Source organism: Citrobacter sp. CRE-46, from assembly GCF_059615875.1.
Genome location: NZ_CM184341.1, coordinates 744,965 through 802,321, shown reverse-complemented (window position 1 = coordinate 802,321; position 57,357 = coordinate 744,965). Strand labels below are relative to the sequence as shown.

Genomic DNA, 57,357 nt, shown 5'->3' with positions numbered 1-57,357 from the left:
GCCAGTTCATCACGCAGTTCCTGACTCAGGGCTGGATCCTTAAGGATGGTTTCCAGCTCGCGGCGAAAAGCAGCGTTATCGAGTAAGTTAGATTTCAGGTCACGAAGTAAGTTACGCATAGCCAACAGAACGCGTAATTGTGGGATATTTCTGGCTACCTGCTCAGGCTCAAAATCGCGGATATTTTTAAAGGTAAGATTAATATCGTCATTTCTATCATCGCCAGCTAACGTATTTTTAACACTCAGATTCACTACTGGTGAGAACTTAGCTAACACATCATTGAAATTATTTTTATTAATATCAACCTTTTCGCGTTCCGATAGTGGTCGTTGTTCTCTACCATTACTGAAATCACCCACGGTTAAAAGTTTTAACGGCAATTCAACTTTTTTCTGAACGCCTCCGGTATGTAAATCTAACTTGATATTAACGCGTGCCGTTGGCACTTCATTCTGAAAACTGTCACCCATACGTCCCTCTCAGACCGGCGATTCCTGCCGATATTTTGCGTTTCCTAACAGAGCATTTTCCAATCGCTCAACGAGTCTCATCCAACGTCATTTTTGTGGGCAGCCAACAACGACTGTTAATGACAATTAATGATTATAATTAGTATAGCGACGTAATCCGATATATTATCCAAGTGAAAACATGATCAATATCACCAATCAACCAAATAACACATTATAATTATTTATTAAAAAAAGAGATCAAGAAGCTCTTTATCTAATACAAGCCACAGGAATTAATTAATGCTAAATGCATTCACTGAATAAATGTATTCTTATTAAGAAACATTACCAAAATAAATAATTATCATTATAAATATATGCCACGGTGTTTATTAAAATATAATCAGAATCAATTTAACCATAAATAAAAAAAAGCCGAAGATATACTCCGGCTTTTCGCACTCATTTCTGGACATGAAGAAAGATTACGCTTCCTTCACCACAATCAGCGGCTCTATATCGCTCTCTTTTTTAATTACCAGCGACTCGTCGCCGCGCAGACAGGTTCCGCCATAGTTACCGCCTACGGTGAAGGTACAAACCTGAATATATTTACCGGCAACCTTCGGCAGACACCAAAGCTGCTGATAAATGTTCTTCTGTTCAGCAAACTTACCGCTGGTTTTATCCAGGAGCTCTTCCTGGTGGCTCACCAGATCGATGTTGCTGCCACAACGTCCTGCAATAGGTTTCACTGCATAACCGGTTCGCGCCAGCTCTTCATTAACAGTGAAATCAGTATCAAGCAGATAACGGTGGTGCGGGAACAATTGCCACAGGATCGGCAGAATCGCTTTGTTGCCAGGGATCACCGTCCACAGAGGCTCGAAGACCAGCACTTCCGGGCGTAGTAGCACGTCTATCAAACGCACTTCCTGATTGGTATGCCCGGTACGGATGGGCACTGCGGCATACTCCGTTTCGCTGACCTCTCGCACCTGCTCTATCGCGGTTTCCCACGCCCAGGTTTTCCAGACGCAGTTCACCAGGCGACCATCACCGTCAATCAACTGACCGGCGTCATCCCAACGTAGCTCATCGAGGCCACGCAGAATTTTGCTGTCAAACCCGGCCTGACGCAGCGCCTGCTGCATAAACTGCGCGTGATAGTTTTCCTCAATATCCTTATCCTGCATGATGTGGACAAAAGGACGCGCGCGGCTGTGTTTCCAGGCGCCAGCCAGTTCGTTGATCAATCCTTCAGCCGGATTATGTCCCTGTCCTGTGTAGCCCCGCTCGGCCCATCTTTCGAGGATCAAACCGGCTTCGGTATGACAGGATGCGGAATCGGCGTTGTACTCATACACCTTCAGTCCGCGTTCATCCATACAGAAATCCATACGCCCGGTGATCATGTGATGACGACGACGCTGCCAGGAAAGACGCAGACGCGGCCAGAGGATTTTCGGGATGTCGAACAGCGCGAGCAGGTTGTCGTCTTTTAGCACTTTGTCGGTGGCGTGTAGATACATCAGGTGCAGTTCGTTGGTGGCTTTAATCAGCTCCTGCTCCGCACTCTCGGTAATGGTGAAGTACTGATGCGGATCCTGATTAATGACGTGGCCGTTCGCCAGCACGTAGGCTTTTTGCAGCGGATCCTGCTCATCCAGCCATTTACCGTCAAACTGGCCACTATTTTCCAGTCGCGCGCCGCTAATTTTCAGTGAGTCATTGGCGATCTCCGGCTGCGGCAGGCTGTCACGGGTATCATCGGTCTGGATCATCCAACCAAGGATTGTGGTGTCGTCAAAGGTATCACGCAGGGTGTAACCACCGTTTTCAACCACCATTTCCAGTTCGCGGGTCCACTGCTGTCCGGGAGGCAGCGGCGTGTGGAGCACGTTCTGTTCAGCAATGCGGATTTTGTTTTCCAGCAATTGGGTGACTACCGCCACATGGCCGGTGTCTTTAAATTCGCCGCCTTTCTGCCAGATAAGCAGAGCACCTGCAACTGGCGCACGGGGTGAACCATTCGGAAATGCCTGTAACGGCAGGATATTGTCATTCACCACTTCACGCAGGAAGCGTAAGGAGAAGATCTCCCATGCCATGCCCACATCGGTGAAAACCATGCCATAGTTCAGGAAGAGAAAACGGCGGGCAAACTCTACGCACTGCCATTTGTGGCCCATATATTCGTCGTCGATATAGCTGCGAAATGCCGCGTCATCGTCGTAGTCCCGTGGGTCGAGGGAGCTGTAATCTGAAGAGTAGATTGCCACGCCGCCTGGGGCGTAGCCCAATAATGTCCCGAATGGGGCATCCTGACTGGTCGTTCCTTTGCTCATGCACCTTACCTCAAAACTATACAGCCTGAGCAGGTTGGCGTGAATTTATCGCTCTGATTGCCTGCTCTGCGACACTAACCGGACAGAGGTCGACATCATCATACACCTCAACGCAGCGGCTGGCGCTCAGAGGCGAAAAATTCACAGCAGGAACTACGCTTTTTTCAGAGTGACCGGTACGCTTTTGTACGCCGGAGTCAAACTCTGTGTGTCTACCGCATCCAGCGAAAGCAGGACATTCGCTTCAGGCAGATACGCGCCAACAGAGCCTGCCGCCATGTTGTAAATCACCACCGTTAAACCGTGCATAACACGTTCCGCACAGGGCTGGCCGTTGTCGCCCAGCGCCTGAACGTTGACCACATCGCCCTGACTCAAACCGCGAGCCGCCGCTTCTTCGGCGCTTAAAAACACCACATCACGCCGACCGGTAATGCCACGATAGCGATCGTTCATGCCATAGATAGTGGTGTTGTACTGATCGTGACTACGCAGCGTCGCCAGAACTAACGCATCGGCAGGTTGATTTTCCCGCTCCACCGCTTGCTGATGGCTGACGATAAAGTTGGCTTTGCCATTCGGCGTTCGCCATTCACGTCGCGAGGCGGGCGTATCCATGCGAAATCCGCCCGGCTCGGCAATACGTGCGTTGTAATCACGGAACGCCGGGATCACGGCGGCAATGGCGTCACGGATCAACGCATAGTCTCCGATTAACGCTTCCCAGTTGATTGGTGAAAGAGGCAGCGTGGCGCGAGCGATACCAGCGACAATAGCAGGTTCCGATTTTAGCCAGCGGGAAGCCGGTTTCAGCGCGCCGCAGGAGGCGTGAACCATCGACATCGAGTCTTCGACGGTCACCGACTGGATCCCCGTCGCCTGAATGTCACGTTCCGTTCGCCCTAACGCGGGCAGCAGGTAGTTATGTTTTGCCAACAGCAAATGCGATCTGTTCAGCTTGGTCGCAACATGGACCTGCAGATCCAGATTTTTCATCGCCGCAAAAGTACGCTGCGGCTGCGGCATCGCCACCGCCAGATTACCCCCCATGCAAATGAGCGCTTTTGCCTCTCCCCGTTCGATGGCCCGGATACTCTCCACGCTGGAGCGGCCATGCTTGCGCGGCACGCTGATAGCAAAATGCGCCTCAAGGCGTTGCAGGAACTCTTCGGACGCCGCTTCATTGATACCCACGGAACGATCGCCCTGCACGTTAGAATGACCGCGCAACGGGCAGATCCCCGCGCCCGGTTTCCCCATATTGCCTTTCAGCAGCAGCAGGTTTACCAGTTGCTGAACGTTCCCGGTGCCGTTTTTATGTTGGGTAATCCCCAACCCGTAACAAATAATGGTGGCGCGGGATTTGTTATAGCTGTGTGCCAGATCCTCCATCTGACTGCGCGTCAGTCCGGAGTCCTGTTCCAGTTCTGCCCAGCTACACTGGCGTAAATCGTCATACAGCGCCGAATAACCCTCGGTATGCTGATGAATAAAAGCATGATCGAGGCAGGGCTGTCGATCCAGTAAGATCCGCGCTTCATCCATTTCGATCAGCGCTTTCATTATGCCTTTGAGCAGCGAGGCGTCACCGCCTATTTTAACCTGATAGTAATCGCTGCTTAGCTCCGTGGCCTGGCCGCCAAACATCTCTCTTGGGCTTTGCGGGAAGCTAAAGCGCTCAAGCCCCCTTTCGTTCAACGGATTGATGGAGATAATTTTGGCTCCGCGTTTGGCAACCTCGCGTAAAGTGGTCAGCATGCGCGGATGGTTAGTGCCGGGGTTATGTCCGATACAAATGACCAGATCGCAGTGGTCAAAGTCGTCCAGTTCAACGGTCCCTTTCCCAAGGCCAATGGCCTGCGTTAATCCAGTGCTGGTAGGACCGTGGCACATGTTTGAGCAATCAGGGAAATTGTTGCTGCCATACTCGCGGGCAAACAGCTGATACAGAAATGCCGCCTCATTTGAGGTTCTGCCGGAGGTGTAAAACTCAACCTGTTCCGCTGAGTCATAGCTGCGCAGACGCTCACCGATCTCGTGGAAGGCGATATCCCAATCCACCGCCTGCCAGGTGTCTGACGCTGCATCGTATTTCATTGGATGCGTCAAACGACCAATGTTTTCCAGTTCATAATCGCTGTAGTGCCAGAGCGTGGAAACCGGATGACGGCTGAAAAATTCCGGGGACGCTTTCTTGCTGGTTGTCTCCCAGGAGACCGCCTTCACGCCATTTTCGCACAGCTCCATTGGCGCACGATGTCCAGGGTCCGGCCACGCACAACCCGGACAATCGAACCCTTTCACCTGGTTCATTTTGAACATTGCGATAATGTCGCGGGCGATAGCCTTTTGCGAAAATACCGAAGCAGTGACGGCTTTTACCGCGCCCCACCCACCCGCCGGGCCCTGATAATCGCTTACTCCTGGAACACCATTTTTCATTATTACTGCTTATTCACCGCCAATTTTTGATGGTGAATACGGTAGCAATTTCCGTCCAACATTGATTTCCTCTTCATGGAGTACGGCCCGGCTACAATGAACGGGTTAGATTTATCTTCCCCTTTCAGCACAAAGCGACATAAAGTCCCAATCTGTTAAATTGAGTTTTCCCTAACTGCTACACTGCATCAACACAACCACTCAGAAGGCAGGTCAACATGTCAGACAATACCTATCAGCCCGCGAAAGTCTGGACGTGGGAAAAATCGAACGGCGGCGCATTCGCCAATATCAACCGCCCGGTTTCCGGCGCCACCCATGAGAAAACGCTGCCGGTCGGCAAACATCCGCTGCAGCTCTATTCGCTGGGTACACCAAACGGGCAGAAAGTGACGATTATGCTGGAGGAACTGCTGGCGCAGGGCGTCAAGGGCGCGGAATACGATGCATGGATCATCCGTATTGGCGATGGCGATCAGTTTTCCAGCGGCTTTGTTGAGGTGAATCCGAACTCGAAGATCCCTGCGCTGCGCGATCACTCGCAAAATCCGCCGGTTCGCGTTTTCGAGTCTGGCGCAATCCTGCTCTATCTGGCGGAAAAATATGGTTACTTCCTGCCGCAGGATTTGGCTAAACGTACTGAAACGCTGAACTGGTTGTTCTGGCTACAGGGTGCGGCCCCCTTCCTCGGCGGTGGTTTTGGTCACTTCTATAACTATGCGCCGGTAAAAATTGAGTACGCTATTAATCGCTTCACAATGGAAGCCAAGCGCCTGCTCGACGTGCTGGATAAGCAATTAGCGCAGCATCAGTTTGTGGCCGGAGATGAATACACTATTGCCGATATGGCGGTCTGGCCGTGGTTTGGCAATGTGGTTCTGGGCAACGTGTACGACGCGGCAGAGTTCCTTGACGCAGGAAGCTACAAGCACGTGCAGCGCTGGGCAAAAGAGATTGCAGCGCGTCCGGCGGTTAAGCGTGGCCGTATTGTAAACCGTACCAACGGGCCGCTGAACGAACAGCTTCATGAACGCCATGACGCCAGCGACTTCGATACCAATACCGAAGATAAGCGCCAGGCTTAAAATGCCTGATGGCGACGCCGGGGCGTCTTATCAGGCCTACAAAGATGTCATGCCGTAGGCCGGATAAGGCGTTTGCGCCGCCATCCGGCATAAAATCACGCGCTGGTGACGTCGTACTCCATACGGCGAAGTGCGTCTAACGTGGCTTTAGCTTCATCTTCATCAATGATGCTCATGGCGAACCCTACGTGCACCAGCACCCATTGCCCGACCAGCTCAGCTGTATCACCTTCACAAATCAGGGCAATATTGACATCACGTTTGATGCCGCACACTTCAACCTGCGCAAGCTGGTGAATATCTTCACCAACGGCCAGAACCTGACCAGGGACTCCAATACACATATCTGACTCCGCCCCATAGCAACCTATGGGTTATTCGACTTCAATACTTTTCACTTTCAGTGAATCGCCAGCATCAACCCGCAGACGATCGCCCTGACATAGTGGACACTGCGCATCATGCTGGGTGATTTCCACAACCTGACTGCAATCCCAGCACCACGCCTGGGCTGGTTTGTAATCAATATGCAGCTCACAACCCTGTGCCAGCGTCCCCTGACAGACGATGTCGAAACTGAAACGGACGGCACTCTCCTCAACGCAGGAGAGTGCGCCAATTTCCAGCCAAACGCCGGTTACGCGTTTGACACCGTGCTGCTCTGCCTGCTGTTGAACAATCTCAACCGCGCTCTGACAAAGGGACAGCTCATGCATTTTCGCAGTTCCGACGACCCAGCAGCAGCGCGCGGCGATTTAGCTGCGGCGCATTCGGATCGCTCACCGGCAGCGATAACAGCATGCGCGCGCAATCATCAGCCAGACGGACACCTTCTTGTGCCGACATGCTGTGCGAAAGCGGCGACATCAGCGAACAAGAGAGGTATTGCGATACGCCCTCCAGTTCACCCACGGTAAAGGTCATTTCGCCATACGGCAGACGCAACCCGATTTTTTCGCTGACTTTACGCACCGGCCAGATCTGGTCCGGTCCGGGGAAAATCAGTGCGCTGAGCATCCAGGGTGTGATAACACACCCCGTCCACTGACCTTCAAATAGCGTAAAATCAGAGACATACACCGGCATATTCGGATGCAGGAAGGAAAGATCGTGCATTGAACGCCGGGCAATCTCTTCAAACGCCGCCTGAATTTGCGTCTTCGGGGCCGTCTGAAAACCGACAAACTCCTCAGACATGAGCCGCCTCCCGAGGGATCGCTTCAACACCTGATTCGCGAAGCGCGGCAAGAACCTGCTCAAGCGCAGGTTCAATCATGGCTTCAACCGTCGGCGTTAGCCCGATATGCGGTTCCAGCGATTCCGGAATAACACCGACTAACGTCAGCTTTTTCGGAAACTCGCCGGTGAAACGCAGGGCCGACAATACGTCGGCCAGGCCAAGCTGGTGCGGTGAGATTTTGTTCGTAAACAGCGCCGGAATCTCTTCATCCCGCAGGACCATCATCGTTCCCGGCGTGTTTTTCTTCGACACGATGGCGTCAGCAATGATCAGATGATCCCTGTTCGCCATATCGCCGAGAAGCTCCATCCCAGCCGTACCACCGTCCAGAACATCAACAAAGTCTGGCAGGATGTATCGTTGCTCTAACGCCTCAACGATACGCACCCCGATGGCTTCGTCGGTCAGCAAAATATTGCCGACCCCTAAGACTAATATCCGCATTACAGAACCTTAACTGAGACCACTTCGTTCCCGTCAACGTCCACCACATGCACCGCACATGACATACAAGGATCGAAGGAGTGAATGGTACGAACCACTTCCAGCGGTTTGTTTGGATCGGCGATTGGCGTGCCTACCAACGAGCGCTCATACGGTCCGACTTCATCGTTGAAGTTGCGTGGACCTGAGTTCCAGGTTGACGGAACAACCGCCTGGTAGTTGCTGATAATACCGTCTTTAATCACCATCCAGTGAGACAGCATACCGCGCGGCGCTTCGAGGAAACCAACGCCTTTAAATTCGCCCGTTGCCGGAATATCCGGTTTCACGAAGGTGGTGTGGTCGCCTTTACCAATGTTCACAATCAGCGCGTTGTACTGATCCTGCAGAACGTTCTGCAGTTCACAGCAGTGAACGGTACGGCCAATGATACGGCCCAGCGTTGAGTGCAGTTGCGACACTTCGATGGTTTTACCGGTCAGCTTGGTGTAAATCGCGATGATTTCATTCAGTTTGGCATGAGTAGACTCGCGTTTGGCCGCCAGTTTACACAGCATGTTGGCCAGCGGACCCACTTCAACCGTTTTACCGTAGAAGGTCGGCGCTTTAACCCAGGAGTATTTGCCGTCATCAGACCAGCCGGTGTAATCCGGAACAGTTGTACCTTCCCACGGAGCCTGCGGCGCTTCGTCTTTGTACCACGCGTGTTTCGCACTCTCCTGAATCCCTTTGATCAGGTACTCATCGGAGTGAGAGGTGATCGGACGATAGGTCGACAGATCTTCATTGGTGATGTAACCACCCGGGAACAGGAAGCTGCCGTTTTTACCGTCAGTCGGGAATTCCGGCGCGCTCAGGTAGTTAACCGCACCCTGACCACGTTCCAGCCACTCCGGGTAGAACGCAGCAATAACCGCGGTATCAACTTTGTAAACCTGCTCAACAAAGTCGCTCAGCTTATCGATGAAGGACTTGATGTACATCAGGCGCTCAAGGTTCAGCACGCCGAGGCCATCGAGGTTAATTGGGTTGGCAACCCCGCCTACCGCCAGGTTCTGGATATGCGGCGTTTTACCGCCCAACAGCGCGACAACGCGGTTGGCATCACGCTGGCATTCCAGCGCCTGCAGATAGTGAGCAACTGCAATCAGGTTCACTTCCGGCGGCAGCTGCATTGCCGGATGACCCCAGCAACCGTTGGCAAAAATGCCCAACTGACCGCTGGCGACAAGATCTTTGATCTTATTCTGAACCTTGGTGAACTCTTCCGTACTGTTCAGGTGCCAGGAGGACACACCGTTCAGCATCGCGGACGCTTTCGCAGGATCGGCTTTCAGCGCCGAGGTGATGTCCACCCAGTCCAGCGCCGAGAGCTGATAAAAGTGAACAATGTGGTCATGCGTGGTGTGCGCAGCCAGAATGATGTTACGGATGTACTGTGCGTTCACCGGAACATCAATATTCAGCGCGCTTTCTGCTGCACGAACGGAAGAGATAGCGTGAGTGGTAGTACAAACGCCACAGATACGCTGAACAATCATCCAGGCATCGCGCGGATCGCGGTTTTTCACGATCTCTTCCATGCCGCGCCACATGGTACCGGAAGCCCATGCTTTAGATACCACGCCATTTTCAATTTCGCAGTCGATGCGTAAATGACCCTCAATACGGGTTACCGGATCAATAGTAATTCTCTGGCTCATGCTTTGCTCGCCTCATGACGATTTTGATCGTTTTGTTTTAAAGGAGGAAGTATCGGCAGTAGACGAATGAGTACGATGTATGCACAAATCTCAATAGCCACAAAACCAATAGAAATCAACAGTTCTTCCCAGGTTGGGAAGTAGTGGTAGCCACCACCAGGATTGAACGCAACCAGCGAATAGGACAGACGCCATGTTGCACAACCCAGCAATGCGCTCAGCGCGGACAGATACAGCATGCGTGAGTCATTACGCAGCTTAGTGACGCGCAGCACCACCAGCGGGAAGACCATCAGTACGACTTCAATCCAGAACATTACGGAGTAAAGATCGCCTGCAAACGCATAGGACAGTTTGTCGCGATAGATCAACTCGCCAAAGCGCAGAACCACGAAAATCGCCAGCAATATGCTGATGGTATTCGTCAGCTTGATGAACAAGCTTTTCTCGTCCGGACCGTTACCTTTCAGACCGGCTTGGACCAGTGAGCCTTCAAAGATGACGATCGAGAAACCCATAATAAAGGCGGTTAATACGGAGAAAAGCGGCAACATTTCATACGCTTGCCATAGCGGATGCACCTTATAACCCGCAGAAATCATCAATGAACCCATTGAAGACTGGTGCATGGTTGGCAGCAGCGCGCCGAGAGCGATAATAAAGAACATCACTTTATTCAAACGCTTGAGGGAGACTTTCCACCCCAAACGTTCAAACAGAGCCGGAGCAAATTCCAGCGCCATGACGCCGATATAGATGGTCATACAGACCGCCGTTTCGAACAATACCGAGTTCACGTTGAAGTGACCTGGAATGTAGAAATACGGCAGGTTCCAGTAACGACCGACGTCAATGGTGATCGACAGACCACCCAGCGAGTAGCCAAACAGGCTTGCCAGCAGCGCCGGACGCACCAACGGATGGTATTGCCCTCTGTTGAAAACATACACCGCCCACGCCAGCGCCCAACCGCCACACGCGAAGCCAGTACCAATCAACAGGTCAAACGCGATCCATACACCCCATGGGAAACCGCCGTTCAGATCGGAGACTGAACCCAATCCGAAGACCAGACGTTTCACGATCAGGAGCATACACAGGACGATTAACGGCCCAAAAATAATGACCGGTTTGCTGATTATTTTTCCGCCCAGCGGTTTAGGATCATGACTCATGATCGTCTCCTCCGTCGTGATGGTCGTTTTTCGTGTTACGACGAACCAGCACGGTTAAGCCCGCCAGCGCAGCCAGGGGTAATATCATGCCCTTATACAGGGAATGTTGAACATGTTCAGAACGCGCACCGGTTGAAAGATCATCCAGTTTTGGCAGATCCAAATCCTCGTAAGGAACACCCGTCAGCACCATCACCTGCGTACCACCACCTTCCTTCTCACCGTACAGATGTGGGTAGTACTTCGGTACCGTATGCAGATAGGTATCGCCCGCTTTCACCGTCTGACGCGGATAGTGGTATTCGCTGCCAGGCTTCAGCGCGAGACGTTTTTTCGCCTCAGCCATCAGCTCTTCACGCGTACCAAAAATCACCGCCCCGGCAGGACACACTTCAACACAACCCGGTAAACCGCCTTTATCCAGACGCTCAACGCCTTTCTGGTTACACAGTTCACATTTGTGAAGCGCGCCAAACGGGTTGTTGTAGTCGTACTTAGGCACGTTGTACGGACAGGCGACCATGCAATAGCGGCAACCTGTGCAGACATCTTTGTCATAGTGGACGATGCCGGTTTTCGGATCTTTCTTCAGTGCGGAGACCGGGCAAACGGAGACGCAGTTCGGATCGACACAGTGCATGCACTGTTTCTTAATGTATGCGTAGCCATTTTCTTCCTGGTCTTTGTTAACGCCTGTTCCGCTACGCCACACCTGGATGATGTTATTGGTATACGGCGACAGCTTGTCGTTGTTTGACCAGGTCTGCTCGCCTTCCGGGTTACGCGCCGGAAAGTTGATGTCCTGACACTTGGTGACACAGGCCTGGCAGCCCACGCATAGCGTCGAGTCATAGAGCATCCCAAGAGAACCCGGGATCGGCGGACGGTTTTCTGCAGCCGCATGGCTGATGGACGGCGCAGCGCCCAACAGCAATGCCCCGCTGGAGGCTGCTTTAATAAAGTTACGTCTGTTCACGGTTATTCTCCCCGTGAGTCAGCGTTATCTTTCTTCTGCTGACGACCCAGTTCACGAACCGCCATCACGCTGACGCCGGCGACCAGCCCTACCACGCCACCAAGCAGCCCAATCGCGCCGGCAGAGACATTGCCACCTTCTTTCATGTTGACATCAGGTTTCTCGGAGCGCGGGGTTTGGTTTTCCACATGAGCAAGCTGGTGAATACCTTTATGGAAACCAACGCCTTCTTCGTTACAGCCGTAACAAGGGTGACCGATAGCCACCGGCCACACGCCGCCAACATCACAGAATTGCAGCGTTGAGCAGTTGCCGTAGGTTTCGGGTCCTTTACAGCCCAGATGGTAGAGACACCAGCCTTCACGGTGGCCTTCATCGCCAAACTCTTTCGCAAAGCGGCCAGCATCGAAGTGCGGGCGACGCTCGCAATGTTCGTGAATCAAACGGCCATAGGCGAATGTTGGACGGTTTTTGGTATCCAGCTTCGGCGGCTTACCGTAAGTGATGATATGCGCGACCGTTGCCAGGAAGTTATGCGGGTTCGGCGGACAGCCGGGAATGTTGATGATGGTTTTGCCTGGCAGAACTTCCTGCAAGCCGACTGCACCCGTTGGGTTAACGCCAGCGGCAGCAACACCACCCCACGCGGCGCAAGAGCCAATGGCAATGATAGCGGCTGCGCCTTCAGCGGCCCGGCGGATATGATCCACGATCGGCTCACCGGCAACCATGCAGTAAATACCATTATCTTTCAGTGGGATAGAACCATCTACAACCAAAACATACTGCCCTTTGTACTTCTCCAGAGCGTTATGTTTATTCTCTTCAACCTGATGGCCGAAGGCGGCAGAGAGTACCTCGTGGTATTCCAGAGAGATTGTCTCCAGGACGAGGTTTTCCACTGTAGGGTGTGTCGCGCGAAGAAGCGATTCAGTACAACCCGTACACTCCTGAGCACCAATCCAGATAACCGGTGGGCGCTGAGGGCGGGAAACTGATTCGGCCATTTCTGCGGCGGCTTTGCTACTGAGCCCCATGGTGGCGGCCAGTGCTGCACAAAGCTTCATGAAATCGCGGCGATTGATGCCGCTCGAATTGATGAGAGAGTTATCTCCAGTCATTTTATAGTTATTCCGTTGCGAAGACCTGGCTTTTTATTTTGCACCATTCGCATGTTGCATATTGCGATCGGCGCGCCATTTACCACACTTTTTATATGGTTATGTGCGATATAATACTTCGACGGAGCAACAAAACGAAGGCGTAGGTCAATAGTGTAATTAATTAAAGCAAGATAATACCCCTTTCGGATCAAGCTTCGAGCCGATAGCCGGCCATGAAAAAGCGAATTGTTGTACTGGACTGGTTCTCTTTAAAGAAATCCATCACCATCTCCTTATCCAGTCCATAGCGACGCGTCAGGATGCCCGCTTCCCACGCGCTGAGCTGTCGATCGCCTGTTTTTTCAAACATTCGATGTGAAAACCCCAGTACAAAACCGCGTTTATAATCCGCGCAAAAATGCGCCACCGAGCGTGCGCTATCCGCATTTTCCGCGTTTAATCCGGCCATCAGGCCTTTACCAAAATGGTTGTCCATGCATAACCCCCAATCGCTATATAATAAATTATATAGCGATTTTTTAAGCAAAGACCAGAGGTATCAGGGACTTTTTTGTGCCAGCTTAAAACGACACCCAGTCATCCGTTTTAGCTGTTGCAGAGGTTTTGCGTTCTGCTGAAGGGGAAGCGGTCGCAGTGGCAGTGTATTGCACGTCGTTAGCTGATAGACGGAACCGTTGCACCGAACGTTGCAGATCTTCCGTTTGCCGTTCCAGCGCGACTGCCGCGGCGGAAACCTGTTCGACCAGCGCGGCGTTCTGTTGCGTAACGCTGTCCATCTGCGTGATCGCCACGCTTACCTGTGAGATGCCTTTGTTCTGTTCTTCCGAAGCAGAGGCGATTTGTTTCATGATGGTGGTGACTTCTGTCGCGCCGCGCAGAATCGCCTCCATCGTTAATCCGGTCTCTTTAACCAGACGAGCACCCTGATCGACACGACGCGACGATTCGCCGATCAGCGTCTCAATCTCTTTTGCCGCTCCGGCGCTACGGCTGGCAAGGTTACGCACCTCACCGGCAACCACGGCAAAACCGCGCCCCTGCTCGCCCGCTCTGGCCGCTTCAACCGCCGCGTTAAGCGCCAGAATATTGGTCTGGAAAGCAATGCTGTTAATCACAGAGGTAATTTCCGCGATCTGTTTAGAACTGGCGGCAATGCCGTCCATGGTCTCAACTACTTCTGAAACCAACGAGCTGCCTTTACCTGCCGTTTCTGTCGCCGTATCGGCCAGTTGGCTGGCCTCACGCGCATTTTCGGCGTTCAGTTTTACCGTTGCGGTCAACTGCTCCATGCTAGCTGCGGTCTCTTCCAGCGCCGCAGCCTGCTCTTCAGTACGTGAGGAGAGGTCGTTATTACCGGTGGAAATTTCCGTCGCTCCTCGCCAGATATTGTCACTACCAGAACGAATGGTACTCACGGCTTCGCGCAGGCTGTCCTGCATCGCGCACAGTAATGGCACCAGTTGGCCCACGCAGTTACGACCAAAATCTTCAATAGAATGGCTGAGATCGCCCTGCGCAATTTGTTGAAATTGTTGGCGAATACGTCCCAGAGGTTTCACCATCATGGCGACGAGGTAGCGGTCGGTAAAGAACAGGAGCGCAATGCCGAGGATTACGGCGGTGATAATTAGCGTCCGGATGATAGACGTTTTGCCATCGACCATAACGCGGGTGGTATCGAGCCTTTCACCCGCAGTGGTGTTAAAACGCTCAGCACTGGCGCCAAATTCACGGCTCAAGGCTGGCGTAACGGTGCTGGCATGCTCCGCAAAGGCCGTGAGCGTGCCCTGCTGAGCCAGTTGCATTTGTGGGATAACGCCGTTATCCAGCAGCGCCTGCCACTTGGTCAGCACCGCCGCGGCGACTTCAGGATCCATGGGGCCGGGAGACAATGTTTTCATCTCCTGGAGTTTTTTACTCATATTGTCCAGGGACTGTTGCGCTGGCGCAAAATCCGGCGTTCCGCCGCTCATTTTGACATCCATTGCGCGACTTAACCGCGTCACAAAACGAAAATACTGATCGTTACCCTGGCTGAGAACAGTCATCTGATGGACGAGATGACGGTCAATATCATTCCCTTCTGATATTTTTGATAAAGAATGAAGACTGAATAAACCCACGCCCGACCACAGCAGGCAAAAAAGTCCCAGTATTGCCAACATGACAATACGAATAGTGAAGTTTTTCAGCAAACCCATAATAATTTCCTTGCCGTTGATGAGGAATTCGCCATCAGGCGATACTTATCCTTGTTATCGGCAGGCGGTAGAGAAGATATAATGCGTTCTTTATTTTTTTACTTTCTTAAGTCCAGGCCATATCTCTCCAGATGATATCAACATGAATGCTAATGAAATTAGCTAGCATTATTATTCAGATAACTCACCTAAATTAGTTAATAATGCTTTGTTTTTTATCGTAAATATTTATTAAACCCTGCAAGAGTGCGCTCCCAGGATAAATCAGAGTCAGTATTATCATAATGAGAGGTCAGATCATTATGAAAGCCGTGATTAACGCAGGGAGATATATAGCCTTCACACGCGGGTCTCCTTCAATAACTCGCGTAACGAATTCTGCCCAGTTTTTCATCCCAGTGTGACCTGTGAACGGAATATTCACCGAGAACCCGCTAGAATAGAAACGCTGTTTCGAAATTCACCTGCACTAAGGAGATCTCATGGCCTGGTTTGCCAATCCTGAACGTTACGAGCAGATGCTCTATCGCTACTGTGGACGCAGCGGTTTACGCTTACCCGCGCTGTCGCTGGGTTTGTGGCACAGTTTTGGGCACGTTCAGGCGCTGGAATCACAGCGCGCCCTGCTGCGTAAAGCCTTTGATTTAGGCATCACCCATTTTGATTTGGCCAATAACTATGGGCCGCCTCCAGGCAGCGCAGAAGAGAATTTTGGCCGTTTACTGCGCGAGGATTTTGCACAATACCGAGATGAGTTGATCATCTCCACCAAGGCAGGCTACGACATGTGGCCAGGGCCGTACGGTTCTGGCGGTTCGCGTAAATACCTGCTTGCCAGCCTCGACCAGAGCCTGCAACGCATGGGTCTCGACTATGTCGATATCTTCTACTCGCACCGCGTGGACGAAAATACGCCAATGGAAGAGACCGCCTCAGCGCTGGCCCATGCGGTGCAAAGCGGTAAAGCGCTGTATGTCGGCATCTCATCCTATTCCCCGGAACGAACGCAAAAGATGGCCGAACTGCTGCGGGAATGGAAAATTCCACTTCTTATCCACCAACCCTCTTACAACCTGCTTAATCGCTGGGTAGACAGCAGTGGCTTGCTGGATACGCTGGAAGCTAACGGCATGGGCTGCATTGCCTTTACGCCGCTGGCCCAGGGACTGCTGACAGGGAAATACCTCAACGGCATCCCGGAAGGTTCACGTATGCAGCGTGAAGGGAAAAAAGTCCGTGGGCTAACAGAAAATATGCTGACGGAAGAAAACCTTAGCAGCCTGCGTTTGCTCAATGAGATGGCGCAACAGCGCGGACAGTCGATGGCGCAAATGGCTTTAAGCTGGCTGCTAAAAGACAACCGGGTCACTTCGGTATTAATTGGCGCCAGCCGACCGGAGCAACTGGAAGAAAACGTTCAGGCATTGGCTAATCTGACGTTCAGCGCCGAAGAACTGGCGCAGATCGATAAACACGTCGCTGATGGCGAGCTGAACCTGTGGCAAGCCTCATCTGACAAATAGCCGTTCGTCACTCCGTGCCGGGTAGCCATGTAGATCTACCCGGCCATGGTAACGCGCCATGACCTTATACTTCTTCTGCTTTGAGCTGTGGACGCTGGTATTCCGGCCACACCAGCGCGACGAGCGCAGGGTAAGCCTCCAGGCTGAACTCCCTGAAGCACTGACGTAAGTTGAGCACATCCAGATCGGCATGCGGGACCTTCTCCCCGCTGAGACAGCGTTTTTTTATATTGTCGTAATATTTATACACCGCAGAGTTAAGGTCGCTACAGCGCCGCTGCGCATCAAATAAGCCAGGCGTCTCATTCAGCTCCGCCATCGTCATCCGTTTGATCGTCGAGTGGATAAAATCGATATATTCGTGATTAACCCGCCAATACCATACCGGGGTAATCGAATTCATCAATACAGAAAAATGATCTTCACCCTCTTCTTTACTCAAGATTTCCGGCTGGTGTCCAGCGTTACCATTTTCTGCATAGCGGTTTTTATTTGCGCTGCGCATCAACAAAAGCACCCCGCAGGTAAGCAATAGCAGGGTAATAACAGAATAAAATATACTGTTCATATACTGGCTCCATTTTTTTTGATTTTAAAATTACGCCATGCTATTGTCAACGCAGCCTGACATATTAAAAACAATACAGTATTGGCATCAAAGGATATTTCAACATGCTTCCCGAGCATCTTGTTCCCGCGCATTATCATTTATCTCAAACATCGACTAATACCTTCCCCACAGAAAACAGTGAAAATTTGACTCAGGGAAAGAGAACATTAAGCGATTATGAAGCAGATATTTTGATCAGCGCTACAGCGACCGGCCAGGCGCGCAATATGTTGTTTGAAGAGTGCGACCGTCATTTAAAAGAGCGTTTGTTTTGCGCGGCAAAGATTGAGTCATTCACGCGCTTGCTCAATTCATTGCAAGCAGAAGGCGACATTAATGCACAAGAATTAAGTAAAATTTTGACCGAAAAAACAGCCATCATTAATGAGCAAGGCAATAAAATTTGGCTTAATTTAATTACCCGCGAATCCAGCGAACCTATTTTTTATTCTCTGGAAGAGAAATAAAATGAAAGATGTTGAGGATAATAATGTTTATTTGGCTTTAGATGACCATAAAAGTGATGAGTTTGTCTTAAAGCAGAATTTAGCCATCCTGATTGCCAATAAAAACGCAACACTGGAAAGCGTTGCCCAGGAAATGGTTTCTATACCCGCCGCGCTGGTGCGGATGAAATGGCAAAATCGCCGTGAAATTTATGCGCTACAGGCGAAAGAAGAGATCTATGGCGCCGCGATTGAGGCCATCATAGCCCAACAACCCGAACTGCGGGATAAAATCATGGCCCGGCTGGAGAGCACCTACCAGCATATACTCGCGCGAGAAACGGCCACCTTACGCCTGACGCGCAAGCTGTCCGAAGGCAGCTACGAACCGACCAGAATAACCACGGTCGCGTTGGATGAAAAGAGATAAGAACAGGTTTGTGGGGCGTGGAATCAGGATAAGCAGGCCGGGTAGGTGAAACCACTACCCGGCGAGAAAGTTACTTCGCTTTCACGGTCTCTTCACCGACCAGACCAATCTTCAGGAAACCCGCCTGATGCAGCGAGTCCATTACCTTCATCATGGTTTCATAATCGACGGTCTTATCCGCGCGGAAGAAAATTGTGGTGTCTTTCTTCCCTTCTGTCAGCATATTGAGCTCGCTAATCATGGTTTCATCCGTCACCTGATTGTTGCCGATAAACATACTCTTATCGGCTTTGACTGACAGATAAACCGGTTTTTCGGGACGCGGCTGCGGCGTACTGGTGGAGGCAGGGAGATTCACCTTCACATCAACTGTTGCCAGCGGCGCGGCCACCATAAAGATGATCAATAAAACCAACATAACGTCGATAAACGGCGTCACGTTGATTTCATGCATTTCACCGTTATCGTCCAGGTTTTCATTAAAGCTCATTGCCATGGAACATTACCCTACACGTAATTTCTGCGCAGCGCGTACCGGATGCGCGGAGGCGCTGGCGTTCAGGTCCAGATCGCGGCTTTGCAGCAACAGCACCTGCGCCGCGACATCGCCCAGCATCGCTTTATAGCTGCCAATCTGACGTGCGAAAATATTGTAGATGACGACCGCAGGAATCGCCGCAACCAGACCAATAGCGGTCGCTAACAGCGCTTCTGCAATGCCCGGCGCAACAACGGCCAGGTTGGTGGTTTGGGTTTGTGCGATCCCGATGAAGCTGTTCATGATGCCCCATACCGTACCGAATAAACCCACGAAAGGCGAGATAGCCCCGATGGTGGCCAGGTATCCGTTACCGCGCCCCATATGACGACCTACTGCCGCCACACGACGCTCCAGACGGAAACCGGTGCGCTCTTTAATACCTTCGTTGTCGTCACTGCCTTCCGACAGTTCCAGCTCGTTCTGCGCTTCATAAATCAACTGTGCGCCAAGGCTTTTAGCATCGAATCCTGCGGCAATCTCGTTTGCCTGGTCTAAAGAGCGGGCATCCGCCAGCAGTTGCTGTTCACGCTTAAGACGGCGTTTCTGAGTAAAGAACTCAAGGCTCTTACTAAAGAAGATAGCCCAGGTGACCACTGACGCTAAAATCAGCCCAATCATCACGCACTTAACCACGATATCGGCGTGCTGATACATACCCCAGACGGAAAGGTCCGTCTGCATCAAATTATTACCCACTCTGTATCTCCAGGACGCAAATCACAAAATCTAAGCGTAATCATATCAAAACAACGTCGAATTGATAGTCGTTCTCATTACTATTTACATATTGCCGCACCTTTGGTTTCTTTTCCTTGCGCTTACGCAGTAAAAAAGTCACCAGAAGCATTTTGAGATTATTTTCTACTGTATGACCTTTCTGCAGGATGCGTCATCTTTGATTCATGGTAGTTTAGACATCCAGACGTATAAAAACAGGTAATACACCATGGCAGATAAACAACTTGAAACCAAACTCGTGCACGCAGGACGGAGTAAAAAGTACACGCTGGGCTCGGTAAATAGCGTGATCCAGCGCGCTTCTTCGCTGGTGTTTGACAGCGTTGAGGCAAAAAAGCAGGCCACGCGCAACCGTGCTAACGGTGCGCTTTTCTACGGACGTCGTGGAACCCTGACGCATTTTTCGCTGCAGGAAGCCATGTGCGAACTGGAAGGCGGCGCGGGCTGCGCGTTGTTCCCTTGCGGCGCGGCAGCCGTTGCCAACACCATCCTTGCCTTTGTGGAACAAGGCGATCATGTGTTGATGACCAATACCGCCTATGAACCCAGCCAGGACTTCTGCACCAAAATTCTCGGCAAACTAGGCGTCTCAACGGGCTGGTTTGATCCGCTGGTGGGTGCCGATATTGTGAAGCACATTCAGCCGAACACCAAAGTTGTCTTTCTGGAATCACCCGGCTCCGTCACCATGGAGGTACATGATGTGCCGGCAATTGTAGCCGCCGTCAGAAGCGTTGCGCCTGATGCAGTCATCATAATTGATAACACCTGGGCTGCCGGCGTGCTGTTCAAGGCGCTGGATTTCGGTATCGATATCTCGATTCAGGCGGGTACGAAATACCTGATTGGTCATTCCGACGGCATGGTCGGCACAGCGGTATCCAATGCCCGTTGCTGGGATCAACTGCGCGAAAATGCCTATCTGATGGGACAAATGCTCGACGCCGATACCGCCTATATGACCAGCCGTGGATTACGCACGCTGAGCGTACGCTTACGCCAGCATCATGAAAGCAGCTTAAAGGTCGCCGAGTGGCTGTCCAACCACCCACAGGTCGCCCGCGTTAATCACCCGGCGCTGCCCGGCAGTAAAGGCCATGAATTCTGGAAACGTGATTTTACCGGCAGTAGCGGGCTATTCTCCTTTGTATTGAATAAGAAGCTAAATAATGAAGAGTTAGCCGCGTATCTGGATCACTTCAGCCTGTTCAGCATGGCCTACTCCTGGGGCGGTTTTGAGTCGCTGATTCTCGCCAACCAGCCGGAGCACATTGCGGCAATCCGTCCGCAAGGCGAGGTGGACTTCAGCGGAACGCTTATCCGTTTGCATATCGGTTTAGAGAATGTTGACGATCTGATTGCCGATTTAGCCGCAGGATTTGCCCGAATCGAGTAACATTGCCATAGATGGACATATATGCAGACACTTCTGGTGGAAAAGTCTGCAATTGTTGCGTCCGGGATCAAGGCATCCCGGACAATTCAGGAGTACAATCCACACATAAACGCTGTTCCACAGGAAAGTCCATGGTAGTTATTCAAGATATTGTCTCCGCGCTCTGGCAACACGACTTTGCCGCGCTGGCGGATCCACACGTTGTGAGCGTGGTGTACTTCGTCATGTTCGCCACACTGTTTTTAGAAAATGGCCTGCTGCCCGCCTCCTTTTTACCCGGAGACAGCCTGTTATTGCTGGCTGGGGCGCTGATCGCCCAGGACGTGATGAGTTTTTTACCTACCATAGCTATTCTGACCGCCGCCGCCAGCCTGGGCTGCTGGCTCAGTTACATTCAGGGACGCTGGCTGGGCAACACACGAACGGTAAAAGGCTGGCTGGCGCAATTACCTGAAAAATATCATCAGCGCGCCACCTGCATGTTTGACCAACACGGCCTGATGGCGCTGCTGGCCGGGCGCTTCCTGGCGTTCGTACGCACCTTGCTGCCGACCATGGCGGGAATTTCAGGGTTGCCCAACCGTCGATTCCAGTTTTTTAACTGGCTGAGCGGCCTGTTGTGGGTCACCGTCGTCACCAGCTTTGGCTACGCGCTGAGCATGATCCCGTTCGTTAAACGCCATGAAGATCAGGTGATGACCTTTTTAATGATCCTACCGATTGCCCTGTTAACCGCAGGTCTGTTGGGAACCCTGTTCGTGGTGATTAAAAAAAAATACTGTAGCGCCTGAGTCGCATCCGTAGGCCGGATAATCTCCGGCATTTTGCCTTATGGCGCGCAGCTTTAAGGCCTACGGTGTAACTTTCAGACGGACAAGAAATCAACTCCCCTGCATCATCCGAATTCTGGCCGCATCTTCCCCCGGCGTCACGCCAAAGAAACGTTTGAACTCCCGACTAAACTGCGATGCGCTCTCATAGCCGACACGCATGGCTGCCGCACTGGCCTTCATCCCGTCATGAATCATCATCATCCGCGCTTTATGCAGACGATAGCTTTTAAGATATTGCAGCGGCGACGTGCTGGTCACCGCTTTAAAATTATGATGAAACGCCGACACGCTCATGTTCGCCTCTGCCGCCAGCTGCTCTACATTGAGATTTTCGGTGTATTTGGTTTCAATCCGCTTCAGCACCCGGCTTATCAAGCTGAAATGCGTCTGACGACTGACCAGCGCAAGTAACGCGCCGCCGCGCGGCCCGGTCAGCACATGGTAGAGGATCTCACGAATGATCTGTTTGCCGAGAATACGCGCATCCAGCGGGCGTTCCATCACATCCAACAGGCGCTCAGCAGCGCAGAGAATTTCGTCTGAAAGCGTCGCGGAGTTAATCCCACTGGCCGCCATAGCAGGCTGAAACAGCTCGTCTTCTCCAATGTCCATCAACAGCTCCTGCAATTGCAGGATATCGACATTCAGGTAAATTCCTGCCAACGGAACCTCCGGTGTCGCATACGTTTCACATTCAAAGGGTAAAGGTACGGTTAGCAGCAAGTATTCATTGGCGTCATAACGAAATACACGTTCATTGATATAACCAATTTTATGTCCAGAGAAGAGAAATATGATGCCTGGCTGATACATGACCGGTGTGCGCGCCGCTGGCACCGTTCCGTGCAGCAGGCGGACATCTGGCAGCAATGCACTGAGTTTATTTTCATTGTTTTTCAGCTGCTTAATTTTTTCTGTCAGCAGAAGGCAGATCTCTTCACGGTTCATAAAGCACCATTTCATCATCGGTTTGCGACTCTGACATAATGCGCAGATTTATCCGTTTTCTCCAGTAATCTGTAGAAATGGGCAAGACATCGGCAGAAATGAGCATTGAGAGCAGCGCAGCTGGCGACCACAATGTTCATCATCCGGCAGACACTCTCCTGCCCTCTTTTTTACCCACACAAGGGAACGAGCAATGAACAATTTTAATCTCCATACCCCAACCCGAATTCTGTTCGGTAAAGGCGCTATTGCAGAGCTGCGCGACCAAATCCCTCAGGATGCCCGCGTACTGATTACCTACGGCGGCGGCAGTGTGAAAAAAACCGGTGTCCTGGCACAGGTTCAGGATGCACTGAAAGGCCTGGACGTGCTGGAGTTTGGCGGTATTGAGCCAAACCCGTCTTATGAAACGCTAATGAATGCGGTAAAGCTCGTGCGTGATGAAAAAGTAACGTTCCTGCTGGCAGTGGGCGGCGGTTCGGTACTGGACGGCACCAAATTCATCGCAGCAGCGGCACAGTACGCTGACGGCATCGACCCATGGCGTATTCTGGAAACTCACGGCAACGACGTAAAAAGCGCCATCCCGATGGGCTCCGTATTAACCCTGCCCGCCACCGGTTCTGAATCTAACTCCGGCGCGGTCATCTCGCGGAAAACCACCGGCGACAAACTGGCCTTTATGACCCCGTTTGTACAACCGGTATTTGCCGTTCTGGATCCGGTTTACACCTATACCCTGCCGCCACGTCAGGTTGCGAACGGCGTTGTAGATGCCTTCGTGCATACCGTTGAGCAGTATGTAACTTATCCGGTCGACGGGAAAATTCAGGATCGCTTTGCCGAAGGCATTCTGCTTACGCTGATCGAAGAAGGTCCAAAAGCCTTGCAGGAGCCGGAAAACTACAACGTGCGTGCGAACGTGATGTGGGCGGCAACCCAGGCGCTGAATGGCCTGATTGGCGCAGGCGTACCACAGGACTGGGCAACCCATATGCTGGGCCACGAACTGACCGCGATGCATGGTCTGGATCATGCGCAAACGCTGGCCATCGTTCTGCCTGCGCTGTGGAATGAAAAACGCGATACCAAGCGTGCCAAACTGCTGCAATACGCAGAACGTATCTGGAATATCACCGAAGGTTCCGAAGACCAGCGTATCGATGCCGCCATTGCCGCTACCCGTGCTTTCTTCGAACAAATGGGCGTACCAACACGCTTGTCTGACTACGGTCTGGACGGTAGCTCCATCCCGGCGCTGCTGGAAAAACTGCAAGCGCACGGCGGTACGAAACTGGGTGAACATCAGGACATTACGCTCGACGTCAGCCGTCGGATTTACGAAGCTGCCCGCTAAGGTTTTTTAACCTCCGCCTTTCGTTTTTGGGTATTTATACCAGACTTAAGTCACACCTAACTCACCGGAGCTTGCTCCGGTGACTGTAATCCAGGGGGGAATTATGACCGGTCCAACCATTATCAAGCTACAGGATGGTAACGTCATGCCGCAACTGGGCCTGGGGGTCTGGAAGGCAAGCAACGAAGAAGTCATTACCGCTATCCATAAAGCACTGGAAGTGGGTTATCGTTCGATTGATACCGCCGCCGCATATAAAAACGAAGAAGGTGTCGGCAAAGCGATACGTAATGCCGGCGTGCCGCGGGAAGAGTTATTCATCACCACCAAGCTGTGGAATGATGATCAGAAACGCGCCCGGGAAGCCTTACTCGAAAGCATGGAGAAACTCCAGCTCGATTACCTCGATCTTTACCTGATGCACTGGCCTGTTCCGGCGATCGATCACTACGTTGAAGCGTGGGAAAACATGATCGATCTGCAAAAAGAAGGGCTGATTAAGAGCATCGGCGTGTGCAACTTTCAGATCAATCATCTCCAGCGCCTGATCGATGAAACTGGCGTTCATCCCGTGATCAACCAGATAGAACTGCACCCACTTATGCAGCAGCGCCAGCTTCATGCCTGGAACGCCACGCATAAGATCCAGACCGAATCCTGGAGTCCATTGGCGCAGGGGGGGAAAGACGTCTTCGACCAAAAGATCATCCGTGACCTCGCAGAGAAATATGGTAAATCACCAGCGCAGATTGTCATCCGCTGGCATCTGGATAACGGTCTGGTGGTTATTCCGAAATCGGTGACGCCTGCCCGTATCGCTGAAAACTTTAACGTCTGGGACTTCCGTCTGGATAAAGAAGAATTAGGCGAAATCGCGAAACTCGATCAGGGCAGACGGCTGGGACCAGACCCGGACCAGTTCGGCGGTTAATCTCTTCTCTCCGGCCCGACACTCCCGTCGGGCCTTGCTGGCAATGAAATATCAGGAAACAATTAACATACATATATTGATGTATTTCTTGCAGTCGCTGGAGCAGCATTACGCAACATAACCTGTTAATTATTCAATAAATATATTCATTCTATGAATATATTTACCACACCTATAGGTGCGTAATCGTGGCTGATAAAAAAAGTAATGGCGTCAAATGGCTCCCATTAATTCTTATAGTACTCATTTCTGCCGGTCTCTGGCAGCTTACTCCCCCCACTGGGTTAAGTGCGCCAGCCTGGCATTCGGCAATTATCTTCGTCGCCACCATCGCCTCTATTGTGGCGAAAGTCTTACCCATCGGCGCGGTCGGCATTATTGGTATTACGGTGTTCGCACTCGCCTATGCTGCCGGGGATAAAACCGCCAGCGGCGCCATCACCACGGCACTCAGCGAACTGAACAGCTCACTTATCTGGCTTATCGTCGTGGCCTTTATGATTGCCCGTGGGTTTATCAAAACCGGCCTCGGACGACGCATTGCGTTGCAGATGATCCGCCTGCTCGGCAAGCGCACGCTGGGACTCGCCTACGGTCTGGCTTTTGCCGATCTGATCCTCTCTCCCGCTATGCCGAGTAATACGGCGCGCTGCGGCGGCGTCATCTATCCGATTGCCGACTCTCTGGCGCGTAGTTTCCATTCGAACCCGGAAGATGAGTCCCGCAGTAAAATCGGCACCTTTCTTATCACCTGTATTGGCAACGTCAACGACGTGACGGCAGCACTGTTTATGACCGGCTATACCGGCAACCTGCTGGCAGTAAAACTGGCGGCCAACGCCGGGGTTACGCTGACCTGGGGCGGCTGGTTTATGGCGGCGCTGCTACCCTGTCTGGTCTCTTTGCTGCTCGTTCCGCTACTGGTCTACTGGCTGGTGCGCCCGGAAATCAAACACACGCCGGATGCCCCTAATCTCGCCCGCAAAGAGCTGGCGGAAATGGGCCGCATGTCACGCGGTGAATGGCTGATGCTGGCAACCGTCGGCGTACTGCTGGTGCTGTGGATTTTTGGCGATACGCTGGGCGTTGACGCCACCACCGCCTCGTTTGTAGGGCTGTCGATTTTATTGCTGAGCGGCGTATTGAGCTGGGAGGACGTCAAAAGTGAGAAAGGGGCATGGGATACGCTGATTTGGTTTGCCGCGCTACTGATGATGGCGAATCAGTTGAAAAAACTGGGCTTCACCACCTGGTTTGGCAATCTGATTGGCGATAGCCTGAGCAGTACTATGTACGGGACCAGTTGGGTGATCGTCCTGCTACTGCTGAACGCCGCCTATTTCTATACCCACTACTTTTTTGCCAGCGGAAATGCGCAGATTGCCGCGCTGTATGCCGTTTTCCTCGGCGTCGGGCTGCATCTGAATATTCCCGCGGCCCCCACGGCGCTAATGCTGGCCTTCACCAGCAGTTTGTACTGCTCGCTCACCCAGTACACTCATGCTCGCGGTCCAATTCTGTTTGGCGCAGGGTACGTTCCAACGGGTGTCTGGTGGCGCACAGGATTTATCATCAGCCTGTTTAACCAGGCGGTCTTTATTACCGTGGGTCTGATGTGGTGGAAGGTGTTGGGTCTGTACTAAACTGACTGCGTTCTGAGGAATACCTTACCTGCGGAGAAAAGGAATGACCTGTATTTTCTGTCAAATTGTTGAAGGCAAAGCGCCCTGCCATAAGGTATGGGAAGACGAGCACCACCTGGCTTTTCTGTCGATTTTCCCGAACACCGACGGTTTTACCGTGGTGATCCCGAAAAAGCATTACCCGAGCTATGCCTTCGATATGCCGCCGCAGGCGTTAGCGGACCTGATGCTGGCGACCCAAAAAGTGGCTAAGAAACTGGATAAGGCTTTCCCGGATGTTAGTCGTACGGGAATGTTCTTCGAAGGTTTCGGCGTAGACCATGTGCACAGTAAATTAAGTCCCATGCACGGTACTGGCGATTTAACCCACTGGAAACCGATTGAATCGCGGCAGAACAAATTTTTCGAGCAGTATGAAGGATATCTGTCGTCACACGATCATGAACGGGCTGATGACGAAAAACTGGCCGCATTAGCGGCCAGAATTCGTGAGGCATAAATACTGATCTCTTCTGCCCGATAGCGGTGCAAGCACCTTATCCGGGCAAGACAGATTAACGTCCCGCCACTTTCCCGCGTTTTTTGTTCGCGGCAGGCGTCTGACGCTGGTGCGCCACTGGCGTGTGTTTGGTCAGCGCCGGACGAGTATGACGGTTCTGGCGACGCGCTTCGCGCATCTCTTCCAGCGTAGGCGCCGGAACCAGACATTCGCGACGCCCGCCGATCAGATGCTTTTTACCCATATCTTCCAGCGCCTGGCGGATCAATGGCCAGTTGGCTGGATCGTGGTAGCGCAACAGGGCTTTATGCAGACGACGCTGCTTATCACCTTTCGGCACCACCACGTCTTCACTCTTATAACCAATTTTACCCAACGGGTTTTTCCCGGTGTAATACATGGTTGTGGAGTTCGCCAACGGCGATGGATAGAAGTTCTGCACCTGATCCAGACGGAAACGACGTTGTTTCAGCCACAGCGCCAGATTCACCATATCCTCATCACGCGTACCCGGGTGTGCGGAGATAAAATACGGGATCAGGTACTGCTCTTTACCGGCCTGTTTAGAGTAGGTATCGAACAATTCCTTGAAGCGATCGTAGCTGCCCATCCCCGGCTTCATCATCTTCGACAGCGGGCCTTCTTCAGTATGCTCTGGCGCAATCTTCAGATAGCCGCCCACGTGATGGGTAGCCAGTTCTTTGATGTAGCGTGGGTCTTCCACCGCGATGTCATAGCGCACACCGGATGCGATAAGGATCTTTTTAATGCCTTTGAGATCACGCGCCCGGCGATAGAGGTTAATTGTCGGCTCATGATTGGTATCCATGTGCGGACAAATATCCGGATAGACGCATGACAGACGACGGCAGGTTTGCTCCGCACGCGGTGACTTACAGCGCAGCATATACATGTTCGCCGTTGGGCCGCCGAGATCGGAAATCACGCCGGTAAAGCCCGGGACAGTGTCGCGAATGGCTTCGATTTCATTGATGATCGAATCTTCAGAGCGACTCTGGATGATACGGCCTTCGTGCTCTGTTATCGAACAGAACGAGCAGCCGCCAAAGCAGCCACGCATAATGTTGATCGAGAAACGGATCATCTCATAGGCCGGAATACGGCTGTCGCCATACGCCGGATGCGGTACACGCTTGTACGGTAACGCAAAGACGCTGTCCATCTCTTCGGTAGACAGCGGAATAGCTGGCGGGTTGATCCAGATGTAGCGATCGCCATGCTTTTGCATCAGCGCACGCGCGCAGCCTGGGTTAGTTTCGTGGTGCAGGATACGCGACGCATGCGCATACAGCACTTTATCGCCCTTCACTTTTTCGAAGGACGGTAGCAGCACGTAGGTTTTTTCCCACGGTTTCGGACGCGGCGGCTGCACGGTAACCGCTTTCGCTTCCTGCTTTTTCGGTGCGACAGGTTTGTTATCAGCACACGGCAGATCTTCACCGTAAGGATGCGGGATCGGGTCAATCTTGCCTGGCGTGTCGAGACGCGTAGAATCCACCCCACTCCAGCCCGGCAACGCTTCTTTAACCATAATAGCGGTGTTACGCACATCGCGGATCTGATCGATAGTTTCCCCCATCGCCAGACGATGCGCCACTTCCACCAGCGGACGTTCGCCGTTGCCGAACATCAGCATATCAGCTTTCGAATCCACCAAAACGGAGCGGCGAACGGTATCAGACCAGTAATCGTAGTGCGCGGTGCGGCGCAGGCTGGCCTCAATGCCGCCAAGAATAACCGGCACATCTTTCCATGCTTCTTTACAGCGCTGGGTATAGACCAGCGTGGCGCGGTCCGGACGTTTACCCGCCACGTTGTCCGGCGTGTAGGCATCATCATGGCGCAGTCGGCGATCGGCGGTATAACGGTTGATCATCGAGTCCATGTTGCCAGCGGTCACACCAAAGAACAGGTTCGGTTTACCCAAACGCATAAAATCGTCTTTGTTGTTCCACTCCGGCTGGGCGATAATTCCGACGCGAAAGCCCTGAGCTTCCAGCATACGGCCACAAATCGCCATACCAAAGCTTGGGTGGTCGACGTAGGCATCGCCGGTCACCAGAATGATGTCGCAGCTATCCCAGCCAAGTTGGTCCATTTCGTCACGTGACATCGGCAAAAACGGTGCCGGGCCAAAACAGGCAGCCCAGTACTGCGGCCAGGAGAAAAGGTCTCTGTCCGGTTGGATCAGGGATATTGCGCTCATAGTGCTTCCAAAAATGGTAAAAAAATAATCAAAGGCCGGGGATTATACGCTGTATGTCGGCAAGAAATGAAGTGGAGTCTGAACCAGACCAGTAGAAAGTTGTATAAATTGTTAAATTTTACGACAGCCATTTTTATCAATCATAATTAGCACCATGCCGGCCAGCTGAGATCACTCTTTTCGGCGGGGGATTTTTCATTGCGACTCAACGATTCACTCCATATTTCCCAGTTACGGGTTGTTGTTCACCTGTGCGGATTTCTGGTTCTTCTCTACAGCTTCTCCATGCTGCCGCCGATGACCATCGCTCTGTTAAATAAAGAGCGGAGCTTTTTCGCATTTTTCAGCACATTTATGACTTTCTTTACCCTTGGCGGCGGGGCGTGGCTGGCAACCAAACATGCGGGAATTCAACTGAGAACCCGGGATGGATTCGTCATTATCGTTTTGTTCTGGCTACTGTTTTCGTTTATTAGCGCAATGCCGATGTGGATGGACGATGGCTTAAATCTCTCCTTTGCCGATGCCCTGTTCGAAGGGGTTTCCGGGATTACCACCACTGGCGCAACGGTGATTGACGACGTCAGCGCCTTGCCGAAATCGTATCTTTACTATCGTGCTCAGCTCAATTTTATTGGCGGCCTGGGCGTTATTGTCCTCGCCGTGGCGGTATTACCGCTGCTGGGTATTGGCGGCATGAAACTGTATCAGTCTGAAATGCCTGGCCCCTTCAAAGAAGAACGCCTCACGCCAAGGCTTGCCGATACCGCACGTACGCTGTGGTTGACCTACGTCATTCTGGGTCTTATTTGTACTCTGGCCTACTGGGCTGCCGGGATGTCGTTTTTCGACGCCTTATGCCACGGGCTGTCGACGGTCTCTCTTGGCGGATTTTCCACTCGCAGCGAGAGCATCGGCTTTTATAACAGCCACGCTATAGAACTTGTCGCCGGACTGTTTTCACTGTTATCCGCGTTTAACTTCACCCTCTGGTACGTTGCTATTGTAAAACGTACCTTCAAGCCCTTTCGTCGTAATGCCGAGCTGCGTTTCTTTCTGCTAATTGCGCTGGTGGTCACGCTGATCGCCACCTGGCAGGTCTGGCGGGCAGGTATGTACGGGCTAACGGACAGCCTGGTGCATGCCTTTTTTCTGGCCAGCTCCATGCTGACGGATAATGGCCTGTCAACGGCGGATTACGCGCAGTGGCCCTCGCACACGATCTTCATGCTGCTTAGCGCCAGCTTCTTCGGCGGTTGTGTGGGATCGACGTGCGGGGGAATTAAAGTGCTGCGCTTTTTGATTATGTTCAAGCAGTGCCGCCAGGAGTTACACCAGCTCGCGCATCCTCGCGCCCTGCTGAACATCAAAGTGGGTAACAGCGTGGTAAGCGACAGGGTGGTGCGTTCGGTATGGAGTTTTTTCTTTCTCTACGTTTTGTTCACCAGCTTTTTTATCTGGGCGCTCAATCTGATGGGCTACGATCTCTTCTCCTCTTTCGCCACCGTCGCCGCCTGCATCAACAATATGGGGCTGGGATTTGGCGTTACCGCCACGACGTTTGGCACGTTAAATGAGGAGGCAAAGCTGCTGATGTGCGCGGCCATGATCATGGGGCGTCTGGAGATTTACCCCATACTGATCCTGTTTTCGCGCATGTTCTGGCGGGCGTAACGCAAACCCCGGCGCGTTACGGCGCCGGGTTCACCAGGATCTGACCGATCGAGCCACGATCCGCCATTTCCAGCGTCTGGCTGTTAAAGTAGAACGGGAAATGCGCCCAGGAAGGCTGACCGTAATAAACCAGTAGCTCGACCTGACCATCTACCCAAACGGTATCTTTCCAGCCTCTGTCTTCCGGGAACGGCATCGCGCCGTTCACATTACGGATCAGGAACGAGACGCCCTCAATATGGAAAGACTGCGGCATATCCGCCCGCACCGTCCAGCGCTCCCAGGTACCCTGCTGCGCGGTAATATCCATGCGGTTGACGTCCCACAACTGACCGTTGATCCCCGGATCGTCATCCAGGCTGATATCACGGCTGCGAATCGGCGAACCGCTGAGGATCTCGGTTGGCAGCAGGCGCATTGGCAGGCTGTCAGTCACCAGCGGCAGAAGGCCGGTTGGTCGCAGAGTCAGCACCAGCGTGGAGATAAGAATACTTGATGGTTCAAAAAATCCCCGGATCCTGTCGACAATGCTGGCCGCCTCGCCACAGGTAATAGAGACCTCATTACCGTTAGTCATATCCACCAGGATCTCACGACGTTCGCCTGGCGCCAGCGAGAGCTGTTTCAATGAAACAGGCGCGGGTAAAAAGCCCTGATCGCTGGAAATCACATGCAGCGCACGGCCATCACTCATTTGCAGTTGGTAACGACGCGAGTTTGACGCGTTCAGCAAACGCAAGCGTACCCAACCGCGGGAGACTTCGACATACGGACTTTGCGCCCCATTAACCAGAAGCGTATCCCCAACAAAACCGCCGCTGCCAGGTTCGCTGTATTCCGGCGTCCCAAAGTTGTCCAGACGCTTGTCCTGGATAATGATCGGAAAATCATCCACGCCGTAATGGTTCGGAATAGACAGGGATTTACTGACCTCATCTTCAACCAGCCACATCCCGGCAAGACCGTTATAGACCTGCTGGGCAGTACGATTTGGCGTATTGGCGTGATACCACAGCGTGGCGGCATTCTGGCGGATCGGCAGCACTGGCGCCCAATCCGCATTAGGGGACATCATGCGCGCCGGGCCCCCCATCAGCGGACCAGGTACCTGTAATCCGGCGACGGTCATCGAGACATTTTCTGTCAGACGATTGCTGTAAATAAGCTTGACGTCATCCCCTTTCCAGACGCGAATTGTCGGTCCCAGGTAGCGGCCGTTAATCCCCCAGACAGGCGCGCGCGTGCCTTGTGTAAAGGACCAATGCGCACGTTGCAGCGTCATAAATAACGGCTGCCCCCGACGAGACTCCAGCAGTGGAGGCACAGGTAACGGTTGTTGCTGACCGGCAGCATTAGCCTTCAGCGGAACAGCACCTGCACACAGTGCGATCCCCGATGCCTGAATGAACTGACGCCGACTGAATGACATATAAACTCCATGAAAAACTGGCGATTAACACGCAGGAAATCTTTTCCTGTAAAAAACCCGAATTGTGCGGATTAAACCTTACCGGCGGCTTCCCGCTCAGCAACTTCTTTATCGAGTTCTGCGATTTTTTGTTCCATCAGCGAGCGGCAATGCGCTGCCAGTTCACGAACCTGATCTTTACCAAAGTGGCTAATATCCACCGGCGGCAGCATCTCTACAATCGCCAGACCATTATTGAGTCGGTTTAATTTGATCTTGTTCGAGGTTGTAGAAACGCAGACTGGAATGACCGGAACGCCTGCAGCAATCGCCGCATGAAACGCGCCGGTTTTAAACGGCAGCAGACCACGGCCGCGGCTGCGCGTCCCTTCCGGGAACATCCAGATAGAAATACGACGTTTTTTGAAATGGTTCACCACGGCTGCAATGGTGCTGTGCGCTTTAGCACGGTTGTTTCTGTCGATCAACAGGTTACCGGTTAACCAGTACAGCTGCCCGAAGAACGGGATCCACAGCAGGCTTTTTTTACCCACCGTTACCGTCGGCGGCTGAACGATATTCGAAGCGGTAACCATGTCATAGTTGTTCTGATGGTTACAAATATAGATAGCATTACCATAATTCTGCGCGTCTGCCGGCATGCGGCACTCGACCTTCAGGCCATAAAGGGGAGCCAGGCGGCCAAACATATGACCGAACGTTGCAACGTGTTTTGGATTCCGTGGGCTGAACAGACAGTATATACAACCGAAAATACAGACCAGAATGCAGTAAATAACAGTAATGATTAAACGAAAAATATATAACATAACAACCTCTAAGGCCTAAGAGCCTGGCATTTTACGTCACCGGATACATAACTCTGCATCAGGTTAGGGCTTTGTTAAGGCGGCTCTCTGGAAAAGCGTATTGTTAATCGCAACGCACGAATAAACAACGGTTTTACGGGAAATTTTAACGTTGGCTCTCCCTGAGCGAAAGCAGGGAGAGCCGGGCAGTCGCGTTATTCTTCGCTGTCGCCCTGACTGGCGCGTCGAGGCGAGTCAATTTCAATGCGATCGATACGCTGTAGACCACGCATCAGCGTGCCGCGACGACCGCGTTCGCCGGTCACTTTCTGCAACTCTTCAGGACGCAGTTTAATTTTGCGTTTACCGACGTGAATAGTCAGCGTGCTTTGCGGCGGCAGCACATAGAGCAGCGCCAGGCCATCTTCGCCTTTCGCCGCTTCTGCTGAAGGGATATTGATAATCTTATTCCCTTTGCCTTTCGACAGTTGCGGCAAATCGCTCACCGGGAACATCAACATCCTACCGGCCATCGTTATCGCCAGCAGCATATCGGTTTCATCTTCAATCACCACCGGCGGCATAACGCGCGCATTTTCAGGCAGCGTAATCAATGCCTTACCCGCACGGTTACGTGCTACCAGATCGTTGAAAGTACAGACAAAACCGTAGCCCGCATCGGATGCCATCAGCAGTTTCTGATCGTCGCCTTCCATCAGCATATGCTCCACCGTCGCGCCCGGCGGCAGCGTGAGCTTACCGGTCAATGGTTCGCCCTGACCACGTGCCGACGGCAGCGTAATCGGGTCGATGGCGTAGCTGCGTCCGGTCGAGTCAACGAACACCACCGGCTGGTTGCTCTTGCCCTTCACTGCCGACTTAAAGCTGTCGCCCGCTTTATAGCTTAATCCTGGCGCATCAATGTCGTGGCCTTTGGCGCTACGCACCCAACCACTCTGAGACAATACAATGGTCACCGGCTCAGACGGCAGCATGTCGTGCTCGCTCATCGCCTTCGCTTCTTCGCGTTCCTGCAGCGGGGAGCGGCGATCGTCGCCATAGGCCTCGGCATCAGCCTGCAGCTCTTTCTTCAGCAGGTTATTCATTTTACGCTCGGAAGCGAGAATGGCCTGCAGTTGATCGCGCTCTTTCGCCAGTTCATCCTGCTCACCGCGGATTTTCATCTCTTCGAGTTTGGCAAGATGGCGCAATTTCAGCTCAAGGATAGCTTCAGCCTGCGTTTCAGAAATGCCAAACCGCGACATCAGCTCAGGCTTAGGTTCATCTTCATGACGAATAATCTCGATCACTTCGTCAATGTTGAGGAACGCCACCAGCAAACCTTCAAGGATATGCAGGCGCTTAAGCACTTTTTCCAGACGATAGTTCAGGCGACGACGCACGGTATCACGGCGGAACGCCAGCCATTCGGTGAGGATCTCCAGCAGGTTTTTCACCGCCGGGCGACCGTCGAGGCCAATCATGTTCAGGTTGATACGGTAGCTTTTTTCCAGATCGGTGGTGGCAAACAGGTGGTTCATTACCTGTTCCATATCCACGCGATTGGAGCGCGGGACAATCACCAGACGGGTCGGGTTTTCGTGATCCGATTCGTCACGCAGGTCGTCAACCATCGGCAGCTTTTTGTTGCGCATTTGAGCAGCGATCTGCTCCAGCACTTTTGCCCCGGAAACCTGATGCGGCAGCGCGGAAATCACCACCGCGCCATCTTCTTTCGTCCATACCGCGCGCATACGCACGGAGCCGCGTCCGTTTTCGTAAATCTTACGAATTTCCGCACGCGAGGTAATAATCTCGGCTTCGGTCGGGTAATCCGGCCCCTGCACGATGTCCAGCAGTTGATCGAGCGTTGTTTTCGGCTGCTCAATCAGCGTAATCGCCGCTTTGGCGACTTCTCGCAGGTTATGCGGCGGAATGTCCGTCGCCATACCAACGGCAATACCGGTCGTACCGTTCAGCAGAATATTTGGCAGACGCGCAGGCAGCATCTTTGGCTCCTGCATGGTGCCGTCGAAGTTTGGCACCCAGTCCGACGTTCCCTGACCGAGTTCACCCAGCAGGACTTCCGCATATTTAGACAAGCGGGATTCGGTATAACGCATCGCCGCGAAGGACTTGGGATCGTCCGGCGCCCCCCAGTTTCCCTGACCATCAACCAGCGGATAACGGTAAGAGAACGGCTGCGCCATCAGCACCATCGCTTCATAGCAGGCGCTGTCGCCGTGCGGGTGGTATTTACCCAGCACGTCACCGACGGTACGGGCGGATTTTTTAAATTTGGCGCTGGCATTCAGCCCCAGTTCGGACATTGCATACACAATGCGACGCTGAACGGGTTTCAAACCATCGCCAATAAATGGCAACGCCCTGTCCATGATGACGTACATGGAGTAGTTCAGATAGGCGTTTTCCGTGAATTCATGCAGCGCCAGGCGCTCTGCCATATCGCTCATTAATCGTGGTTCCTCAACTTTGTACCCCTCTATTGAAGGGCAATATTGCCGCAGATACTACCCTATCTGGCGTGTTGAGTCACAAAGAAAAGGGCCGCGAATGCGGCCCTGATGGGGATTATTTAGCAACTTTGCTAATCTGTTTCACGTCGATTTCAACGGAGTTCCAGTCTTTATCCACTTCGCCCTGGATCTCAACCACATCCTGCGGGGTTACGGTTACGCCGTTCCAGCGCTTATGGTCAATATCCACATTCACCGTGCCGGTCGCATCTTTAAACACATACAAATCGTCGGAAATACGCTCAACGATGTTCCCACGCAAAGTAACCCACGCGTCATCGCGCAGCGATTTAGCACTTGCTACCGTCGTGATGCTGCCGTTCGGGCCGACAAACCCGCCGCTTTGGCTTTGCGTGGTCGTCGTTGGCCCAGAGAAGCCGCCCTGCTGCGCTGCCAGAACAGGTGCGGAACACAGTGCCATTACGGCAACCATTGCAGCTAATTTTTTCATCGTCATGTCTCCCTTTCATGTTGGTTTACGACTATTAAATAAGTTAATCCTTAACAAGTTCTTAAGGAAAAAAAAGATTCTTTTTTGCTGTACAGATGTGGCGGCGACAAGGTTTACTGACGGCAAAGAGAGTTTTCGCAGGGAAGAATATATGCGCATTTTACTGGTTGAAGATGATACGTTGATTGGCGATGGCCTTAAAACCGGTCTGAGTAAAATGGGTTTTAGCATCGACTGGTTTACCGAAGGACGTCAGGGGAAAGAAGCACTCTACAGTGCCCCGTATGATGCGGTAATCCTCGACCTGACGCTGCCAGGCATAGACGGACGGGATATCCTGCGCGAGTGGCGAGCCAACGGGAAGCAGGAACCGGTGCTGATCCTGACCGCCCGCGACGCGCTGGCGGAACGCGTTGAAGGCTTACGCCTGGGCGCGGACGACTATCTGTGTAAACCCTTCGCGTTGATTGAAGTTGCCGCCAGGCTGGAGGCGCTGGTGCGTCGTGCCAGCGGCCAGGCCAGCAACACATTACGCCATGGCGAGGTGACGCTTGATCCCGGCGCGCTGGTCGCCACGGCGGCTGGCGAACCGTTGTCTCTTAAGCCCAAAGAGTTCGCGCTGCTGGAGCTGCTTATGCGTAACAAGGGCCGCGTCCTGCCCCGCAAACTGATTGAAGAAAAACTGTATACCTGGGACGAAAACGTCTCCAGCAATGCGGTTGAAGTACACGTCCATCACTTACGCCGTAAGCTCGGCAGCGACTTTATCCGTACCGTGCATGGCATTGGCTACACCCTGGGTGACGCATGAAACTCGCACAACGCCTCAGCCTGCGCATCAGGCTAACGCTTATCTTCATGATTTTGGTTTTAGTGACCTGGCTGATTTCCAGCTTTGTCGCGTGGAAGCAAACCACCGATAATGTGAATGAGATGTTCGACACGCAGCAAATGCTGTTCGCCAAGCGTCTGGTCACGCTGGATCTTGATGAACTCAAAGCCTCTGAACGCATCGCGCATACCCCGAAAAAATTCAAACATGGTCATATTGACGACGATGTACTGACCTTTGCGGCCTACACGCCAGAAGGGAAAATGGTTCTTCACGATGGCGACAATGGCCAATACATTCCCTACAGCTATCGCCGGGAAGGTTTTGACGATGGCTATCTGAATGGCGACAACGATAAATGGCGTTTTGTCTGGCTGACTTCCGCAGATAAAAAGTATCGAATCGTTGTCGGCCAGGAATGGGAATATCGTGAAGATATGGCTTTAGCGATTGTGACAGCACAATTGGTGCCGTGGTTGGTCGCTCTGCCGCTGATGCTGTTAATCCTGATTGTGTTGTTAAGTCTTGAACTTAAGCCGCTGAAGAAACTGGCGCAGGCGCTACGTTTACGCGACCCGGAATCAGAAGAACCGCTCAGTTTGAAAGGCATTCCTGGCGAGGTCCGCCCGTTGGTTGAATCACTCAACCAACTTTTCACCCGTATTCATACCACCATGGTGCGTGAACGGCGCTTTACTTCAGATGCCGCTCACGAGTTGCGTAGTCCATTGACGGCGCTGAAAGTGCAAACCGAAGTGGCGCAACTGTCTGACGATGACCCGCAGGCGCGGCAAAAAGCCTTAATGCAGATGCAGGCCGGGATCGATCGCGCCACGCGTCTGGTCGATCAGTTACTGACGCTTTCGCGCCTTGACTCCCTCGACAATCTTCAGGATGTGGCGGAAATCTCGCTGGAGGAGTTGCTGCAATCTTCGGTGATGGATATCTACCATTCGGCCCAGCAGGCGCATATTGACGTACGTTTGCAGATTAACGCGCACGGCATCACATGTACCGGGCAACCGCTGTTACTCAGCCTGATGGTGCGAAATCTGCTGGATAATGCGATTCGCTATAGTCCACGGGGAAGTATTGTGGAAGTGACGCTCAACGCCCGCAATTTTAGCGTCAAAGATAATGGTCCAGGTATTGCGCCGGAAGTTCTGATGCACATTGGAGAACGCTTTTATCGCCCACCGGGGCAAAGCGTGACCGGCAGCGGTCTGGGGCTGTCAATTGTCCGTCGCATCGCGACCTTACACAGAATGTCAGCCTCGTTTGGTAATGCGCCGCAAGGCGGCTTTGAAGCTAAAATCAGTTGGTAACTGCGTTATTATTGCTCAGTCAGCAAAAGACTTTGCACATTTTGCTAATTTCACCGTACCGATCATCAGCGTAGAATCGGCCTCAAACGTTATTCTTTGAGGACACAAAATGAGCAATATCCTGATTATCAACGGTGCGAAAAAATTTGGCCATTCTAATGGGCAATTGAATGACACCCTGACCGAGGTCGCGGACGGTATCCTGCGCGACCTCGGGCATGATGTTAGAGTCGTACGCGCTGACAGCGACTATGATGTGCAAGCAGAAGTGCAGAACTTCGTCTGGGCAGACGCCGTTATCTGGCAAATGCCGGGTTGGTGGATGGGCGCGCCGTGGACGGTGAAGAAATACATTGATGACGTGTTCACTGCCGGGCACGGTACGCTGTACGCCAGCGATGGGCGCACGCGTTCAGATGCGTCAAAAAAATACGGTTCCGGCGGACTGATTCAGGGCAAAAAATACATGCTGTCTCTGACCTGGAACGCGCCGATGGAAGCCTTCACGGAAAAAGATCAGTTCTTCCATGGCGTTGGGGTTGATGGCGTTTATCTCCCATTCCATAAAGCAAACCAGTTCCTGGGAATGGAAGCGCTGCCGACCTTTATCACCAATGACGTGATTAAAATGCCGGATGTCCCGCGTTATATCGCAGAATATCGCAAGCATCTGAACGAAATTTTTGGTTAACTGGTAACCTGGAATTAGAAGGAGTTAACCATGCTTACCGTTATTGCAGAAATCCGTACACGTCCAGGTCAACATCACCGCCAGGCGGTACTGGATCAGTTCGCTAAAATCGTTCCGATCGTTTTACAGGAAGAAGGTTGCCACGGCTACGCGCCGATGGTCGATCATGCTGCTGGCGTCAGTTTTCAGACTACAGCCCCGGATTCAATCGTCATGATTGAACAGTGGGAAAGCATCGCCCACCTTGAAGCGCATTTGCAGACTCCGCATATGAAAGCCTACAGCGAAGCCGTCAAAGGCGATGTGCTGGAGATGAATATTCGCATTCTGGAGTCGGGGATTTAAATTATTGTTCTGGCCGCCGGGCCAGATAAGCGTACGCCATCGGGCATGATGACCTTGCCGGATGGCGGCACAAACCGCCTTATCCGGCCTACATACCCCTTACCCTTCGAGATCCGCCAGGTCGCCTTTCTCCTGCAACCAGTTACGACGATCTTCAGAACGCTTCTTGGCCAGCAGCATATCCATTACCGCGTTGGTGCGCTGATCGTCTTCATCATCGATGATGAGCTGCACCAGGCGACGGGTGTTCGGATCCAGCGTGGTTTCGCGCAACTGCATCGGGTTCATTTCACCCAGACCTTTAAAGCGCTGCACGTTCGGCTTGCCTTTCTTGCGCTTTAACTGTTCCAGTACGCCCGCTTTTTCTTCTTCCGTCAGCGCGTAATAGACCTCTTTGCCGAGGTCGATACGGTATAACGGCGGCAGCGCCACGTACACGTGACCGTGTTTCACCAGCGTGCGGAAGTGTTTCACAAACAGTGCGCACAGCAGCGTGGCGATGTGCAGACCATCGGAGTCCGCATCCGCCAGGATACAGATCTTACCGTAACGTAACTGGCTCAGGTCGTCGCTGTCCGGATCGATACCGATCGCCACCGAAATATCGTGAACTTCCTGCGAGGCCAGCACTTCATCGGAAGAGACTTCCCAGGTATTGAGGATCTTACCTTTGAGCGGCATGATCGCCTGATACTCACGATCGCGCGCCTGTTTGGCCGATCCGCCCGCTGAGTCACCTTCGACGAGGAACAGTTCGGTGCGATTGAGATCCTGTGCGGTACAGTCCGCCAGTTTCCCCGGCAGCGCCGGACCGCTGGTCAGCTTTTTACGCACCACTTTTTTCGCCGCGCGCAGACGACGCTGGGCGCTGGAAATCGCCATCTCAGCCAGCAGTTCGGCTGACTGCACGTTCTGGTTCAGCCACAAGCTGAAGGCATCTTTCACCACCCCAGAGACAAATGCCGCGCACTGGCGCGAGGAGAGGCGCTCTTTGGTTTGCCCGGCAAACTGCGGATCCTGCATTTTCACCGACAGCACATAGGCACAGCGATCCCAGATATCTTCCGCCGACAGCTTCACGCCCCGCGGCAGAATATTGCGGTATTCGCAGAACTCGCGCATCGCATCCAGCAGGCCCTGACGCAGACCGTTAACATGCGTACCGCCCTGCATGGTCGGGATCAGGTTTACATAGCTTTCGGTCAGCAGCTCGCCGCCTTCCGGCAGCCAGAGCAGCGCCCAGTCAACGGTCTCCGTCTCACCGCTAAAATTACCGATAAACGGTTTTTCCGGCAGCGTCGGCAGGCCATTCACCGCTTCGCTCAGATAATCATTCAGACCATCCTGGTAGCACCAGCGCTGTTCGCTATTGTTGACCTCATCTTTAAAGGTGATCTCAACACCCGGACACAATACCGCTTTAGCTTTCAGGACGTGCGTTAAGCGCGAAACGGAAAAACGCGGGCTGTCGAAGAAGGTTTCATCCGGCCAGAAGTGCACGCTGGTTCCGGTATTGCGTTTACCGCAGGTCCCGACAACCTGTAAATCCTGCACCTTATCGCCGTTCTCAAACGCGATGTTGTACACCTGCCCGTCGCGACGCACGTTTACTTCCACACGCTTCGACAGAGCGTTGACCACGGAGATACCCACCCCATGCAAGCCACCAGAGAACTGATAGTTTTTATTGGAGAACTTACCACCCGCATGTAAACGGCAGAGGATCAACTCAACCGCCGGAACACCTTCTTCAGGGTGAATGTCTACCGGCATGCCGCGGCCATCATCAATGACCTCCAGAGATTGGTCGGCATGTAAGATCACGTCCACACGTTTTGCGTGGCCCGCCAGTGCTTCATCCACACTGTTATCAATCACTTCCTGCCCAAGGTGGTTCGGACGGGTCGTATCGGTGTACATCCCAGGGCGACGGCGTACCGGCTCAAGCCCAGTGAGTACCTCAATGGCATCAGCGTTATAAGTTTGCGTCATGGTTTAAATAAGCAGTTCGAATTGATCGTCAGAAACTGTGCAGTCCAAGAAAATCGACAATCTGGTTGAAATAATCTTCGAAGCCCGTGAATGCGTGGTTTCCGCCCTCAGTAACTGTCTGGCGGCAGGAGGCGTAATACGCCACCGCCTGGCGGTAGTCCAACACTTCATCGCCCGTTTGTTGGAGCAACCAGATCAAATCCGGCGCTTCCAGCGGGTCAATCTGCATGACTTTAAGATCGTAAATATGGCGTGACTCTAGCACATATTGCTGCCCGGTGTAGGGGTTCTCGTTTTGACCGAGATAGTCGACCAGCAGTTCATAAGGCCGGACCGCCGGGTTCACCACCACCGCTGGCAGCATAAAACATTGTGACAGCCAGGTGGCGTAATAGCCGCCCAACGAGGAACCGACAATCCCCAGCGACTCGCCGCCATGCTCAAGAACGATCGATTCCAGCATCTCTGCGGCCTGAGCAGGATACGGCGGCAGCTGCGGTACAATCATCTCAACGTGCGGATGGTGCTCCGCCAGCCAGCTTTTCAGCAAACATGCCTTCGCCGAACGAGGAGAACTGTTAAATCCATGAAGATAAAGAAGCGTAGACATCAGTAACCTTCTGAAGCGGTATCAGGGTGAAACCGATTACCCTGCAGACGACACACCTGAGTCTGCAACGTACCGTCAGCAAACAGCTCCAGCGTACGCCAGCCGGGGCTGATGGTATCTAACGTGAAATTAGAACAATGCGGCTTAAACTGCACGCAGGTCGATGGCGTCGCCAACAGGCGGCGACCGTTCCAGTCCAGATCCAGTTCCTGATGAATATGCCCACACAGCAGATACTTCACGCGCGGATAGTTCACCAGCACGTTGTCCAGTTCGGCGGCATTGCGCAGACTGTGCTGATCGAGCCAGCTGCAGCCCGCAGGCAGAGGATGATGATGCAGAAGCAGCAAGGTATTGCGTTCAGGCGCATCAGCAAGTTTACGCTCCAGCCATTCGAGCTGAAATTCGCTTAACTCGCCGTGAGGAACGCCAAACACCTGGCTGTCCAGCAACAAGATTTGCCACTGTTCGCCAATGAAGACGCGCTTAGCCGGGGAAATGCCCGCGTCCTGCAGCGAGCTGTACATTGCAGGCTGAAAATCATGGTTACCCGGGAGCCAAACGCAGGGCGCACGAAAACTTGCGATGCCCTCAGCAAAATGCTGATAAGCCGCAGCGGATTGATCCTGCGCCAAATCGCCAGTCGCGACGATCAGATCGAACTCTGGCGACTCAGCATGTATTGCATCCAGTACGGATTGATAGCTGTCCCAGGTATTCACACCCAGCAGCGTTTCATGCTTTTCGGCAAACAGGTGAGTGTCTGTAATTTGTAAGATCCTGACTCTGGCCTCACCAGCCAAAGGAAGGGTTAACAGGCTTTCCAAATGGTGTCCTTAGGTTTCACGACGCTAATAAACCGGAATCGCCATCGCTCCATGTGCTAAACAGTACCGTAACCAGTCGGCCAGAAACTGGTTAATTTGATGCTTTTCGTCGCGTTGATGCAACTTTTTATTTGGATAATCATACCGCGCTTTGAAGCGAAAGATCTGCTGACTTGAACACACTTCAGCGACCCTCGCATCATGATACAGACGCACGGTTAAGGACGGCAGGCTCCAGTAAGTCACAGCCGGTGCCGTTTGTTCGATCGCGACAAGCGTAGTGTATCGGGTCGATTCAACGATCGTTAACCGATATTGTGCGTTTGCCACCTGATAGCTCACTGTTTCGCCGGCTGCGTCATTACGTGGCAACAGGCGGCGCAATTGCGAATAATTGGTTTCGCACAGGCGCATCATTTCAGGGAAGTCAGGTGTGTAACGCTTCATTTTTTCCACTCAGTTTTTAACTCTTGATAGTGCAGCTGTAACCATTGCAAGGCGATGACAGAAGCCGCGTTGTCGATTATCCCCTCTTCTACCCATTGGTAAGCCTGTTCCCGGCTCACCACATGAACACGAATATCTTCGTTTTCATCAGCCAGACCATGAATTCCGCTCGCGGTCGTGGCGTCCACTTCACCCACCATAATCGATGAGCGTTCGCTGGTGCCTCCTGGGCTTGCCAGATAACTCAGCACCGGTTTTACGCGTTTAACGTTAAGCCCGGCTTCTTCCATCGCTTCACGGCGCGCGACATCTTCCACGCTCTCGCCTTCTTCGATCATCCCGGCCACCATTTCCAGTAGCCATGGGCTTGCGCTGGTATCAAACGCCGCGATGCGGATCTGCTCGACCAGCACAACTTCGTCCCGCTCAGGGTCAAAGGGTAGCAAGACTGCCGCGTGTCCGCGCTCAAAAATTTCGCGCTTTACCTCACCGCTCATACCGCCGTTAAACAAGCGATGGCGGAACCGATAAAGATCCAGTGAAAAAAATCCGCGGTATAGCGTTTCTCGTGCAATAATTTCTACATCATTTTTAGTGAAAGTCATTGGCAAGTTGTCTGGTTTACGCATTGTGCTGTCCTGAAACCAATAGTGTTTAAAATGTGAATTTCAAGGTCGTTTGACTGATGTTTCAACGCCCTTGTGTTAAATTGATGCAAATTAACGCCGTATGGCACGTAACGCCAACTTTTTGCAGTGGCGGATTCTGCTAGAATCAGCAAATATTTTTACAATTTGATCAGCGCTAAATACTGCTTCACAACAAGGAATGCAAATGAAGAAATTGCTCCCCATCCTTATCGGCCTGAGCCTGTCGGGGTTCAGTACTCTGAGCCAGGCAGAGAACCTGATGCAGGTTTATCAGCAAGCACGCCTGAGCAACCCGGAATTGCGTAAATCCGCCGCCGATCGCGATGCTGCATTCGAAAAAATTAACGAAGCGCGTAGCCCATTACTGCCGCAACTGGGATTAGGTGCCGATTACACCTACAGCAATGGCTACCGTGATGCAAATGGCGTCAACTCCAACGCCACCAGCGCATCTCTGCAGTTAACTCAGTCCATTTTTGATATGTCAAAATGGCGTGCCCTGACGCTGCAAGAAAAATCAGCGGGCATCCAGGACGTGACCTATCAGACCGATCAGCAAACGCTGATCCTGAATACCGCCACCGCCTATTTTAACGTACTGAACGCAATTGACGTGCTGTCTTACACCCAGGCACAGAAAGATGCGGTTTACCGTCAGTTAGATCAGACCACTCAGCGTTTTAACGTTGGCCTGGTCGCTATCACTGACGTGCAGAACGCCCGTTCACAATACGATACCGTGCTGGCAAACGAAGTTACCGCGCGCAACAATCTGGATAACGCGGTGGAACAACTGCGCCAGGTGACCGGTAACTACTACCCGGAACTGGCTTCGCTGAACGTTGACGGCTTCAAAACCAACAAACCGCAGGCGGTGAACGCACTGCTGAAAGAAGCGGAAAACCGCAACCTGACCTTATTGCAGGCGCGTTTGAGCCAGGATCTGGCGCGTGAACAGATTCGCCTGGCACAGGACGGTCATTTACCGACTCTGGACCTGACCGCATCTACTGGCGTATCTGATACGTCATACAGCGGTTCCAAAACCAACACCTCCCAGTATGACGACAGCAACATGGGCCAGAACAAAATCGGCCTGAGCTTCTCGCTGCCTATCTACCAGGGCGGAATGGTTAACTCGCAGGTGAAACAGGCGCAGTACAACTTTGTTGGCGCAAGCGAACAACTGGAAAGCGCACACCGCAGCGTGGTGCAGACCGTTCGTTCTTCGTTTAACAACATTAATGCGTCCATCAGTAGCATCAACGCGTACAAACAAGCGGTTGTTTCTGCGCAAAGTTCTTTGGATGCGATGGAAGCCGGTTATTCCGTTGGTACACGTACCATCGTGGATGTATTGGATGCCACCACCACGCTGTACAACGCCAAGCAACAGCTGGCTAATGCGCGTTACACCTATCTAATCAATCAGTTAAACGTCAAATCTGCGCTCGGTACGCTGAACGAGCAGGATCTGGTGGCCCTGAACAATACGCTGGGTAAACCGGTATCCACTACCCCGGATACGATCGCCCCGCAAAACGCGCAGCAAGACGCCGCCGCGGATGGTTATACGTCCAACAGCACGACGCCAGCGGCGCAGCCGACAGCCGCACGTACAACCAGCAGCAACGGCACCAACCCGTTCCGTAATTAATGCTGATGACGGGGCTTCGGCCCCGTCTGAACGTAAGACAACGTAAAGATCCGCCCCTTCCTGCGCATTCTCGCCTCTTCCCGCTTCAATTTCGACCAGTCATCCTCTATTCTGAGCAGTATTTACCACTGGGTCCTGGAAGACATATATGAAACGGACAAAATCAATACATCACGCTTCGTTCCGCAAAAGCTGGAGCGCGCGCCATCTGACTCCTGTCGCCCTGGCAGTTACCGCTGTGTTTATGCTCGCGGGCTGTGAAAAGAGCGACGAAACGGTTTCGCTTTATCAAAACGCGGACGACTGCTCAGCAGCGAATCCGGGTAAAAGCGCCGAATGTACCACCGCGTTCAACAATGCGCTGAAAGAAGCGGAACGCACTGCGCCAAAATATGCCACTCGCGAAGACTGTATCGCTGAATTCGGCGAAGGCCAGTGCCAACAAGCACCTGCGCAAGCGGGTATGGCGCCGACCGGCGAAGGCCAGGCTCAGGCGCAGAATCAAAGCAGCGGCAGCTTCTGGATGCCGCTGATGGCAGGCTACATGATGGGCCGACTGATGGGCGGCGGAATGGGCGCTCAGCAGCCGCTGTTCAGCTCGAAAAACCCGGCCAGTCCGGCATACGGCAAGTACACTGACGCCAGCGGTAAAAACTACGGCGCAGCGACGCCGGGCCGCACCATGACCGTGCCGAAAACCGCCATGGCGCCGAAACCGGCCACCACCACTACCGTCACCCGCGGCGGATTTGGCGAATCTGTGGCTAAACAGAGCACCATGCAACGTAGCGCCAGCGGTACCACTACACGTTCAATGGGCGGCTGATGGTCATGGAAAGAGTCAGTATTGTTGAGCGCCCGGACTGGCGCGATAAGGCCACCGAATACGGTTTCAACTTTCACACCATGTACGGCGAGCCGTACTGGTGTGAAGACGCGTACTATAAGCTCACGCTTGCCCAGGTTGAAAAGCTGGAAGAGGTCACCGCAGAGCTGCATCAAATGTGCCTCAAAGTGGTGGAAAAGGTCATCGCCAGCGATGAGCTGATGACAAAATTCCGCATTCCGAAGCATACCTGGGGCTTTGTCCGCCAGTCCTGGCAGACACAGCAACCGTCGCTTTATTCTCGTCTGGATCTGGCGTGGGACGGCACAGGTGAACCCAAGCTGCTGGAAAACAACGCTGATACGCCAACGTCATTGTACGAAGCCGCGTTTTTCCAGTGGATCTGGCTGGAAGATCAGCTCAATGCCGGCAACCTGCCGGAAGGCAGCGATCAGTTCAACAGTCTGCAGGAAAAGCTGATCGAGCGTTTCACCGAACTGCGTGAACAGTATGGTTTTCAACTGCTGCATCTGACCTGCTGTCGTGATACGGTCGAAGATCGCGGTACGATCCAGTACCTGCAGGATTGCGCTGCCGAGGCGGAGATCGCCACTGAATTCCTCTATGTCGAAGATATTGGCCTGGGTGAAAAAGGTCAGTTCACGGATATGCAGGATCAGGTTATTGCAAACCTGTTCAAGCTCTATCCGTGGGAATTCATGCTGCGTGAAATGTTCTCCACTAAGCTTGAAGACGCGGGCGTTCGCTGGCTGGAACCTGCCTGGAAGAGCATCATCTCCAACAAGGCGCTATTACCGCTGTTGTGGGAAATGTTCCCGAATCATCCGAACCTGTTGCCTGCTTATTTCGCCGAAGACGACTATCCGCAGATGGATAAATTCGTCGTTAAGCCAATCTTCTCGCGTGAAGGCGCTAACGTCTCCATCATCGAGAACGGGAAAACGATCGAAGCCGTGGAAGGGCCGTATGGCGAAGAAGGCATGATCGTGCAGCAGTTCCATCAGCTACCGAAATTTGGCGACAGCTATATGCTGATTGGCAGCTGGCTGATCAACGATCAACCCGCAGGCATCGGCATTCGTGAAGACAGAGCGTTGATCACTCAGGATCTCTCGCGCTTCTATCCGCATATTTTTGTCGAATAATCGTTGTGCCGGATGGCGACTCCGCTTTGCCCGGCCTACGGCATGAACCGTAGGCCCGATAAGCGCAACGCCATCGGGCATTAATTACCCTACCTGCACCGACAGCATACTCAAACTGCCCATCTCAATACCGTCAACCGGGATCGTCACCGGTTCCATACCGTCCCATGCGCCCAAAACGTACAACAGCGGCAGATAGTGATCCGGCGTCGGGTTCGATAACGATCCACCTTCATGATCGAGGTAGTTGACCAGCGGGTGCTGTTCAACCGGTCCCTGCCATGTCAGGTTGGCCTTCACATAATCGTTGAATGAGGTCGCCCACGGGTATGGCGTGTTCTCACCGTGCCAACGCGCAGTACGCAGGTTGTGTACCACATTACCGCTGGCCACCAGCATAATGCCTTCATCACGCAACGCCGCCAGTTTGCGCCCCATCTCAAAATGCCAGGCCGCGGGTTTGGTACTGTCGACGCTCAGCTGCACCATCGGAATGTCCGCATTCGGATACATCTTGATCAGCACGCCCCATGAGCCGTGGTCAAAGCCCCACGCTTCCTGGTCTAAGGTCACTGGCACCGGAGCAAGCACGTCAACCAGTTGCTGAGCCAGTTCCGGTGAACCCGGGGCCGGGTAATGCGTGTCATACAGCGCCTGTGGAAAACCGCCAAAATCGTGGATTGTTTTTGGCGCTTCCATCGCCGTCACACCTGTTCCACGAGTGAACCAATGCGCCGACACCACCACAATGGCTTTCGGACGCGGCAACGTTTCCCCCAGTTGCTGCCAGGCACGGGTATAAACGTTATCTTCCAGAACATTCATCGGGCTACCGTGGCCCAAAAACAATGCTGGCATACGAGCTGAAGACATGATGATATCCTTACTGAGGGAGTCATTTTGATACCATCACAATACGCTTTTTCGGTTGATGAAGAACTCAGATAACCATGATGAAGATCATCAGTTATTTTGACGATCTGGCCCGAACAGCAGATTGATAAGGAGTTAGATTTGTCGATGTCAGTACCTTTACTTCTGACTTTACTGGCAGGCGCCGCCACGTTTATTGGCGCATTTCTCGGCGTGCTGGGGCAAAAACCCTCTAACCGCGTTCTTGCCTTTTCTTTAGGTTTCGCTGCCGGAATTATGTTACTGATATCCCTTATGGAGATGCTGCCCGCTGCGCTGGCCGCTGACGGCATGTCGCCGGTGTTGGGCTACGGGATGTTTATTGTGGGCTTGCTGGGCTACTTTGGCCTCGATCGTATACTGCCGCATGCTCACCCCCAGGATCTGGTGCAAAAAACCACGCAGCCTTTACCCGGTTCCATCCGGCGTACCGCGATTTTATTGACACTCGGCATTAGCCTGCACAACTTCCCGGAAGGAATTGCGACATTTGTTACCGCCAGCAGCAACCTCGAACTGGGCTTTGGTATTGCCCTTGCCGTCGCATTACACAATATTCCTGAAGGATTAGCCGTGGCGGGTCCGGTTTATGCGGCTACGGGATCTAAACGCACCGCGATATTCTGGGCCGGGATTTCGGGCATGGCAGAAATATTGGGCGGCGTACTGGCGTGGTTAATTCTCGGTAGTCTGATTTCGCCGGTAGTGATGGCGGCGATAATGGCGGCCGTCGCAGGTATTATGGTCGCGCTGTCCGTCGATGAATTGATGCCATTGGCAAAAGAGATCGATCCCAATAATAATCCCAGCTATGGGGTATTGTGCGGAATGTCGGTGATGGGGTTAAGTCTCGTCATTCTCCAGTCCATGGGAATCGGATAATCCAGAGGGCGGATGCCACCCTGCAAGTTTAACAGCATCCGCTCATCCATAGCAGAACGCGAAGGACTATTCCTGTCCCTTAACCGTGCCGTTATCTTCGCCAGATCGACGAAAGAGTTTGTTACGCGCCTCAAGCAGCGCATCTCTGTCCTGGCGGAACGCACGACAATAACGCTTCATATGACAATAATAACCCACCGCAACGAGTGCAATTAATACAATCCAATACCAGGCAATAAACATTCTTTTACCCTTAATATTTAACATCATTAAACATTTAACGTTAAAAATTTACACTACCTTATTCTGACCTACCCCTATAGTGGCATAACACAGAAACAAATATATGATTTCGATCATATAACCCAACTGTGCAGAGAATGACAAAACGTGTATTAAAAATAAAACAATGTAGAAACAAGCCTGTTTCTAAATAATATTTATTATTCTATAAATATCCTCAGCTCACTTAAGACAAAGTGATAAAATCGCTAACCCCTGATAATTCATCTCTTTCCCGGCCAATAAACAGGATTATTTAAACTCCACTTTCGGCAATACCATTTAATTGCGGAACATTTTAAATATAAGCAGGCCTCGATAACAAAAAACCGAAGCCAGAAAACTGACTTCGGTTTTTTTATCCCTGGCACGACAAGCGTGGTAGTGAGCAATTAGCTGGCTTTACGCTCATGCGCCTGACGGTAAGCCACCAGGTCTTCGATAGTGACCACAGCCATATTGTGCTTGCCGGCAAATTCGATGCACTCCGGCGCGCGCGCCATGGTGCCATCGTCATTGGTCAGTTCGCACAGCACACCGGCTGGTTTAAAGCCTGCCAGCGTCATCAGATCGATGGTGGCTTCAGTGTGACCGCCGCGAGTCAACACACCGCCTGCCTGAGCGCGCAGCGGGAAAACGTGTCCCGGGCGGTTCAGATCGGAAGGTTTTGCGCCATCCTTAATTGCCGCACGTACCGTAGTGACACGGTCTGCCGCGGAAACGCCGGTGGTCACGCCTTCTGCGGCTTCAATGGTCACGGTAAAACCGGTACCGTAAGCACTGGTGTTATTTTCCACCATCATTGGCAGATCGAGCTGTTTGCGTCGGTCTTCAGTGATGCACAGGCAAACAATACCGCTGCCGTGACGGATGGTCAGCGCCATCTGTTCAACGGTCATGGTCTCTGCCGGGAAAACCATATCGCCTTCGTTTTCACGATCTTCGTCGTCAAGCACCATTACACCGCGTCCTTCACGCAGCGCAGACAGCGCATGTTCAACACGTTCGAAAGGCGTACCAAAAGAGGAAAGTAGCGTCTGATTCATGGTAAAAAAACCTCACTAAAATTATGGTTACCAGAATCAGGGCAGTCTTAGGAGTACCGTCTAAGCGGCAAAAAAATAACGTGAGCGGGTCCATGCCCGACTGGATCGTTACTCTCTCCCATCCGGACTCTAACCGTCGGCCCCGGAATTACACCGGATCTGCTGACCTTTGAGTTTGCACCCAAAGCGCTCGCGGGCTTTCAGCATTAAGCTGATTTACCGCCGGTGGGGAATTTCGCCCCGCCCTGAGAATAAGCGGGTTAACTATAACGCTATTGATTACCTTCATCAACGCCTTTACTCGACTTAGCTTCACACAATTCTGGTTTATGCCTGCGCCCATTCGCACTACAATAAGCAGCAACACGTACCAGTTCAGGGAAACCACAATGATTGACCCGAAAAAAATTGAGCAGATTGCTCGTCAGGTTCACGAGTCGATGCCGAAAGGGATCCGGGAGTTTGGGGAAGACGTCGAGAAGAAAATTCGTCAAACGCTGCAGTCACAACTGACCCGTCTGGACCTGGTAAGCCGTGAAGAGTTTGATGTGCAGACTCAGGTTTTGCTGCGTACCCGTGAAAAGTTGGCGCTGCTTGAACAACGCCTGACTGAGCTGGAAGCGCGTGAAAAAACGGCAGAAGTTAAGCCTGCCCCTGCGATCCCCTCAGTCGATCCGCAAGAGTAAAAACGACAACGGGCCGCAAGGCCCGTTTTTCTGTTAGTGTTCCAGTTCGAGTTTCTTCGCCTCTGTCGCCTGCTGGCAGTACAGCGCATAACGTTTACAAAACCAGCTACGATGTTCCTCATCCATATTGCCCGTGACGGCCTGGATATCAACAGGGTGGCCCTCAGCCTGCATCCTGGCAAAACTGCGGGCCAGGAAATCGAAATTGTTCATTGAATACATGTTGCTGTGCATGAGCATACCCTCCAGTTATTGAATATCTGCTAAGGCCATATGCTTTTTCTGATTTCAGTATTTCCCTATACGCGAAATGGTTTTGTACATAATGTGCGCAAATTTATAGCCCAGGCTCACACTTTCCTATGAAACCTACGCCTCGTGCGAAGAGTGAAAAGATGCTGTAGCAAAACGCGACAATCGCCGCCTTTGAGACAGAGCGTCATCGTAAAGCTGAACCGCTGAAAAACAGTCCACAGCCTGTTGAAAAAACCACTGAAGAATAAGAAACAGAAATGCCGGATGGCAACGCTCACGCGTTTTATCCGGCCCACAACCTCGTAGGTCGAATAAGGTGTTTCCACCGCCATCCGGCAAACTTCCAGGCGATTATTTATCGCTGTCTTTTTGGATCTTTTTGATGATATTAGTCGTTGAGCAGCCGTCTTCGAAGTTCAGCACCAGCACTTCACCGCCGTTCGCCCACACCTCTTTGCTGCCCGCAATATCTTCCGGCTTATAATCGCCGCCTTTTACCAGCAGATCCGGCAAGATGCCCGCAATCAGACGCTGCGGTGTATCTTCTTCAAAAGAGACCACCCAGTCGACGGCCTCCAGCGCGCCCAGTACGATCATCCGCTGTTCCAGCGGGTTGACCGGACGCGTTTCGCCTTTCAGACGTTTGGTCGAAGCATCGCTGTTTACCGCTACGATCAAGCGATCGCCCAGCTTGCGCGCGTTTGCCAGATAGGAGACGTGCCCCGCATGCAAAATGTCGAACACCCCGTTGGTCATTACCACTTTCTCACCGCGCTTGCGGGCGCTGGCAACGGCCTGTTTCAGCTCAGATTCGCTCATCACGCCAAAACCAGTATCTGCCCGACCGCGCACGGCGTTTTCCAGTTCAATGGGAGAAACGGTTGAAGTCCCCAGTTTACCTACGACAACACCGGCTGCGGCGTTAGCAAAGTAGCACGCTTCTTCCAGAGAGTTACCCGCCGCCAGCGTCGCCGCCAGCACGCCAATAACCGTATCGCCCGCGCCGGTCACGTCATACACTTCCTGCGCCTGAGTCGGCATATGCAGCGGTGCTTTGCCCGGTTGCAGCAGCGTCATCCCCTGCTCGGAACGCGTGATTAGCAAAGAGGAAAGGTCGAAATCAGCAATCAATTTCATGCCGCGTTCCACCAGCTCATCTTCGCTTTTGCACTTACCAACAACCGCTTCAAACTCAGACAGATTCGGCGTCAGCAGCGTAGCGCCACGGTAGCGTTCAAAATCGGTTCCTTTCGGATCGATAAGCACCGGAACTCCGGCCTTACGCGCCAGCGCAATCATCTGCTGCACGCTTGCCAGCGCGCCTTTGGCGTAATCAGAGAGCACCAGCGCGCCGATAGAACCCAGCGCCTGATTAATACGCTCGTGCAACGGCTGCGGATCCACACCTTCAAAACCTTCTTCGAAATCCAGGCGAATCAGTTGCTGGTTACGGGAAAGTACGCGCAGTTTGGTAATCGTCGGATGGGTTGGTACGGAGACGAAATCACATTTTACGTTCACATCCGCCAGCGTTTTGCTCAGCGCACGCGCCGCGTCGTCAATACCAGTCAGGCCCACCAGACGCGAATTCGCTCCCAGGGAGGCAATGTTCATCGCCACGTTTGCTGCGCCACCGGGACGTTCTTCGATGGTATCCACTTTCACCACCGGAACCGGCGCTTCAGGCGAAATACGGCTGGTAGGACCGTACCAGTAGCGATCCAGCATCACATCACCGACAACCATGACTCCTGCACGTTCAAACTCTGGCAGCGTTACTTTCATTCCTGTCTCCTGAGAGATTCTCTGAGGGTCTTAAAATTTGCGCGCGATAATAGCACACTTCACTCGGCAACCAGCCACTTCTGCCAGCTGTCGCGCACCAGCGTACGTTCAGCCTCAAAGCACTCTGGCGCCACATGGCCCGGAAGCTCCTGCAAGGCAAGATGGTGAAGTTCATCACGCAGCGTCGTATAAGCATGGGTAAGCGCCAGCGCCTCCTGCTCTTCCATAATGTCATTTTGCGCCAGTAATTCCAGAATGCGCACGTTATCCGACCAACGCGTCAGCTTCGGTTTTTCATGGGCATAGCGCAGCACCAGGTATTGCGTAATGAACTCAATATCGGTAATGCCGCCTTCGTCCGCTTTGATATCAAAACGATCGCGATGCTTATTGCCCAAATGAGCACGCATTTTCTCACGCATTTCGCGCACCTCGGTTTGCAAGGTTTTTCCGTCGCGGACGAGGGTCATGATATCGCGACGCACCGCGTCAAACTGAGAGGTCAACTGGGGGTCACCGTATACTACGCGCGCGCGCACCAGCGCCTGATGTTCCCATGTCCAGGCTTCGTTACGCTGGTAATCGGCGAAAGCATCCGCTGATGTTACCAGCATCCCCGCCGCACCGGACGGACGCAGCCGCGCATCCACTTCATACAAAATACCGGAGGAGGTACGGGTACTGAAAAGGTGCATAATGCGCTGCGCAAGACGCAGATAGAACTGTCGCCCGTCAATCTCACGTTCGCCATCCGTCATTACATCCATCGGACAATCGTGCAGGAAGATCAGATCGAGATCCGAGCTGTAACCCAGCTCCCAGCCGCCCAGCTTGCCATAGCCGACCACGGCAAAACCGCGTCCCTCGCGATCGCCAAGATGGGTGGGTTGCCCGTAGCGAGCGACCATCTGCGTCCACGCCTGCTGGACTACCGCATCAATCATAGCTTCCGCCAGCCAGGTTAAGTGGTCGCTCACCTTCATCACCGGCAGCGTTCCGGCGATATCAGCCGCGGCAATACGCAACAGCTGCGTTTGCTTAAACTGGCGCAGCGCTTCCAGTTGTTGCTCTTCGTCATCTTCCGGCACGCGCAGTAAATACTGGCGCAGCTCATCACGGTAGGCATCTGTCGCCGTGGGTTGATACAGCGTGTTCGGATCCAATAGCTCGTCGAGCAACAGCGGATACCGCGCCAGCTGGCTGGCGACCATCGGCGAGGCGGCACAGAGTGAAATCAGGTGTTTGAGCGCGCCGGGAAATTCGCTCAGCAGCTCCAGATAGGTTGTACGGGTGACAATGCCCACCAGCAGCGGCGTAATGCGCGATAGCGGAACTGAGGCGTCGTCATGCGAACAGACATCGCTCAGGAGATGCGGCATTAGATGATCCAGCACCTGGCGTCCGCGTGGGCCAATGGTGCGTTTATCCAGCTCTTTGCGGAAATCCGCGATCAGCGACAGGACGCGTCGCCGATCGTCATCCGCCAGATGCGTCAGCACCGGCGTGGTGTCATCTTCCTCTAAGGCGTCCTGCCACAGTTCGCGCCACTGTTCTGACAGCGACTCCTCCTGTGTTTCGGCTTCGTCATCGCCAATTAGTTCGTTAAATACCCGTCGCACACTGTGCATATGGCTCGCCAGCACATCGGTCAACTGCTGCCAGTCATCAACGTTCATTCCCCACGCCAGCCGCGCACGATTCAGTTCATCGCCCGGCAGCGTCTGGGTCTGTTCATCATTGATGCTTTGCAGCAGGTTTTCCAGACGGCGTAAATAGAGATAGGCGGCGCGCAGTTGCTCCGCATCGGTGTCTGGCAACAGGTTTAACGCATTGATGGCGCTCAGCGTCGGTAACAGTGAGCGGGATTGCAGCGACGGCTCGCGTCCGCCGCGAATAAGCTGGAATACCTGCACGATAAATTCGATTTCACGAATACCGCCCGCCCCCAGCTTAATGTTGTCCTTCAGTCCGCGACGGCGCACTTCACGGGCAATCATCCCTTTCATGTTACGCAGAGACTGGATCACGCTGAAATCGATATAACGACGGAAGACAAACGGTCGCAGCATGGCGCGGAGTTCATTGACGTAAGTGCCATCGGCATCGCCCATAATGCGGGCTTTGACCATTGCATAACGTTCCCAGTCGCGGCCTTGTTCCTGGTAATAATCCTCCAGCGCGGAGAAGCTCAGCACCAGTGGACCACTGTCGCCAAATGGGCGCAGGCGCATGTCCACCCGATAAACAAAGCCATCCATTGTGGGCTGATCCAGGACCTTGATGAGCCGCTGGCCCATACGGGTAAAGAACTGCGCGTTATCCAGCTCGCGTCGCCCGCCCTGCGTACTGCCGTGCTCCGGCCAGGCAAAAATCAGGTCGATATCGGAGGAAAAATTCAGCTCGCCGCCGCCCAGTTTCCCCATGCCTAAAATCAGCAGCGGTTGCGCAACACCTTCAGGATTACAAGGCGTTCCCCATTCTCGACAGCAGGCGGCGTATAACCAGTCACGCGCGGCAACGATCAGCGTTTCAGCCAGATGGCTTAGCTGCTGCAAGATACTCTCTTCCGTCACCAGCGACAGCGTCTGCGCCCACGCGATACGCACCATAATGCGACGGCGAAACAGGCGTAGCTCACGCATCAGCGTGTTTTCATCGCTGACGTCGGTCAACGCCTGCTGTAACCAGGCGGCATAGTGTCGCCATTCGTCGGCCTGAGGCGCTGCGCTTTCCAGCTCGACCAGCCATTCAGGATGGGCAATAAGGCTGTCGCGAACAAAATCACTGAATGTAAGCACTGACTTCGCCTGCACGCTAAGCGAGGACTCAGATATTGCTGTTGGCAGCCGCTCAACAACGGTCGGCCAGTACTGCTGTAACGGTGAAGAGAGCTGCTTCATTTATGAGTTATCCTTTGAATAGCGCCAGATGGCGGCCTCAGTCCTGATTATCGTTTTCCGCTGTGCAGCCAGAACGGTTCCAGCGCGATTGCCTCATTGCGGTAGTGTTCAATTTCAATATATTGGTTGGCCGCAATGGCGTGACGCAGCCCCTGCCAGTTGGCGATCCATTCCGAGGCGACATTTTCCTCATAATATCCAGCCAGCATCAGCATGCTATCAATGTTGCGCGTCAGGCGTGGAAGCTGATCGGCATAGCGATCGCCCAGCGGCTGAGCAAAAGCGGTTTTCAGTTCGGCGGCATGGCGCGAGAGATGAATATCTGAGAAACGCTTAAAGGAGTCGGCAATTTTACCCTGCGCCTTCGCATCAAGGAACGGCTGCCATCCTTTGGTTACCAGCCATTCGGTCAGCGCCAGTTTTGCCATCGCCGTTTGTGTGCTGTAAACCGCCGAAACGGCAGAAACGTCCGACGCCATGATTGCTTCCGACTGGGTCAGCAAATCACGTAAGTGAGCGCTCGCTTTTCGTGGCACATTACCGCCAAACAGCATCAGAATGTGGCGCACCAGGTCCATTGCCGCCAGTACCTCGGATTTCGCCCCCTTGACGCCGCGTACCCACAGCTCTTCATGGTACTGCCACTGGGATAATGCCAGCTCCAGCGCCGCTTCCAGACCTTGCTCGATGCTCGCCTTCGCCGGAACCCGCAAAATGCGCGTCGGTTTGAGTTCACGCGGCGCATTCCCCTGAGCCAAATGATAGCCACGCGCCGCTTTGCTCAGGCTGCCCTGACGTAAACCGGTTTGCGAAACCAGCTGATTTGCCAGCTTCAATACCGCACGGGTATCGCCGCTTAGCAGTTCCAGTTCAAGCTCACAGATAGGCTCAGCAAACTCGCCCGCTTTCACTTCCCCAAGGTCGAGGGCTATCTCAATCCGGCTACCGTCAACATCAAGGCACCATTTTTCACGGTAAAAATCGGTGCTAAACAGCGGCTGCACCTGAGAAGCGAGTTCCGTGGGTAGCTTGCCATCAGGCCAGACT

General features: G+C 52.9%; 54 protein-coding genes and 1 riboswitch (2 of these 55 only partly in view). Of the genes, 20 read left to right on the top strand and 34 right to left on the bottom strand.

Annotated elements, in window-relative coordinates; translation table 11 throughout:
* The 3 genes from tssB to AC534G_RS03885 all read right to left on the bottom strand — a co-directional run.
* Positions 1–473, bottom strand: partial view of a type VI secretion system contractile sheath small subunit gene (gene tssB / locus AC534G_RS03895; RefSeq protein WP_038633820.1) — the 5' portion only. The gene continues 25 nt to the left of window position 1, outside the view; only the first 473 of its 498 coding nucleotides appear in the window; it begins with the start codon at positions 471–473; the stop codon falls past the left edge of the window.
* A gap of 467 nt (positions 474–940) precedes the next feature.
* Entirely contained in the window at positions 941–2,803 is a 1,863-nt protein-coding gene (gss, locus tag AC534G_RS03890; RefSeq protein WP_110496830.1) for a bifunctional glutathionylspermidine amidase/synthase, read from the bottom strand.
* Between the two features lie 153 nt (positions 2,804–2,956).
* The gene (locus tag AC534G_RS03885; protein ID WP_110496828.1) at positions 2,957–5,245 is read right to left on the bottom strand and encodes an FdhF/YdeP family oxidoreductase; all 2,289 of its coding nucleotides are present in this window, start codon (positions 5,243–5,245) and stop codon (positions 2,957–2,959) included.
* Between the two features lie 218 nt (positions 5,246–5,463).
* Between AC534G_RS03885 and yghU the strand changes: the two genes are divergently transcribed.
* Positions 5,464–6,330 carry a glutathione-dependent disulfide-bond oxidoreductase gene (gene yghU, locus AC534G_RS03880; RefSeq protein ID WP_003846344.1) on the top strand — a complete coding sequence of 289 codons (867 nt, stop codon included), beginning with the start codon at positions 5,464–5,466 and terminating at the stop codon, positions 6,328–6,330.
* Between the two features lie 95 nt (positions 6,331–6,425).
* Here yghU and hybG read toward each other — a convergent pair whose 3' ends face one another.
* The 10 genes from hybG to AC534G_RS03830 all read right to left on the bottom strand — a co-directional run bounded on the left by hybG (position 6,426) and on the right by AC534G_RS03830 (position 15,193).
* Positions 6,426–6,674: a hydrogenase maturation factor HybG gene (gene hybG / locus AC534G_RS03875; RefSeq protein WP_003024459.1), complete on the bottom strand. Its 249-nt coding sequence runs from the start codon at positions 6,672–6,674 to the stop codon at positions 6,426–6,428.
* Positions 6,675–6,704: 30 nt separating this feature from the next.
* Positions 6,705–7,046, bottom strand: a complete 342-nt coding sequence (gene hypA / locus AC534G_RS03870; protein WP_003828349.1) for a hydrogenase maturation nickel metallochaperone HypA — start codon at positions 7,044–7,046, stop codon at positions 6,705–6,707.
* Positions 7,039–7,527: a hydrogenase-2 assembly chaperone gene (gene hybE, locus AC534G_RS03865; protein ID WP_038633834.1), complete on the bottom strand. Its 489-nt coding sequence runs from the start codon at positions 7,525–7,527 to the stop codon at positions 7,039–7,041. Before hybE ends, hypA begins: the two co-directional genes overlap by 8 nt.
* Entirely contained in the window at positions 7,520–8,014 is a 495-nt protein-coding gene (locus AC534G_RS03860) for a HyaD/HybD family hydrogenase maturation endopeptidase (RefSeq protein ID WP_032944999.1), read from the bottom strand. Before AC534G_RS03860 ends, hybE begins: the two co-directional genes overlap by 8 nt.
* On the bottom strand, positions 8,014–9,717 hold the full coding sequence (hybC, locus tag AC534G_RS03855; RefSeq protein ID WP_038633838.1) for a hydrogenase 2 large subunit: 1,704 nt from the start codon (positions 9,715–9,717) through the stop codon (positions 8,014–8,016). Before hybC ends, AC534G_RS03860 begins: the two co-directional genes overlap by 1 nt.
* Positions 9,714–10,892: a Ni/Fe-hydrogenase cytochrome b subunit gene (gene hybB, locus AC534G_RS03850; protein WP_038633842.1), complete on the bottom strand. Its 1,179-nt coding sequence runs from the start codon at positions 10,890–10,892 to the stop codon at positions 9,714–9,716. Before hybB ends, hybC begins: the two co-directional genes overlap by 4 nt.
* Positions 10,882–11,868, bottom strand: coding sequence for a hydrogenase 2 operon protein HybA (hybA, locus tag AC534G_RS03845; protein WP_003828357.1), 987 nt, complete (start codon positions 11,866–11,868; stop codon positions 10,882–10,884). The genes hybB and hybA overlap by 11 nt, the downstream gene beginning before the upstream one ends.
* A gap of 2 nt (positions 11,869–11,870) precedes the next feature.
* Positions 11,871–12,989 carry a hydrogenase 2 small subunit gene (hybO, locus tag AC534G_RS03840; RefSeq protein ID WP_003024486.1) on the bottom strand — a complete coding sequence of 373 codons (1,119 nt, stop codon included), beginning with the start codon at positions 12,987–12,989 and terminating at the stop codon, positions 11,871–11,873.
* Positions 12,990–13,179: 190 nt separating this feature from the next.
* Positions 13,180–13,467, bottom strand: coding sequence for a DUF2623 family protein (locus AC534G_RS03835; protein WP_038633845.1), 288 nt, complete (start codon positions 13,465–13,467; stop codon positions 13,180–13,182).
* An 85-nt stretch (positions 13,468–13,552) separates the two neighbouring features.
* Entirely contained in the window at positions 13,553–15,193 is a 1,641-nt protein-coding gene (locus AC534G_RS03830) for a methyl-accepting chemotaxis protein (RefSeq protein WP_496594501.1), read from the bottom strand.
* Between the two features lie 482 nt (positions 15,194–15,675).
* Here AC534G_RS03830 and AC534G_RS03825 point away from each other — a divergent pair, with 482 nt between their 5' ends.
* Positions 15,676–16,716 carry an aldo/keto reductase gene (locus tag AC534G_RS03825; protein WP_042310975.1) on the top strand — a complete coding sequence of 347 codons (1,041 nt, stop codon included), beginning with the start codon at positions 15,676–15,678 and terminating at the stop codon, positions 16,714–16,716.
* 64 nt (positions 16,717–16,780) lie between these two features.
* Here AC534G_RS03825 and AC534G_RS03820 read toward each other — a convergent pair whose 3' ends face one another.
* Entirely contained in the window at positions 16,781–17,284 is a 504-nt protein-coding gene (locus tag AC534G_RS03820; protein WP_038633854.1) for an ESA_00282 family adhesion-associated protein, read from the bottom strand.
* Between the two features lie 104 nt (positions 17,285–17,388).
* On the opposite strand from AC534G_RS03820, the gene AC534G_RS03815 reads away from it, so the two are divergent.
* Together AC534G_RS03815 and AC534G_RS03810 are read left to right on the top strand one after the other, a co-directional pair.
* The gene (locus AC534G_RS03815; protein ID WP_110496826.1) at positions 17,389–17,793 is read left to right on the top strand and encodes a hypothetical protein; all 405 of its coding nucleotides are present in this window, start codon (positions 17,389–17,391) and stop codon (positions 17,791–17,793) included.
* A gap of 1 nt (position 17,794) precedes the next feature.
* Positions 17,795–18,202: a cytoplasmic protein gene (locus AC534G_RS03810; RefSeq protein ID WP_110496824.1), complete on the top strand. Its 408-nt coding sequence runs from the start codon at positions 17,795–17,797 to the stop codon at positions 18,200–18,202.
* Between the two features lie 70 nt (positions 18,203–18,272).
* Here AC534G_RS03810 and exbD read toward each other — a convergent pair whose 3' ends face one another.
* Both exbD and exbB read right to left on the bottom strand, forming a co-directional pair.
* Complete coding sequence (gene exbD, locus AC534G_RS03805) at positions 18,273–18,698, bottom strand: TonB system transport protein ExbD (protein ID WP_110496822.1); 426 nt, start codon at positions 18,696–18,698, stop codon at positions 18,273–18,275.
* 6 nt (positions 18,699–18,704) lie between these two features.
* A complete protein-coding gene (exbB, locus tag AC534G_RS03800) occupies positions 18,705–19,439 on the bottom strand; it encodes a tol-pal system-associated acyl-CoA thioesterase (protein WP_061382446.1) in 735 nt (244 codons plus the stop codon).
* 250 nt (positions 19,440–19,689) lie between these two features.
* On the opposite strand from exbB, the gene metC reads away from it, so the two are divergent.
* The gene (metC, locus tag AC534G_RS03795; RefSeq protein WP_038633870.1) at positions 19,690–20,877 is read left to right on the top strand and encodes a cystathionine beta-lyase; all 1,188 of its coding nucleotides are present in this window, start codon (positions 19,690–19,692) and stop codon (positions 20,875–20,877) included.
* Positions 20,878–21,008: 131 nt separating this feature from the next.
* Positions 21,009–21,668: a DedA family general envelope maintenance protein YghB gene (gene yghB / locus AC534G_RS03790; protein ID WP_003024510.1), complete on the top strand. Its 660-nt coding sequence runs from the start codon at positions 21,009–21,011 to the stop codon at positions 21,666–21,668.
* Positions 21,669–21,758: 90 nt separating this feature from the next.
* On the opposite strand, the gene AC534G_RS03785 is transcribed toward yghB, so the two are convergent.
* On the bottom strand, positions 21,759–22,658 hold the full coding sequence (locus AC534G_RS03785; RefSeq protein ID WP_162620709.1) for an AraC family transcriptional regulator: 900 nt from the start codon (positions 22,656–22,658) through the stop codon (positions 21,759–21,761).
* 193 nt (positions 22,659–22,851) lie between these two features.
* Between AC534G_RS03785 and yqhD the strand changes: the two genes are divergently transcribed.
* The 4 genes from yqhD to AC534G_RS03765 all read left to right on the top strand — a co-directional run bounded on the left by yqhD (position 22,852) and on the right by AC534G_RS03765 (position 27,088).
* Positions 22,852–24,015, top strand: coding sequence for an alcohol dehydrogenase (gene yqhD / locus AC534G_RS03780; RefSeq protein ID WP_038633876.1), 1,164 nt, complete (start codon positions 22,852–22,854; stop codon positions 24,013–24,015).
* A 103-nt stretch (positions 24,016–24,118) separates the two neighbouring features.
* Complete coding sequence (gene dkgA, locus AC534G_RS03775; RefSeq protein WP_038633879.1) at positions 24,119–24,946, top strand: 2,5-didehydrogluconate reductase DkgA; 828 nt, start codon at positions 24,119–24,121, stop codon at positions 24,944–24,946.
* Between the two features lie 188 nt (positions 24,947–25,134).
* A complete protein-coding gene (locus tag AC534G_RS03770) occupies positions 25,135–26,589 on the top strand; it encodes a DASS family sodium-coupled anion symporter (RefSeq protein WP_110496818.1) in 1,455 nt (484 codons plus the stop codon).
* A gap of 43 nt (positions 26,590–26,632) precedes the next feature.
* Positions 26,633–27,088: an HIT family protein gene (locus AC534G_RS03765; RefSeq protein ID WP_042310999.1), complete on the top strand. Its 456-nt coding sequence runs from the start codon at positions 26,633–26,635 to the stop codon at positions 27,086–27,088.
* Between the two features lie 55 nt (positions 27,089–27,143).
* Here the strand turns inward: AC534G_RS03765 and AC534G_RS03760 are convergent, their stop codons facing one another.
* On the bottom strand, positions 27,144–29,315 hold the full coding sequence (locus AC534G_RS03760; protein ID WP_003024532.1) for a YgiQ family radical SAM protein: 2,172 nt from the start codon (positions 29,313–29,315) through the stop codon (positions 27,144–27,146).
* A gap of 198 nt (positions 29,316–29,513) precedes the next feature.
* On the opposite strand from AC534G_RS03760, the gene AC534G_RS03755 reads away from it, so the two are divergent.
* Positions 29,514–30,989, top strand: coding sequence for a TrkH family potassium uptake protein (locus tag AC534G_RS03755; protein WP_042311002.1), 1,476 nt, complete (start codon positions 29,514–29,516; stop codon positions 30,987–30,989).
* A gap of 16 nt (positions 30,990–31,005) precedes the next feature.
* Here the strand turns inward: AC534G_RS03755 and ftsP are convergent, their stop codons facing one another.
* The 4 genes from ftsP to AC534G_RS03735 form a co-directional block, all read right to left on the bottom strand.
* Positions 31,006–32,418: a cell division protein FtsP gene (ftsP, locus tag AC534G_RS03750; protein ID WP_038633892.1), complete on the bottom strand. Its 1,413-nt coding sequence runs from the start codon at positions 32,416–32,418 to the stop codon at positions 31,006–31,008.
* A 71-nt stretch (positions 32,419–32,489) separates the two neighbouring features.
* Complete coding sequence (gene plsC / locus AC534G_RS03745; RefSeq protein WP_038633894.1) at positions 32,490–33,227, bottom strand: 1-acylglycerol-3-phosphate O-acyltransferase; 738 nt, start codon at positions 33,225–33,227, stop codon at positions 32,490–32,492.
* A gap of 194 nt (positions 33,228–33,421) precedes the next feature.
* Complete coding sequence (gene parC, locus AC534G_RS03740; protein ID WP_087856819.1) at positions 33,422–35,680, bottom strand: DNA topoisomerase IV subunit A; 2,259 nt, start codon at positions 35,678–35,680, stop codon at positions 33,422–33,424.
* A gap of 118 nt (positions 35,681–35,798) precedes the next feature.
* Complete coding sequence (locus tag AC534G_RS03735; protein WP_038633899.1) at positions 35,799–36,194, bottom strand: YgiW/YdeI family stress tolerance OB fold protein; 396 nt, start codon at positions 36,192–36,194, stop codon at positions 35,799–35,801.
* Positions 36,195–36,345: 151 nt separating this feature from the next.
* Here AC534G_RS03735 and qseB point away from each other — a divergent pair, with 151 nt between their 5' ends.
* The 4 genes from qseB (at position 36,346) to AC534G_RS03715 (ending at position 39,387) form a co-directional block, all read left to right on the top strand.
* Positions 36,346–37,005: a quorum sensing response regulator transcription factor QseB gene (gene qseB, locus AC534G_RS03730; RefSeq protein WP_032940770.1), complete on the top strand. Its 660-nt coding sequence runs from the start codon at positions 36,346–36,348 to the stop codon at positions 37,003–37,005.
* Positions 37,002–38,351, top strand: a complete 1,350-nt coding sequence (gene qseC, locus AC534G_RS03725) for a quorum sensing histidine kinase QseC (protein WP_069324346.1) — start codon at positions 37,002–37,004, stop codon at positions 38,349–38,351. The genes qseB and qseC overlap by 4 nt, the downstream gene beginning before the upstream one ends.
* Before the next feature lie 109 nt (positions 38,352–38,460).
* Positions 38,461–39,042, top strand: a complete 582-nt coding sequence (locus AC534G_RS03720) for an NAD(P)H-dependent oxidoreductase (protein WP_006688047.1) — start codon at positions 38,461–38,463, stop codon at positions 39,040–39,042.
* A gap of 30 nt (positions 39,043–39,072) precedes the next feature.
* Entirely contained in the window at positions 39,073–39,387 is a 315-nt protein-coding gene (locus tag AC534G_RS03715) for a putative quinol monooxygenase (protein WP_038633910.1), read from the top strand.
* A gap of 99 nt (positions 39,388–39,486) precedes the next feature.
* Here AC534G_RS03715 and parE read toward each other — a convergent pair whose 3' ends face one another.
* The 5 genes from parE to nudF are packed head-to-tail and all read right to left on the bottom strand — an operon-like array spanning position 39,487 to position 43,892.
* Entirely contained in the window at positions 39,487–41,379 is a 1,893-nt protein-coding gene (gene parE, locus AC534G_RS03710; RefSeq protein ID WP_005123094.1) for a DNA topoisomerase IV subunit B, read from the bottom strand.
* Between the two features lie 28 nt (positions 41,380–41,407).
* Positions 41,408–41,989: an esterase YqiA gene (gene yqiA / locus AC534G_RS03705; protein ID WP_038633915.1), complete on the bottom strand. Its 582-nt coding sequence runs from the start codon at positions 41,987–41,989 to the stop codon at positions 41,408–41,410.
* Positions 41,989–42,816: a 3',5'-cyclic-AMP phosphodiesterase gene (gene cpdA, locus AC534G_RS03700; RefSeq protein ID WP_069324348.1), complete on the bottom strand. Its 828-nt coding sequence runs from the start codon at positions 42,814–42,816 to the stop codon at positions 41,989–41,991. The genes yqiA and cpdA overlap by 1 nt, the downstream gene beginning before the upstream one ends.
* A 24-nt stretch (positions 42,817–42,840) precedes the next feature.
* Positions 42,841–43,263 carry a DUF1249 family protein gene (locus AC534G_RS03695; protein WP_003024582.1) on the bottom strand — a complete coding sequence of 141 codons (423 nt, stop codon included), beginning with the start codon at positions 43,261–43,263 and terminating at the stop codon, positions 42,841–42,843.
* Positions 43,260–43,892, bottom strand: a complete 633-nt coding sequence (gene nudF / locus AC534G_RS03690; RefSeq protein ID WP_038633920.1) for an ADP-ribose diphosphatase — start codon at positions 43,890–43,892, stop codon at positions 43,260–43,262. The genes AC534G_RS03695 and nudF overlap by 4 nt, the downstream gene beginning before the upstream one ends.
* A 199-nt stretch (positions 43,893–44,091) precedes the next feature.
* Here nudF and tolC point away from each other — a divergent pair, with 199 nt between their 5' ends.
* The 3 genes from tolC (at position 44,092) to AC534G_RS03675 (ending at position 47,562) form a co-directional block, all read left to right on the top strand.
* Positions 44,092–45,570, top strand: coding sequence for an outer membrane channel protein TolC (gene tolC / locus AC534G_RS03685; RefSeq protein WP_110496816.1), 1,479 nt, complete (start codon positions 44,092–44,094; stop codon positions 45,568–45,570).
* Between the two features lie 148 nt (positions 45,571–45,718).
* Positions 45,719–46,396: a DUF1190 family protein gene (locus AC534G_RS03680; protein WP_006688037.1), complete on the top strand. Its 678-nt coding sequence runs from the start codon at positions 45,719–45,721 to the stop codon at positions 46,394–46,396.
* Positions 46,397–46,401: 5 nt separating this feature from the next.
* Positions 46,402–47,562 (top strand): glutathionylspermidine synthase family protein, encoded by a 1,161-nt coding sequence (locus tag AC534G_RS03675; RefSeq protein WP_038642878.1) that lies wholly within the window; start codon positions 46,402–46,404, stop codon positions 47,560–47,562.
* Positions 47,563–47,646: 84 nt separating this feature from the next.
* Here AC534G_RS03675 and ygiD read toward each other — a convergent pair whose 3' ends face one another.
* On the bottom strand, positions 47,647–48,435 hold the full coding sequence (ygiD, locus tag AC534G_RS03670) for a 4,5-DOPA-extradiol-dioxygenase (protein ID WP_110496814.1): 789 nt from the start codon (positions 48,433–48,435) through the stop codon (positions 47,647–47,649).
* Between the two features lie 147 nt (positions 48,436–48,582).
* Between ygiD and zupT the strand changes: the two genes are divergently transcribed.
* A complete protein-coding gene (zupT, locus tag AC534G_RS03665) occupies positions 48,583–49,356 on the top strand; it encodes a zinc transporter ZupT (RefSeq protein WP_038633928.1) in 774 nt (257 codons plus the stop codon).
* A 66-nt stretch (positions 49,357–49,422) separates the two neighbouring features.
* Here the strand turns inward: zupT and AC534G_RS03660 are convergent, their stop codons facing one another.
* Positions 49,423–49,599 (bottom strand): hypothetical protein, encoded by a 177-nt coding sequence (locus AC534G_RS03660; protein WP_069324349.1) that lies wholly within the window; start codon positions 49,597–49,599, stop codon positions 49,423–49,425.
* Between the two features lie 431 nt (positions 49,600–50,030).
* Entirely contained in the window at positions 50,031–50,684 is a 654-nt protein-coding gene (gene ribB, locus AC534G_RS03655) for a 3,4-dihydroxy-2-butanone-4-phosphate synthase (protein ID WP_038633931.1), read from the bottom strand.
* Between the two features lie 106 nt (positions 50,685–50,790).
* A riboswitch (FMN riboswitch) is annotated at positions 50,791–50,941 on the bottom strand.
* Positions 50,942–51,073: 132 nt separating this feature from the next.
* Between ribB and ubiK the strand changes: the two genes are divergently transcribed.
* Positions 51,074–51,370: a ubiquinone biosynthesis accessory factor UbiK gene (gene ubiK, locus AC534G_RS03650; RefSeq protein WP_038633935.1), complete on the top strand. Its 297-nt coding sequence runs from the start codon at positions 51,074–51,076 to the stop codon at positions 51,368–51,370.
* 33 nt (positions 51,371–51,403) lie between these two features.
* Here ubiK and glgS read toward each other — a convergent pair whose 3' ends face one another.
* The 4 genes from glgS to AC534G_RS03630 all read right to left on the bottom strand — a co-directional run.
* Positions 51,404–51,610, bottom strand: a complete 207-nt coding sequence (gene glgS / locus AC534G_RS03645) for a cell surface composition regulator GlgS (protein WP_087856824.1) — start codon at positions 51,608–51,610, stop codon at positions 51,404–51,406.
* Between the two features lie 366 nt (positions 51,611–51,976).
* A complete protein-coding gene (gene hldE / locus AC534G_RS03640) occupies positions 51,977–53,410 on the bottom strand; it encodes a bifunctional D-glycero-beta-D-manno-heptose-7-phosphate kinase/D-glycero-beta-D-manno-heptose 1-phosphate adenylyltransferase HldE (protein WP_038633941.1) in 1,434 nt (477 codons plus the stop codon).
* A gap of 59 nt (positions 53,411–53,469) precedes the next feature.
* Positions 53,470–56,310: a bifunctional [glutamate--ammonia ligase]-adenylyl-L-tyrosine phosphorylase/[glutamate--ammonia-ligase] adenylyltransferase gene (gene glnE, locus AC534G_RS03635; RefSeq protein ID WP_110496812.1), complete on the bottom strand. Its 2,841-nt coding sequence runs from the start codon at positions 56,308–56,310 to the stop codon at positions 53,470–53,472.
* 47 nt (positions 56,311–56,357) lie between these two features.
* Positions 56,358–57,357, bottom strand: the 3' portion of a protein-coding gene (locus AC534G_RS03630; RefSeq protein ID WP_110496810.1) for a CYTH domain-containing protein. It continues 302 nt past the right edge of the window; the window shows 1,000 of its 1,302 coding nt (coding positions 303–1,302); the start codon falls outside the window, past its right edge; it ends in the stop codon at positions 56,358–56,360.

What these genes read in the sequence shown, in the direction of transcription:
- gss (WP_110496830.1), bottom strand. Translation starts at nt 2,803, where the DNA reads ATGAGCAAAGGAACGACCAGTCAGGATGCCCCATTCGGGACATTATTG.
- AC534G_RS03885 (WP_110496828.1), bottom strand. Translation starts at nt 5,245, where the DNA reads ATGAAAAATGGTGTTCCAGGAGTAAGCGATTATCAGGGCCCGGCGGGT.
- yghU (WP_003846344.1), top strand. Translation starts at nt 5,464, where the DNA reads ATGTCAGACAATACCTATCAGCCCGCGAAAGTCTGGACGTGGGAAAAA.
- hybG (WP_003024459.1), bottom strand. Translation starts at nt 6,674, where the DNA reads ATGTGTATTGGAGTCCCTGGTCAGGTTCTGGCCGTTGGTGAAGATATT.
- hypA (WP_003828349.1), bottom strand. Translation starts at nt 7,046, where the DNA reads ATGCATGAGCTGTCCCTTTGTCAGAGCGCGGTTGAGATTGTTCAACAG.
- hybE (WP_038633834.1), bottom strand. Translation starts at nt 7,527, where the DNA reads ATGTCTGAGGAGTTTGTCGGTTTTCAGACGGCCCCGAAGACGCAAATT.
- AC534G_RS03860 (WP_032944999.1), bottom strand. Translation starts at nt 8,014, where the DNA reads ATGCGGATATTAGTCTTAGGGGTCGGCAATATTTTGCTGACCGACGAA.
- hybC (WP_038633838.1), bottom strand. Translation starts at nt 9,717, where the DNA reads ATGAGCCAGAGAATTACTATTGATCCGGTAACCCGTATTGAGGGTCAT.
- hybB (WP_038633842.1), bottom strand. Translation starts at nt 10,892, where the DNA reads ATGAGTCATGATCCTAAACCGCTGGGCGGAAAAATAATCAGCAAACCG.
- hybO (WP_003024486.1), bottom strand. Translation starts at nt 12,989, where the DNA reads ATGACTGGAGATAACTCTCTCATCAATTCGAGCGGCATCAATCGCCGC.
- AC534G_RS03835 (WP_038633845.1), bottom strand. Translation starts at nt 13,467, where the DNA reads ATGGACAACCATTTTGGTAAAGGCCTGATGGCCGGATTAAACGCGGAA.
- AC534G_RS03830 (WP_496594501.1), bottom strand. Translation starts at nt 15,193, where the DNA reads ATGGGTTTGCTGAAAAACTTCACTATTCGTATTGTCATGTTGGCAATA.
- AC534G_RS03825 (WP_042310975.1), top strand. Translation starts at nt 15,676, where the DNA reads ATGGCCTGGTTTGCCAATCCTGAACGTTACGAGCAGATGCTCTATCGC.
- AC534G_RS03820 (WP_038633854.1), bottom strand. Translation starts at nt 17,284, where the DNA reads ATGAACAGTATATTTTATTCTGTTATTACCCTGCTATTGCTTACCTGC.
- AC534G_RS03815 (WP_110496826.1), top strand. Translation starts at nt 17,389, where the DNA reads ATGCTTCCCGAGCATCTTGTTCCCGCGCATTATCATTTATCTCAAACA.
- AC534G_RS03810 (WP_110496824.1), top strand. Translation starts at nt 17,795, where the DNA reads ATGAAAGATGTTGAGGATAATAATGTTTATTTGGCTTTAGATGACCAT.
- exbD (WP_110496822.1), bottom strand. Translation starts at nt 18,698, where the DNA reads ATGGCAATGAGCTTTAATGAAAACCTGGACGATAACGGTGAAATGCAT.
- metC (WP_038633870.1), top strand. Translation starts at nt 19,690, where the DNA reads ATGGCAGATAAACAACTTGAAACCAAACTCGTGCACGCAGGACGGAGT.
- yghB (WP_003024510.1), top strand. Translation starts at nt 21,009, where the DNA reads ATGGTAGTTATTCAAGATATTGTCTCCGCGCTCTGGCAACACGACTTT.
- AC534G_RS03785 (WP_162620709.1), bottom strand. Translation starts at nt 22,658, where the DNA reads ATGAACCGTGAAGAGATCTGCCTTCTGCTGACAGAAAAAATTAAGCAG.
- yqhD (WP_038633876.1), top strand. Translation starts at nt 22,852, where the DNA reads ATGAACAATTTTAATCTCCATACCCCAACCCGAATTCTGTTCGGTAAA.
- dkgA (WP_038633879.1), top strand. Translation starts at nt 24,119, where the DNA reads ATGACCGGTCCAACCATTATCAAGCTACAGGATGGTAACGTCATGCCG.
- AC534G_RS03765 (WP_042310999.1), top strand. Translation starts at nt 26,633, where the DNA reads ATGACCTGTATTTTCTGTCAAATTGTTGAAGGCAAAGCGCCCTGCCAT.
- AC534G_RS03760 (WP_003024532.1), bottom strand. Translation starts at nt 29,315, where the DNA reads ATGAGCGCAATATCCCTGATCCAACCGGACAGAGACCTTTTCTCCTGG.
- ftsP (WP_038633892.1), bottom strand. Translation starts at nt 32,418, where the DNA reads ATGTCATTCAGTCGGCGTCAGTTCATTCAGGCATCGGGGATCGCACTG.
- plsC (WP_038633894.1), bottom strand. Translation starts at nt 33,227, where the DNA reads ATGTTATATATTTTTCGTTTAATCATTACTGTTATTTACTGCATTCTG.
- parC (WP_087856819.1), bottom strand. Translation starts at nt 35,680, where the DNA reads ATGAGCGATATGGCAGAGCGCCTGGCGCTGCATGAATTCACGGAAAAC.
- AC534G_RS03735 (WP_038633899.1), bottom strand. Translation starts at nt 36,194, where the DNA reads ATGAAAAAATTAGCTGCAATGGTTGCCGTAATGGCACTGTGTTCCGCA.
- qseB (WP_032940770.1), top strand. Translation starts at nt 36,346, where the DNA reads ATGCGCATTTTACTGGTTGAAGATGATACGTTGATTGGCGATGGCCTT.
- qseC (WP_069324346.1), top strand. Translation starts at nt 37,002, where the DNA reads ATGAAACTCGCACAACGCCTCAGCCTGCGCATCAGGCTAACGCTTATC.
- AC534G_RS03720 (WP_006688047.1), top strand. Translation starts at nt 38,461, where the DNA reads ATGAGCAATATCCTGATTATCAACGGTGCGAAAAAATTTGGCCATTCT.
- AC534G_RS03715 (WP_038633910.1), top strand. Translation starts at nt 39,073, where the DNA reads ATGCTTACCGTTATTGCAGAAATCCGTACACGTCCAGGTCAACATCAC.
- parE (WP_005123094.1), bottom strand. Translation starts at nt 41,379, where the DNA reads ATGACGCAAACTTATAACGCTGATGCCATTGAGGTACTCACTGGGCTT.
- yqiA (WP_038633915.1), bottom strand. Translation starts at nt 41,989, where the DNA reads ATGTCTACGCTTCTTTATCTTCATGGATTTAACAGTTCTCCTCGTTCG.
- AC534G_RS03695 (WP_003024582.1), bottom strand. Translation starts at nt 43,263, where the DNA reads ATGAAGCGTTACACACCTGACTTCCCTGAAATGATGCGCCTGTGCGAA.
- nudF (WP_038633920.1), bottom strand. Translation starts at nt 43,892, where the DNA reads ATGCGTAAACCAGACAACTTGCCAATGACTTTCACTAAAAATGATGTA.
- tolC (WP_110496816.1), top strand. Translation starts at nt 44,092, where the DNA reads ATGCAAATGAAGAAATTGCTCCCCATCCTTATCGGCCTGAGCCTGTCG.
- AC534G_RS03680 (WP_006688037.1), top strand. Translation starts at nt 45,719, where the DNA reads ATGAAACGGACAAAATCAATACATCACGCTTCGTTCCGCAAAAGCTGG.
- AC534G_RS03675 (WP_038642878.1), top strand. Translation starts at nt 46,402, where the DNA reads ATGGAAAGAGTCAGTATTGTTGAGCGCCCGGACTGGCGCGATAAGGCC.
- ygiD (WP_110496814.1), bottom strand. Translation starts at nt 48,435, where the DNA reads ATGTCTTCAGCTCGTATGCCAGCATTGTTTTTGGGCCACGGTAGCCCG.
- zupT (WP_038633928.1), top strand. Translation starts at nt 48,583, where the DNA reads ATGTCAGTACCTTTACTTCTGACTTTACTGGCAGGCGCCGCCACGTTT.
- AC534G_RS03660 (WP_069324349.1), bottom strand. Translation starts at nt 49,599, where the DNA reads ATGTTTATTGCCTGGTATTGGATTGTATTAATTGCACTCGTTGCGGTG.
- ribB (WP_038633931.1), bottom strand. Translation starts at nt 50,684, where the DNA reads ATGAATCAGACGCTACTTTCCTCTTTTGGTACGCCTTTCGAACGTGTT.
- ubiK (WP_038633935.1), top strand. Translation starts at nt 51,074, where the DNA reads ATGATTGACCCGAAAAAAATTGAGCAGATTGCTCGTCAGGTTCACGAG.
- glgS (WP_087856824.1), bottom strand. Translation starts at nt 51,610, where the DNA reads ATGCTCATGCACAGCAACATGTATTCAATGAACAATTTCGATTTCCTG.
- hldE (WP_038633941.1), bottom strand. Translation starts at nt 53,410, where the DNA reads ATGAAAGTAACGCTGCCAGAGTTTGAACGTGCAGGAGTCATGGTTGTC.
- glnE (WP_110496812.1), bottom strand. Translation starts at nt 56,310, where the DNA reads ATGAAGCAGCTCTCTTCACCGTTACAGCAGTACTGGCCGACCGTTGTT.